Raw genomic sequence first — 57,212 nt, 5'->3', positions numbered from 1 at the left:
CAGGCATCCGTACCGATAGGGAGTCTAGCAACAACCGAGGACTTAAGGGCGCCAGCGGCCGTATCTGATGATATTCAGCCGCGGCCCAGTTCCCGTTGCACTCTCTGCAGGGCGGCCAGGGGATCGTCGGCGCCCGTCACCGAGCGGCCGATTACCAGGTAGTCGGAGCCGTTGGCGATGGCGTCGGCGGGGGTCAACACCCGGCGCTGGTCGCCGGCCGCATCGCCGGCGAGGCGAATGCCCGGGGTTACCAGGCAAAACTCTGTGCCGCGCTCAGCCCGCAACTGCGGCGCTTCCATGGCGGAGCAGACCACACCGTCGAGGCCGCAGTCCTCGGTCAGGGCGGCGAGACGCATCACCCGCTGGGCGGCGGTTTCGGTGTAGCCCAGTTCCGCCAGGTCCTCGTCGGACATGCTGGTCAGCACCGTAACCGCAATCAGCAGGGGCTTGTTGCGGTAGGGCTGCAGCGCCTCCACCGCGGCCTCCATCATTCTGCGCCCACCGCTGGCGTGAACATTGACCATCCACACCCCAAGCTCGGCCGCCGAGCGCACGGCACCGGCCACGGTATTGGGGATATCGTGAAATTTAAGGTCCAGGAAAACCTCGAAACCCATCCCCTGCAGGGCCTCGACCAGGCCAATTCCATTGCGGGTAAACATTTCCTTGCCCACCTTCAGCCGGCACAGTTCGGGGGAGAGCCGGGCAGCCAGCTCCAGCGCGGGTTCGGCGGCGGGGAAATCCAGGGCGACGATAACCGGGTTAGCACTCATAGTCTGTTCTCTTGCAGCGGGCGGCCATTATTCCATACTGGTGCCGCGAATGGGCCGTACCGTGCCCCAGTACTTGCAGCCCAGGCAGAACCAGTGCAGGTCCCGGGCAGCGAAACCGCAGTGGCTGCAGCGATAGGATGGGCGCTCCTCTATCAGCCGCTGCACCATCTGCTGTACCAGTTCCAGGTCCTCCCGCGCCTTGCCCTCGCTGTCGCTGCCCTGGAGACTGATCAGTTTTTCCAGCCCGCGCAGGGACGGCATCTTCTCCAGCTGCCGGACCACGAAAGTTTCGGCCGTTTCCAGGCCCTCCATTTCGCGGATATCCTCGGCCGCCGCCAGTAACAGGGGCGGTGACGGATCACTGTCGAGGCAATCGCGCAGGTAGGCGAGCAGGGATTTCTCCTCGCCCAGCTCACGGTAACATTTGCGCAGGGTGGGAACCGATTCGCTGATGTACAAGGGATCCTGCTGGCGAATCCGGCGCAGGGCCTTGATCGCCGGCTTGCAGCGGCCGGCATCGTACTCCACCTCGCCCAGCATCAGCGAGGCGCGTACACACTGCCGGTCCTGATGGATCGCTTCCTGCAGCAGGCTGCGCGCTGTCTGCAAATCCCCGGCCGCGTGCCGCTCCGCCGCCAGTTCGCAGTAATAATGTGACAGCACCACCGGCACCGACTGGCCGGTTTCTTCATTGGCCCCCACCGCACCACTGCCCAGCAGGCCCTTGCGCGGCAACAGCTGCCTGGCGGTATCAATAGCCTGCTGCCACTCGCGCTCACTCTGGTAGATGTCGAGCAGGTGCCACTGGCTGGCCCGGCGCTGGGTCGAGGATTCCTGCACCAGATCGAGTAACAGCCGTTCGGCGCGGTCCAGCAGGCCGGCACTGATATAGTCCCGGGCCAGCTCCAGGTGCGCCTGGTGGACCTGGCTGCGGGGCAGGCTGGGACGGGCCAGCAGGTTCTGGTGAATGCGGATTGCCCGGTCGACCTCCCCGCGCTTGCGCAGCAGATTGCCGAGCGCAATGTGCGTCTCCAGGGTTTCGCTATTGACTTCCAGAGCGTTGATAAAGGCATCGACAGCGCCATCGGGCCGGCCGTCCAGCAGGTAGTTAAGCCCCCGGTAGTATTGCCCCGGCAGATCAGGCGACCTGACCCGGGCTTTGCCCTGGCCGCGCCGGCCCAGGTACCAGCCTATGGCGATTGCGACAAAGAAGAGGCCGAAGACAAGATAGTCATTCACCGTCTTTCAGGCCTGCCGTGCGCAGTTTGTCCAGCTCGGCGCGACTGCGGGCCAGCTGGCGATTGGCCGACGCCAGCGCCGTGCGGGTCCGCAGCACCAGGGCCGATGACATCAGCATGCCCAGCAGGCCGCCGACGGTAAAGGCCAGCAGCAGCCACAGGGCCAGGCTGCGCGGCTCCAGATTGACCACCAGCAGATCCAGCGGCACCGGCATTTCATTCTGCAGCGCGAACAGCACGCCAACCGCGGCCATGGCGACAACGAGGGCAAGGTACAGGAGGTTGCGCAGCAGCTTCATAGGAAAATCCGGCCTGGGAGATCAAAAAAAACGGTATGACCCGGGGATCATACCGCCTGAATTCGGGAGGGCAAGTTCACAGGCCCTGTTGCAGCCCCAGGTTGACCCGCTCGCGCAATTCCTTGCCCGGCTTGAAGTGGGGGACATATTTCCCGGTGAGTTCGACTGCATCGCCGGTTTTGGGGTTGCGGCCCCGCCGGGGCTCCCGGTAGTGCAGGGAGAAACTGCCAAAGCCGCGAATCTCGATGCGCTCACCCTCGGAGAGCGACTGGGACATGTGCTCGAGAATCGTTTTCACCGCCAGCTCCACGTCTTTGGCGGACAACTGGCTCTGTCTTGCGGCGATCGTTTCTATCAGTTCACTTTTGGTCATCGGTCTTATCGGTTGTTTTGGCACCGGCTGATTATTGTGGACCCAGATAATATATTACGCAAGTTGTTATTTTATATAGAAAAACTGCGAAATCTCGAGATTTTGCCAATCCCCAGGGCGCGGCGTCGCACCGGACTGTCGTATTCGGGCGCGGGGGCGGGCGTGGGGGCGGGTATATCCTCGCTGCGCTGTCGGCACCGCTCCGCGGTGCCCTCAGTTGGCCTGGAGCCTTACAGCGCTTCGCTGTCTCCAGGCACGCCTTCGGTGCCTCCCTGATGGCTTTCGCGAGGATATACCCGCCCCCACGCCCGCCCCCCGGTTAACGCACAGCCCAACGAAAAAGGCCCATCCGAAGATGAGCCCTTTGCGAAACGACCGGGAGCGGAAACGGATTCCGTCCCGGGGAAGAACGACTGTTTAGTTGTCGTTCATCTGCGCCTTGATCAGGTCGCCGATCGTACCCGGCGAGGCCGTTTCCTGCTCGGACTCTTTCAGGGACTTGACCGCTTCCTTCTCGTCGTCGTAGTCCTTGGCCTTGATGGACAGGACCACGCCGCGGTTCTTGCGATCCACGGAGACGATCTTGGCTTCTACCGTGTCGCCCACCTTGAAGGAGTTACGGGCATCTTCCACGCGGTCGCGGGAGATGTCGGAGGCCTTCAGGATGCCTTCCACTTCGTCGGCCAGCTTGACGATCACTTCCTTGGCGTCAACCTCGATCACTTCACCGCTGACGATGGAGCCGCGATCGTTGGCAGAAACGTAGTTACCGAAGGGGTCGTCCTCCAGCTGCTTGATGCCCAGGGAGATACGCTCGCGCTCGGGGTCGATGGACAGGATGACTGTCTCGATCTCGTCGCCCTTCTTGTAGTTGCGAACCGCTTCTTCGCCCTGCTCGTTCCAGCTGATGTCGGACAGGTGCACCAGGCCATCGATGTTGCCTTCCAGGCCGATGAAGATGCCGAAGTCGGTGATCGACTTGATGGAACCGGCGATCTTGTCGCCCTTGCTGTACTGGGAGGCAAAGGCATCCCAGGGGTTCTGCTGGCACTGCTTGATACCCAGGGAAATACGACGACGCTCCTCGTCGATGTCCAGCACCATGACTTCCACCTCGTCGCCCAGCTGGACGATCTTGGAGGGGTGGACGTTCTTGTTGGTCCAGTCCATCTCGGACACGTGTACCAGGCCTTCCACGCCCTCTTCCAGCTCGGCGAAGCAGCCGTAGTCGGTGAGGTTGGTGATCTTGGCCTTGACCCGGCTGCCCTCGGGGTAGCGGCCGGTGATTTCCACCCAGGGATCCTCGCCCAGTTGCTTCAGGCCCAGCGATACGCGGTTGCGCTCGCGGTCGAACTTGAGGATCTTGACGTCGATTTCCTGGCCAACTTCGACGATCTCGGAAGGATGCTTGATCCGCTTCCAGGCCATGTCGGTAATGTGCAGCAAGCCGTCTACGCCACCCAGGTCGACGAATGCGCCGTAGTCGGTCAGGTTCTTGACGATGCCCTTCACGGACATGCCTTCCTGCAGGGTCTCCAGCAGCGCTTCGCGCTCCTCGGAGTTGGCCGCTTCCATGACAGCGCGACGTGAGACCACCACGTTGTTGCGCTTCTGGTCCAGCTTGATGACCTTGAATTCCAGTTCCTTGCCTTCCAGGTGCGTGGTCTCGCGAACGGGACGCACATCTACCAGTGAGCCGGGGAGGAAGGCGCGGATAGTGTTGATGTCCACGGTAAAGCCACCCTTGACCTTGCCGTTGATCACGCCCTTGACCACTTCCTCTGCCTCGTGGGCAGCTTCCAGTTCTTTCCACGCCTCGGCACGTTTGGCCTTCTCGCGGGACAGCTTGGTTTCACCGAATCCGTCTTCCACGGATTCCAGGGCGACCTGTACTTCGTCGCCGATGCTGAGGGAACACTCACCGCTGGCGTCGGTGAACTGGGAACGGGGGATAACACCCTCTGACTTGAGGCCCGCGTGTACGGTTACCCAGTCGCTGTCGATGTCGATAACAACGCCGGTGACGATGGCGCCGGGCTGCATGTCGACGGTTTTAAGGCTTTCTTCAAAAAGTTCGGCGAAAGATTCGCTCATTACACATTACCTGTTGGTTTGGTCATCCGCGCCTCCAGCCGGTGCGGGGTTGTTAACGTACACTGTGCCAGCGGCCCTGACTGGATTCAGCCGGAGACACAATGTGTTGCCATTTAAAAGGATTTCGCAGCATTTGGCCGCTACATGAGACCTTTTTCTGTCACTTTCTCCAGCACCTGCGCGAACACCTGGTCGATGCCGGTGGCGGTACTGTCGATGACAATGGCATCTTCTGCGGGCACCAGGGGGGAGACAGGGCGACTTGAATCGCGCGCATCACGCTCCTTGATGTCTTCCAGAAGGCGCGGGAGACTAACACTTTCTCCCTTTAATATCAACTGCTTATAGCGCCGTTCGGCGCGCTCCTCGGGGGATGCGGTGAGGAAAAATTTCAGCGGCGCGTCGGGAAACACCACCGTGCCCATGTCCCGGCCATCGGCCACCAGGCCCGGGGGCTGGCGAAAATCGCGCTGCCGCGCCAGCAAGGCCTCGCGCACGCTGGGAATGGCGGCCACGGTTGAAGCGCCGCGCCCCCCCTCTTCGGTGCGAATGGCTCGGGACACATCCTGGCCGCGATACGCTACCAGCACTTCCCCGCTGGCCGCCGCGGTGAAACTCACATCGAGGTGGCGGGCGATCTCGGCAACAGCGGCGTGGTCATCCCAACTCACCCCCTCGATCAGGCAGGCCTGGCCGGTTACCCGGTACAGGGCGCCACTGTCGAGAAAGCGCCAGCCAAGCCGGTCCGCCAGCATATGGCTGATGGTGCCCTTGCCCGCCCCGCTGGGACCGTCGACGGTAATAACCGGCGCCAGCATCAATCGCCGTGCACGCTGATCTGCAGGCCCAGGCCACGGGCCAGGGCATCGAAGCCGGGGAAAGAGGTGGCGACGTGATCGCAGTCCAGCACGTAGATTTCCCGCTCCGCGCGCAGGGCGGCGATGGCAAAGGCCATGGCAATGCGGTGGTCCATGTGGGTGCGTATTTCACCGCCCCCGATGGGGCTGCCACCCTCGATGATGATGCCGTCATCCAGCACCTCATTGGGCACGCCCAGGGTGTCCAGCCCCTCGGCCATGGCGACGATGCGATCGCTCTCCTTGACCCGCAGCTCTTGCGCACCGCGCAACACGGTGCGACCCTCGGCACAGGCCGCGGCGATGAACAGGGCCGGAAATTCGTCGATGGCCAGCGGCACCTGCTCTTCGGGAATGTCTATGCCCCTGAGCGGCGCGTAGCGAACCCGGATATCGGCCACCGGCTCACCACCTGCCTCGCGTTCGTTCTTGAGGGTGATGTCCGCGCCCATCAGCTTGAGGATATTGAGCACGCCAATGCGGGTGGGGTTGATGCCCACGTGGGTCAGCAACAAATCCGACCCGGGGGTGATACTGGCTGCCACCAGGAAAAAGGCCGCCGAGGAAATGTCCGCGGGCACGTCGATATCCGTGGCCCGCAACTTGCCGCCGCCCTGCAGGCTGATCACACCGTTGTCATTGCTGACCTCGTAACCGAAACCGCGCAACATGCGCTCGGTGTGATCGCGGGTGGGGCCCGGCTCGGTCACGGAGGTGCGGCCCTCGGCATACAGTCCGGCGAGCAACACACAGGACTTCACCTGCGCACTGGCCATGGGCAGGTCGTAGTGAATACCGTGCAGTGCCCGGCCGCCGCGAATACGCAGCGGCGGCCGGCCACCGGCCTCGGAGGCGATTTCCGCGCCCATCAGTTGCAGCGGGTCGATCACCCGCCCCATGGGACGGGCGCACAATGAGGCGTCACCGGTGAGTACCGTGTCGAAGGGCTGGCCGGCCAGCAATCCGCACATCAGGCGCATGCCGGTGCCGGCGTTGCCCAGGTCCAGTGCCTGTGCCGGTGGCCTCAGGCCATGCAAGCCCACGCCATGCACCAGCACCTCGCCTTCGGCCACCCGCTCGATATCCACGCCCATGGCGCGAAAAGCCGACTGGGTGGCGAGGGCATCCTCCCCCTCGAGAAAGCCGGTGACCCGGGTCGTTCCCTCGGCCAGTGCCCCCAGCATCATTGACCGGTGTGACATGGACTTGTCGCCAGGGACGCGGGCTTCACCGTTAATGGTGCCGCCGGGGAGTAGTTTAAATTCCATTACAGTTGCTCTCTCGCTTAACGTCGTCCCCGCGAAAGCGGGGACCCAGTAGCCTTCCGGGTCGCTGGATCCCGGCATGGTGTGTTCCGGCACTAATCCTGCTTCCCCTGCCCTCTCTCCGCCAGAATCGTGGCAAACTCATCCCGCGCCGCCTTGGCCCGGGTAAAGGTCGCGTGCATGCCGTCCGCATCCCCGGTAGCGACCGCTTCACGCAAGCGGCCCAGATGCTCGCTGAACAGGTCGATAGCATCCAGCAGGGCCGTCTTGTTGGCGATGGCGATATCACGCCACATGACCGGGTCCGACGAGGCAATGCGGGTAAAGTCGCGGAATCCGCCGGCGGCACAGCGAAAAATCTCCTCGCTGGCATCCGACTGGGCCAGAGCGTCCACCAGGGCGTAGGCCAGGACGTGGGGCAAATGACTGGTAGCGGCCAGCACGGCGTCGTGCTGGGCCACCTCCATGGCGACGACCTCGGCGCCGGTAGCCAGCCACATGTCCCTGACCAGGGTAACGGCGTCGCTGTCGTTTTCAGCCACCGGGGTCAGTATCACCCGGTGGTTCTTATACAGATCGGCCCGGGACGCGTCCACCCCGCTGCGCTCAGAGCCGGCAATCGGATGGCCGAGCACAAAGCCCGGGGGGAAGCTGCCGCCACAGGCCTCCCTGGCCGCCTGATAGAGATTGCCTTTGACGCTGGCGGCATCAGTCACCACCGGGGCCTGCGCCAGACCCTGCAGGCGGGGCAGGATGGAGGCGAGCACGTCCGCAGCCACCAGGGTCGGGGTGCAGATCACCAGGATGTCGGCCCGGCGGATGACCTTATCGAGATCCAGGGTGAAATCATCGATCACCCCCAGTTCCAGCCCGCGACGCAGGGACGGCTCCCGGTGACCGTAACCGATGACCTGCCGGCAAAAGCCTGTTGCCCGCAACGCCCGGGCCAGGGACCCGCCGATCAGGCCCAGGCCGAGGATGGCTACGGTATCTACCCGTTCCGCCATAAGCGCTTACAGTACCGCCCGGGGATAGGAACCCAGGGGTTTCAGCAGGATCGACTGCTCTTCCAGCTCGGCGACGATGGCGGCAATATTGGGGTCCTGCAGGTGGCCCTCAAACTCGATGAAAAACACGTAGGCCCACTTCTCGGTGCGCGATGGCCGGGTGTCGATCCGGGTCAGGCTGACCCCCGCCTTGCGGAACGGATCCAGCAGAGTGAACAGGGCCCCCGGCTTGTTGCGGCTGGAGACGATAATGGAGGTCTTGTCACGCCCCGAGGGCGGCACCTCTTCCCGGCCGATGACCAGGAAGCGGGTAGTGTTGTCGGCATAGTCCTCGATGTGCTCGGCGAGCTTCTCCAGCTGGTACAGGTCCGCCGCCATATCGCCGGCGATCGCGGCCACACCGGGAGTCTCCAGGGCCAGGCGGGCCGCCTCGCCATTGCTGCTCACCGCCTCGCGCTCCACGTGGGGCCAGTGGCTGTCCAGCCAGTTGCGGCACTGGGCCAGCGCCTGCTGGTGGGCACAGATGCGGGTGATGTCGTCCTTGCCGGTATGGCTGGCCACCAGCAGGTGGTGGGCGATCGCCATTTCCACTTCGCCGGATATTTTCAGCCCGGAGTCCATAAAGTTGTCCAGGGTGTGGCTGACCATGCCCTCGGTGGAATTCTCCACCGGCACCACGCCGTAATTGCACTCGCCGGATTCAACCTGGGCGAACACGGCGTCGATGGTGCCCTGGGGCACACACAGGGCGGCGTGGCCAAAATGCTTGATGGCGGCCGCCTGGGTAAAGGTGCCCTCGGGGCCGAGAAACGCCACCTGCAGGGGCTTTTCCAGCGCCAGGCAGGAGGACATGATCTCGCGGAAGATGTGGGCTACGGTTTCCCCCGCCAGCGGTCCCTCGTTGCGATCGATGATGCGCTTGAGTACCTGGGCCTCGCGCTCCGGGCGGTAGTAAACCACCTCGGCATCGGTATCGCCGGCTTCCCGGGCAGCCTGCATCTCGGCCAGCTTGATATCGGCAACCCGCTGGGCGCAGCGGGCCCGGCGACTGATCAGCTGCTGGATTTCACGGTCGATGGCGTCGATGTCCGCCCTGACCTCGTCCAGGCTGCGCTTGTCTCCTGAGTCCGTCACCCGTTGCGTTGCTCGAAGTCCCGCATGAAGGCGATCAACGCGTCCACCGCGTCCTCGCCCACCGCGTTATAGATGCTGGCGCGCATCCCGCCCACCGAGCGATGACCCTTCAGGTTGAGCAGTCCGGCGCCATCGGCCTCCGCCAGGAACTGCTTGTCGAGACTGGCGTCGGCCAGGGTAAAGGGCACGTTCATCAGCGAGCGGCTCTGCACTTCCACCGGATTGGCGTAGAAGTCAGAACCGTCGATGGCGGCATACAGTTTCTCCGCCTTGCGGCGATTGACCACTTCCATGGCGGCCAGGCCGCCCTGCTCCTGCAGCCACTCAAACACCAGGCCCGCCAGGTACAGGGCGAAGGTGGGCGGTGTGTTATACATGGAATCATTGTCGGCGGCGGTCTGCCAGTTGAGCATGGCGGGACAGGTCTCGCTGGCCCGGCCCAACAGATCGCGGCGCACGATGACCAGGGTCAGGCCCGCCGGACCGATGTTTTTCTGCGCCCCGGCGTAAATCACCCCGTAATCAGACACGTTAACCGGGCGCGACAGGATGGTGGACGACATGTCCACCACCAGCGGGGCGTCCGCTTCCGGTACCCAGAAGTACTCCACCCCGCCAATGGTTTCGTTGGGGGTGTAGTGAAGGTAGGCGGCGCTATCCGACAGCTGCCAGCTGTCCCGCGGCGGGATGGTGGAGAAATTGCTCGCCTCGGAACTGGCAGCCACGTTCACCCGGGCAAAGCGCTTGCCCTCGGCGATGGCCTTTTTCGACCACTGGCCGGTTTTGACGTAGTCGGCCACCTCGCCGGCTCCCGCCAGGTTCAGCGGCACGGCGGCGAACTGCGTGCTGGCGCCGCCCTGCAGGAAGAGCACGGCGTAGTCGTCAGAAATACCCATCAACTGGCGCAGGTCGGCCTCGGCGCGCTGGGCGACACCGACGACTTCCGGGCTGCGATGGCTCATTTCCATGATCGAGAGGCCGGCGCCGTGCCAGTCCAGCATCTCGTCGCGGGCTTTTTCCAGGACGGCTTGGGGTAACGCGGCAGGGCCGGCGCAGAAGTTGTAACAGCGGGTCATGTTTTTTCCTTAGCTTGGCACTTACGGCGCCTATAATCGGTAGGTAGTCACTGGATCCCGGCTTGCGCCGGGATGACGTTTCAGTGCTCCCTGGTTTTTCACGGGATCCCGATGCGTCGGACCGCGACTTTCGCCGGGACGAGGTTTCAGCGCTCCCTGGTAATTCAACGGCTTCAGGCTTCGTCATCGGTACCTTCGGCGGCGTCATCAGCGGCCGCGTTTTCTCCTTCGCCGGGATCGGCTGGGCCTGCGCCGTCACTGGCTGCAGGCGACTCGGCAGCTGCATCCACGTCCAGTTCGGGTTTATCTTCCGGCTCATCAATCCGTTCCACGCTTACCAGGAACTCATCGCTCCTGGTGCGGATCACCCGCACGCCCTGGGTATTACGTCCCAGCACGGAAACCTCGTCGGCGCGGGTGCGCACCAGGGTGCCCAGATTGGAGATCAGCATCAGCTGGTCACCGTCGAATACCTGTACCGCGCCCACCAGCTTACCGTTACGCTCGGAGGTCTGCATGGCGATAACCCCCTTGGTGCCGCGCCCCTTGGTGGGGAACTCGCTAATCTCGGTGCGCTTGCCGTAACCGTTTTCCGACACGGTAAGCACGCGGCCACCCTCGCGCGGGATGATCAGCGAAATCATCTCGTGGCCGTCGCCCAGGCGGATGCCGCGCACGCCCCTGGCGGTGCGGCCCATGGCGCGCACATCGCCTTCCCGGAAGCGAACCGCCTTGCCCTCGCTGGACAACAGCATCACGTCGCAGTCGCCGCTGGTGATCGCGGTGCCCACCAGCACGTCCCCCTCTTCCAGTTCCAGGGCGCGCAGGCCCACGCTGCGCTGGCGAGAGAAGTCGGTGAGCGCGGTCTTTTTAACGGTGCCATTGGCGGTCGCCATGAAAATAAAGTAGCCCTCGGTATAGTCCTCCACCGGCAGGATCGAGGTCACGCGTTCCCCCTCTTCCAGCGGCAGCAGGTTGACCATGGGCCGGCCCCGGGAATTGCGCCCGGCCAGTGGAATCTGGTAGACCTTCAACCAGTACACCTTGCCCATGTTGGAAAAACACAGGATGGTGGCGTGGGTGCTGGCAATCAACAGGTGCTCGACGAAATCCTCGTCCTTCACCGCCGTGGCCGACTTGCCGGTGCCGCCACGGCGCTGGGCCTGGTAGTCGGACAGCGGCTGGGTCTTGGCATAACCGCCGTGGGAGATAGTGACCACCCGGTCTTCCTCGGTAATCAGGTCCTCCACGGTGAGGTCGTGCTGGGAGGCGGTGATTTCGGTCAGGCGTTCGTCACCGTACTCGCTGACGATCTCTTCCAGTTCCTCGCGGATAACCGCCTTGAGGCGTTCCGGATCAGACAGGATTTCCAGGAACTCGCTGATTTCACGCAGTTTCTCCTCGTATTCGTTAATCAGCTTCTCGTGCTCCAGACCGGTGAGGCGGTGCAGGCGCAGCTCAAGAATTGCCTGGGCCTGGGCCGGAGACAGGTGATAGACACCCTCGCGCAGACCGTACTGGGGTTCCAGATGGTCCGGCCGGCAGGCGTCTTCACCGGCGCGTTCCAGCATGCCGGTCACATCACCCGGCTCCCAGGCCCGGGCAATCAGCTTCTCTTTCGCCTCTGCCGAGCTCGGTGAGGCCTTGATCAGCTCGATCACCGGGTCGATATTGGCCAGCGCGATGGCCAGCCCCTCGAGGATATGCCCGCGTTCGCGCGCCTTGCGCAGCAGGTAAACCGTGCGCCGGGTGACCACTTCCCGGCGGTGGCGGATAAAGGCTTCCAGGATTTCCTTGAGGTTGAGGATTTTTGGCTGGCCATCCACCAGGGCGACCATGTTGATACCGAACACGGCCTGCAGCTGGGTCTGGGCGTAGAGGTTGTTGAGCACCACATCGCCGACTTCGCCACGCCGCAGCTCGATCACCACCCGCAGGCCGTCCTTGTCGGACTCGTCGCGCAGCTCGGTAATCCCCTCGATCTTTTTCTCCTTGACCAGCTCGGCGATGCGCTCGATCAGCCGCGCCTTGTTCAGCTGGTAGGGAATCTCGTGAATAATAATGGTGTCTTTGCCGCGCTTTTCGTCACTGACCACCTCGGCCCGGGCACGGACGTAGATCCGGCCCCGGCCGGTGCGGTAGGCCTGGATAATGCCGGCGCGGCCGTTAATTATGGCGCCGGTAGGAAAATCCGGTCCCGGGATGTGCTCCATCAATTCATCCACGGTCAACGCGGGATCGGCCAGCAGGGCCAGGCAGCCACTTATGACCTCGGTCAGGTTGTGAGGCGGAATATTGGTCGCCATACCCACCGCGATGCCGGAGGAGCCGTTGACCAGCAGGTTGGGCACCCGGGTGGGTAAAACCGCGGGGATCTTCTCGGTGCCGTCGTAGTTGTCGACAAAATCGACAGTTTCCTTGTCGAGGTCCGCCAGCATCTGGTGAGAGATCTTCTGCATGCGGATTTCGGTGTAACGCATGGCGGCGGCATTATCGCCGTCGATGGAACCGAAATTCCCCTGGCCGTCCACCATCATGTAGCGCATGGAGAAGGGTTGCGCCATCCGCACAATGGTGTCGTAAACCGCCGAGTCGCCGTGCGGGTGGTACTTACCAATCACGTCACCGACAACACGGGCCGACTTCTTGTAGGCCTTGTTCCAGTCGTTATTGAGCTCGTTCATGGCGAACAGCACCCGCCGATGCACTGGCTTGAGGCCGTCCCTGACATCCGGGAGAGCCCGGCCTACGATCACGCTCATGGCGTAATCGAGATACGACTGCTTCATCTCGTCTTCGATGTTGACGGGAAGAATTTCTTTGGCTAAATCACCCATGTAGCACTGTTTCCTTCAGGTCCAGCTTAAAGGCCTTGTTATCGTGTTAGTGTGGTTGCCGCACCCCCGGCAGAAAGCGTCCTCGGACACCCTGGGTAAGCGCCAGAAACAACCTTGCACGCCCCGAAACACAAACCGCCAATTATACGGAATTCGCCTCTTAACTACCATGTTTTTCAAGAATTTCGCCGACAATCGCCGGCACCAGGGGTTATACTCTGCCCCGCCTCGAGGGTTTACCGCCAACACCCTCGCCAGTGGCGAAAATTTGTGCAATTACCAGCGACCTGAACCTGTAAGCGGAAGCCTATGAGCGCGCCAGATAACACCGTCGACACCCTCCTCCACCCGGACTGGCTGGTGCCGGTCGTACCCCGGGGCGTGGTCCTGGACGGGCACAGCCTGGCGATTACCGGCGGGCGCATCAGCCACATTCTGCCCCGCAACTTGGCCGCCGGCCTGCAGGCGAAGGAGGAGCTGGCGCTGCCCGGCCGGGCGCTGATGCCGGGACTGGTCAATCTCCATGGCCATGCCGCCATGAGCCTGCTGCGCGGCTATGCCGACGACCTGCCGTTGATGCCCTGGCTGGAACAGCATATCTGGCCCGCCGAGGGACAGCACGTCAGCGCCGAATTTGTCCGCGACGGCACCGAACTGGCCATTGCCGAGATGCTCCGCAGTGGGACCACCACCTTCAGCGACATGTACTTTTTCCCCGATGCCGCCGCGGCAGTCGCCATCGACAGCGGCATTCGCTGCCAGCTGGTGTTCCCGGTACTGGACTTTCCCACGGCCTGGGCCCGGGACGCCGACGACTATATCAGCAAGGGCCTGCGCCTGCGGGACGATGTCAAACACCAGCAGCTGGTGACGATCGGCTTCGGCCCCCATGCACCCTACACCGTGTCCCGGCCCAACCTGCAGAAAGTCGCCACCCTGGCGGCGGAGCTGGACGTGCCGGTACAGATTCACCTGCACGAGACCCGCGGCGAGGTACTGGCCGCGGTGGAGGAGAACGGCGAACGCCCGCTCGACACCCTCAACGCCATTGGCCTGCTGGGGCCGCGCACCCAGTGTGTGCACATGACCGACCTGGGCGAGCAGGACATGGCCCTGCTGGCGGCCACCGGCGCCCACGTGGTGCATTGCCCGCAGTCGAACATGAAGCTCGCCTCGGGCGCCTGCCCCACCGCGAAACTGCTGGCCCGGGGTGTCAACGTCGCCCTGGGCACCGACGGTGCCGCCAGCAACAACAGCCTCAATATGTTCATGGAAATGCGCGCGGCCGCCCTGCTCGGCAAGGTGACCGCCGCCGACGCCGCCGCCCTCCCCGCCGAGGACAGTCTGTACATGGCCACCATGGGTGGCGCCAGGGCCATGGGGCTGGCGGACGACATCGGCAGCCTGGAGGTCGGCAAGCAGGCCGACCTGATCGCCGTCGACCTGTCCGGCCCCGAGTGCCAGCCGCTGTACAAGCCGCTGTCGCAGCTGGTATACGCCGGCAATGGCAGCCAGGTGAGCCACAGCTGGGTGGCGGGCCACATACTGGTCCGTGACGGCAACCTGACCCGTATCAATATCACTGACCTGCTATCGCGCTGCTCGCAATGGCAGCAGACCATCAACAGCGAACAGATCTGAACCATGACCTCTGAAGCCAACGTCGATCCGGCGGAAATCGCCAAGTTCGAAGCCCTTGCCTCCCGCTGGTGGGACCGCAACAGCGAGTTCAAGCCACTGCATGACATCAATCCGCTGCGGGCAAACTATATCGACCGCCATTCCCCGGTGGCCGGCCAGCGCCTGGTCGACGTCGGCTGTGGCGGCGGCATCCTGGCCGAAGCCATGGCCCAGCGCGGCGCCCGGGTGACCGGCATCGATATGGGCGAGGCCCCGCTGGCAGTGGCAAAACTGCACCAGCTGGAATCCGGCGTGGAGGTGGATTACCGGCAGGGCACCGCCGAGGACCTTGCCGCCGAGCAGGCCGGGAGTTTCGATATCGTCTGCTGCCTGGAGATGCTGGAGCATGTGCCCGACCCGGGAGCGGTGATCAAGGCCTGCGCCGACATGGCCCGGCCCGGCGCGGCGCTGTATTTTTCCACCATCAACCGCAACCCCAAGGCCTTCCTGTTTGCCATCGTCGGCGCGGAGCACATTCTCCAGCTGTTACCGGCAGGTACCCACGAGTATGAAAAATTCATCAAGCCCTCCGAACTCGCAGGCTGGCTGCGGGATGCCGGCCTGGTGCTGGAGGACATGACCGGGCTGATCTACAACCCCATCACCCGCAGCTACCGGCTCAATCCCCGCGATGTCAGCGTCAACTACCTGGTTCACGCGGTAAAACCGGCATGACTGGCGGCACGCTGAAGGCGGTGCTGTTCGACCTCGACGGCACCCTGGTCGACACCGCCGACGAATTTGTGGTGGTGGTGCAACAGTTACGGGCGGAGCACGACCTGCCACCGCTGGAACCGGCGCGTATCCGGCGCTCGGTGTCCAACGGCGCCCGGGCACTGGTCGCCCTGGGCCTGGACATGGACCCGGCGCACCGGCAGTTTGAGAGCAAGCGCCTGCGGCTGCTCGAACTTTACAGCGACGTGCTGGGCAGTTCGGCGCGGCCCTATCCCGGCATCAACGCGCTGCTGGCCGAGCTGGACCGCCGCGGCATCGCCTGGGGGGTCGCCACCAACAAGCCCCGGGCCTACGCCGAACCGCTGCTGGCGCGAATCGATCTTCCCCCCTGCCCCAGCCTGGTCTGCCCGGACGATGTCAAGGACCGCAAGCCACACCCCGAGTCCCTGTATCGCAATTGCCGCGACCTGGACTGCGCGCCCCACCAGGCGATTTATATCGGCGACCACCGGCGCGACATCGAGGCCGGCAAACGCGCCGGGATGCTCACCATCGCCGCCGCTTACGGCTACATCGAGGCCGACGACAACCCCCGGGACTGGGGCGCCGACCTGTTGACCGACGACAGCGCCAGCCTGGCCGCGCTTATCTTTTCTCACTGAACACGGAATCCCAGCATGAACATCCAGCCCGCCCCCGCCGATTACCGCCCCGCTCCCGACCTGCTCAGGGGCAAGACCATCCTGGTGACCGGGGCCGGTGACGGCATCGGCCGGGTGGCCGCCCTGAGCTACGCCGCCCACGGCGCCACGGTCATCCTGCTGGGCCGCACGGAAAGCAAGCTGGAATCGGTATACGATGAAATCGAAGCGGCCGGGCACCCCAAACCGGCCCTGGTGACAATGGACCTGGCCACGGTCAGCGATGAGCAGTGCCTGCACCTGGCCCAGGGCCTGGCGGAGGAATTCGGCCACCTGGACGGGCTGCTGCACAACGCCAGCGTACTGGGCGAGCGGCGCCCCATCGAAAGCGCCTCCTACCAGGGCTGGCAGGACGTGATGCAGGTCAACGTCAACGCCCAGTTTGCCCTCACCCGCCACCTGCTGCCGCTGCTGCAGGCGGCCCCCAGCGCGTCGATCGTATTCACCTCTTCCGGCGTCGGCCGCGTGGGCCGGGCCTACTGGGGCGCCTATGCGGTATCCAAGTTCGCCACCGAGGGCTTTATGCAGGTGCTCGCCGCCGAACTGGAGAACACCAGTGCGATCCGGGTCAATTGCATCAACCCCGGTGGCACCAACACCGCCATGCGGCGCGCCGCCTTCCCGGCTGAAAAACCGACTGATAACCCGTCACCGGAAGCCATTATGGGTATTTACCTGTACCTGATGGGCGCCGACAGCGAGGGCACCACCGGGGTTTCCTTCGACGCCCAGTAGGCGGGCGCCCGGCAGTGTGAAAGGTTCCGCCCCTTATACCTGCCGCGTTAACGCTTGCTGCGTCTGTCACCGCGCTTGCGGAACTGGCGTTCCATTTTCTCGCGCTCTTTCAGCGTACCGCGTTTCTGGTCCTTAAGCGGCAGCTCGGCCATCCGGTACAGGCTCTTCACTTCCTTGGGATCGAGCTCAACCCACTGGCCCTGCTTGACCCGGGAAGGAATGAACACCTCGCCATAGCGTACCCGCTTGAGCCGGGACACGGTGAGGCCCTGGGATTCCCACAGCCGGCGCACCTCGCGGTTACGACCTTCCATGATCACTACGTAAAACCAGTGGTTGATGCCGTCGCCGCCGCCGTCCTGGATATCGGTGAAACGGGCCACCCCATCCTCCAGCATCACCCCCTCCTGCAGGCGCTGGAGCATGGACTCGTCCCATTCGCCCATGACCCGCACCATGTACTCGCGTTCAATATTGCTCGCGGGGTGCATCAGCTTGTTGGCCAGCTCCCCGTCGGTGGTGAACAGCAGCAGGCCCGAAGTGTTGTAGTCCAGCCGGCCAATGGATATCCAGCGGCCAGACTTCAGTTTCGGCAGCCGCTCGAATACGGTGCGCCGGCCCTGGGGGTCCTTGCGCGAGCAGACCTCGCCCGTGGGCTTGTGATAGAGAATACAGCGGGTTTCCTGGGCGGGGGCGGTATTTAAGGGCCGCCCATCCACCTGGATGCGGGCCCGCGGGGTGACCCGGTCGCCCAGCCGGGCCGGTTTGCCGTCGACGCTCACCCGGCCCTGCTCTATCCAGCGCTCCATCTCCCGACGTGAACCGAGACCGGTCCGCGCCAGGACCTTTTGCAGTTTTTCGCCCGGTACTGATTTTTCCCGGGTGTCTGGCGCCGACCCCGTGCTGGTTTTATTTACCATGGTGACAGATACTCAGGCCTGGTTCTCGGGCTTGGCAGCCTCGATATCGTCGCTGTCGCTTGCCGCGGCCGCCGGCCCGGTGGCGCCATCCTCGCCATTATCCTGCAGGCCCATCTCGCCCGCGGCCTCGGCCAGTGCCTCGGCGTCCCGCGGCTCGACCTCCAGGGTGTCGCCCTGCTCCGCGGCGGGCTCGTCGGCCGCCGCCTGATCGGCTTCACCCGCTTGCGCTGGCGGCACGTGATCGGTGCCCCCGACCACGGTCAGCCCCGGGTTCTCGCCCTCGGCGGACTTTGCCTCGCCCTCCGGCAGCGGTTCGCTGAAGCCCAGTTCGGCATTCAGGGTATCGAGATCGCGGATCTCCGCCAGCGCCGGCAGCTGATCCAGGTTTTTCAGGTTGAAGTAGTCAAGGAACTGGCGGGTCGTGGCGTACATGGCCGGGCGGCCCGGCACATCGCGGTGCCCCACCACCCTGATCCACTCGCGCTCGTGCAGTGTCTTGATGATATTGGAGCTCACCGCCACGCCGCGAATTTCCTCGATCTCGCCGCGGGTGATAGGCTGCCGGTAAGCGATCAGGGCCAGGGTCTCCAGCAGGGCCCGGGAGTACTTCGCCGGGCGTTCGTGCCAGAGCCGCGCCACCCAGGGGCTCAGTGCCTGGCGCACCTGGAAACGAAACCCGCTGGCGACTTCCACCAGTTCGAAACCCCGGTCTTCACACCGCTCTGCAATTTCTTGCATGGCTTCGCGTATGGCGGCGTTCTCCGGACGCTCCGGCTCCTCGAACAGTTCGGCCAGCTGGGCCACGGTCAGCGGCTTGCCGGCGGCCAGCAGTGCGCCCTCGAGGATTTGTACCAGACCCGTTTCCGCCATGTTATTCCGACCTTGCCTTGATGTGGATGGGACCGAACGACTCGGTCTGGACGATTTCCACCAGTGATTCCTTGATCAATTCCATTACCGCCAGGAAGGTGACCACCACCCCCAGGCGCCCCTCCTCCGCCCGGAACAGGGACACAAAGGGCACAAACTGCTGCCCCGCCAGGGCCTCCAGCACATCGGACATGCGCTCCCGGGTCGACAGGGCCTCGCGCTGCACGTGGTGGCTCTCGTACATGTCGGCGCGACGCAGCACTTCCGCCAGGGCCACCAGCAACTCGCGCATGTCCACATCCGGATCTGGCCGGCTGCGGTTGATATCCGGCGGCTTGGCGCTGCCCATCCAGGTGTCGCGCTCCATGCGCGGCATGTCCTCGATGTCCTCGGCGGCCTTCTTGAAACGCTCGTACTCCTGCAGCCGGCGGATCAGCTGCGCCCTGGGATCCTCCTCGTCTTCTTCGATCTCGGTGGACCGGGGCAGCAGCATCCGCGACTTGATCTCCGCCAGCATGGCCGCCATCAGCAGGTACTCCGCCGCCAGCTCGAACTGCATGGCATCCATCAGCTCGACATAGTGCATGTACTGCTCGGTAATCCGGGACACGTCGATTTCCAGGATGTCCAGGTTCTGGCGCTTGATCAGGTACAGCAGCAGGTCCAGCGGCCCCTCGAAGGCCTCGAGGAACACTTCCAGGGCCTGGGGCGGGATGTACAGGTCCTTGGGCAGCTCGGTCATGGCCTGGCCCATCACCACTGCAAAGGGCATCTCCCCCTGCTGGGGATGGGCGCGGGACTGGTTCTGTGAGGCCTGGGCGACCGCGTCCGATTGAGGGCTTTGAGCCTGCGAGGCGGCGTCGGAATGGGCTTCCCCAGCCCCGACCTGCGCTTCAGAATTGGGTTCGTTTGCTGACACGGGCCTACCTGTGATCAATTCGTGGCCAGTATACCTGATCAATCCTCAAATGGGGCAATATCTCCCTTGCCGGCGCGTATCACCAGCGGCGTTTCATCGACGAGGTCGATCACGGTGGTGGGTTCCATACCGCAGTACCCGCCATCGATCACCAGGTCGACATCGTGTTGCAGGGTTTCGCGGATATCGTAGGGGTCGATCAGTGGGTACTCGTCGCCGGGCATGATCAGGGTAACGCTCATCATCGGCTCATCGAGGTCGGTGAGCAGGGCCTGGGCGATATTGTTCTCCGGCACCCGCAGCCCCACAGTCTTGCGCTTGCTGTGCAGCAGGCGCCGGGGCACTTCCGAGGTCGCCTGCAGGATGAAGGTATAGGGTCCGGGGGTACAGTGCTTGAGCAGCCGGTACACGGTGTTGTTGACCCGCGCGTAGGTGGCGATCTCGGACAGGTCCCGGCACACCAGGGTGAAATTGTGGCGGGCGTCCAGTTTGCGAATGCGGCGGATGCGATCCAGCGCGTTCTTGTCGCCGATGTGGCAGCCGATCGCATAGGCCGAGTCGGTGGGGTAGACCACCACGCCGCCGCTACGAATGATGTCCGCCGCCTGGCGTATCAGCCGGAGCTGGGGATTGTCGGGATGTATCTGAAAAAACTGGCTCACTGTTTACTCTCGTGCTTGTTGTCCAGCCAGCGCTGCCACACGCCGTTGCCTGCCTTCAGGCGGTCCAATTCTACACCCAGTTCGGGGCTGTAGGGGCCATCGCGGTGGAAATCGCTGCCCGCGGAGACTTGCAGGCCGAATTCCTGCGCCAGCTGCTGCAGGCGAGCGACCTGGTCCGGGCTCTGGCGGCCGCTCAACACCTCCACCGCGCGGCCACCGGCGGCGGCAAAATCCTTGACCAGGCGGCGCATTTTCATGCGCGTGAACCGGTACTTGAGCGGGTGGGCGATGACCGCCACGCCGCCGGCGCCGGTGATCCATCCCACCACCTCGGCGAGCTCCGGCCAGAAGGCCTTGACGTCTCCCGGCTTGCCCTGGCCGAGGTACTTGTCGAAGGCCTCGCTGTGATCCCTGACGTGGCCCTGGGCCACCATCCAGGCGGCAAAATGCGGCCGGCCCAGCTGGCTGTCCCCGGCCTCGGCGAGGGCGCCATCCAGGGCGCCGTGGAAGCCGCGCTTTTCCAGCCGCTGGGCAATTTTGGCCCCGCGGTCGGTGCGGGCTGCATCCAGCACCGCCAGCCCCTGCTGCATGGACGGGTGTTCGCAGTCCATGCCCAGGCCGACGATATGCACTGTGGTACCGGACCAGCGGCAGGAGTACTCGACGCCGGGAACCAGATGCACCCCGGGGTAGTCAGACCTGAGAGCCTGTGCCTCCTGATAGCCGGCGACAGTGTCGTGGTCGGTGATTGCCAGCAGCCCGATACCGGCCGCCTCGGCCCGCGCCAGCATTTCGCCGGGCGTCAGGGCACCGTCAGAAGCGGAGGTATGGGTGTGGAAGTCAATCAGCACAATCTTTACACTTGTAGCTTGCGGCGCCGACACCGGCCAACGCGCGACACAATAAACAGGGGAACGTCCCCTATGGTAACAGCCCAGGTACCCGGCACACCATGAAGCAATTACTGGAATTTGTCCCTATCGCCCTGTTTTTCATCGTCTACCAGTTGAACGGTGAAACCCTGACCCTCGGCGAGTGGAGCTACACCGTCGACGGCATATTCACCGCCACTGCGGTGCTGATGCTGGCCACCCTGGTGCAGGTCATCATCGGCTACGCCCTGAGCCGCGAACTGGAGAAGCGGGCCCTGTGGATGCTGCTGGCGGTGCTGGTTTTCGGCGGCGCCACCCTGCTGCTGCGCAACCAGATGTTCATCCAGTGGAAGCCGACCATCTTCAACTGGGCGCTGGCCCTGGCCTTTGGCGCCTCCCAGTTCATCGGCGACAAGAATCTGATGGAGCGCACCCTGGGCAGCCAGATACGCCTGCCGAAACCGGTGTGGACCCGCCTCAACCTGCTCTGGGTGAGTAACTTCGCCATCGTCGGCGCGCTGAACCTGGTGGTCGCCTACGGCTTCTCCGAAGCGACCTGGGTCAGCTACAAACTCTACTCGGCTATCGGCTTCACCCTGCTGCTGACGGTGCTTACCGCCATCCTGATCAGCCCGCACCTCAAGGAAGAAACCTCCTGAGCCAGAGCACCGGGCACTACATCACGGCCCGGCTTCTACAAAAAACCCGGTTTCGGCGTTACACTAGCGCCGCCTTTCACCACGCTGTCGAGGAAGTCTGTTTTGTTGCGTTACCTTTCTGCTTTCACCCTGCTGCTGGCGTTCGCGCTGCCGGCCACTGCCCAGGACATCCGCTACGTGAGCGACGAGGTCTTCGTGGTCCTGCACACCGGCCCCGGCAAGGAATACCGCTGGGCCGCCAAGCTCACCCCCGGCACCCGCATGGAAGTCGCCAGCCTCTCGGACGACGGCAACTGGGCCCAGGTCACGACTTCCCGCGGCACCAGCGGCTGGGTGAGCACCGAGTTCCTGACCGGCGAGGCGCCAGCCCAGGTGAAACTGCCGGCGGCGGAAGCCAGGGCCGAGCAGCTGGCGGCAAAGAACGCGGAACTCGGTGATCAGGTCAAAACCCTGCAGGCGGAAAAGCTCGAATTGCTGAACCGGGCCAACAGCATTGACTCGGACCTCGGTAGTGTGTCCCAGGAACTTGCCAAGCTGAAACAGATCTCGGGCAATGCCGTGCAACTGGACACCGACAACCGCCGGCTGGTGGAAGAGTCGGAAAACCTGCGCTCGGAACTCGAAATGCTGAAAGCCGAAAACATGCGGCTGCAGGACAAGCTCAACAGCGAGGACTTCATCAACGGCGCGCTGGCCGTGGCCCTCGGGGTGTTCATTACCCTGATTGTACCCCGTCTCTGGCCCAAGCGGCGCAAGAGCTCAAGCTGGGCCTGAGCCCGGTCAACCCCCCAGGAGAACACCATGCTACGCACACTCATTACCTGCTTTTTCCTGGCACTGGCGCCGCTCGCCAGTGCCGAGGACACCCACCTGCCCAACCCGGTGGTCGATGTCGAGACCTCTGAGGGCACCTTCACCCTGCGACTGTTCCGCGACAAGGCTCCGGTTACTGTCGAGAATTTCATGGCCTATGTTGACGCCGGCTTCTACGACGGCACCATTTTCCACCGGGTCATCCCCGACTTTATGATCCAGGGTGGCGGCTTTGGTCCCGACATGAGCGAAAAACAGGCCGGCGACCCTATTGTCAACGAGTCCCAGAACCGGCTACACAACATGCGCGGCACCATCGCCATGGCACGCACCAACGACCCGGATTCCGCCACCGCCCAGTTTTTCATCAACGTGCGCAACAACATGCGTCTTGACTGGACACCCGGCAACCCGGGTTACACCGTATTTGGTGAGGTTATCGGCGGAATGAGCGTGGTGGACTATATCGTCACTGCCCCCACCACCTCGGTGGGGGGGCACCAGAACGTGCCGGTAGAGCCGATCACCATTATCGGGATCAGCCGTAAATCCGTCCTGTGATCGCGCTCTCGGTCAACCTCAACAAGATCGCCCTGATCCGTAATTCCAGGGACACCACTAATCCCAGTGTCCCCGATCATGCGCAACTGTGTATCGATGCCGGTGCCGACGGCATCACCGTGCACCCGCGACCGGACCAGCGCCACATTCGCGCCCAGGATTGCTTCGAGCTGGCGCAGATGCTGTCAGTGGAATTCAACATCGAGGGCAATCCCTTTACCGGCCCGCGCAAGAGTGAGCGCAAGGGGGTCAGCGACTACCCCGGCTTTATGGCACTGGTGCGGGAGATACGCCCCGCCCAGTGCACCCTGGTTCCGGATGCTGACGGCCAGCTGACCTCGGACCACGGTTTCGACCTGACCCGCGACGGCGACCGGGTGGCGCCGCTGGTGGCGGAGCTGAAATCCCTGGGCATACGCACCAGCCTGTTCATGGACCCGGACCCGGAACAGATCCGGCTGGCGGCGCAAACCGGCACCGATCGCATCGAACTCTATACCGAAAGCTACGCCGAGGCCTGCAAATCGGGCCGGGATGTGGACGAGGTGTTCGCCCGCTTCGTCACTGCCGCCGAGGTAGCCGCAACCGAGGGGCTGGGGCTCAACGCCGGTCACGACCTGGACCTGGACAATCTACCGCTCTTTGCCACGGTACCCGGCCTGCTCGAGGTTTCCATCGGCCACGCCCTGACCGTGGACGCCATTCGCATGGGACTGGCCAATGCGGTGGCGGCATACCAACAGGCCCTGGGGAAATAATATGGACGCGCGATTAACAGCGCTGCTGGACAAGCAGGAAATCACCGAACTGGTCTACGCCTATTGCAGCGCTTCCGACCGGCACGACCACGAGCGACTGCGCACGCTCTACCACCCCGATGCAACTGACGACCACGGCGGTTTTTTCCAGGGCCTGGCCAGCGAGTTCATCGACAGCCTGCCGGACATCCAGGCGCCGATGGAAATCCTGCACCACAACATTACCAATGTGAATATCGCCCTGGACGGTGATTATGCCGAGGGAGAAATCTACGTGCTGGCATTTCACCGGATTCGGACCGACGCCCAGCCCATGGACCTGCTGATCGGTGGCCGCTACTTCGACCGCTATGAAAAGCGGGACGGCATCTGGAAATTCAGCCACAAGGCGGTGGTTGCCGACTGGGCCACGGTCAACGCCCCTTCCACCGTGCAGCTGGACCACCCGCTGGTAAAAGGCTCACGCATCGGCAGACCCGGGCCCGAAGACCCGTCCTACGATTTCTTCCGATTGTTCACGTGGGGCCAGCGCTAAGCCCTCAGCGTCCCACCAGGGTGATCATCACCCCCGCGGCCACCGCCGAGCCAATCACCCCGGCGACATTCGGTCCCATGGCGTGCATGAGCAGGAAGTTATGCGGGTTGGCTTCCAGGCCGACCCTGTTACTGACCCGCGCCGCCATTGGCACCGCCGACACCCCCGCCGAACCAATCAGGGGGTTGATCGGCGTGCTGCCAAAGCGGTTCATCAATTTGGCGATCAGTACCCCGGATGCGGTGCCGATGCCGAAGGCGACGATGCCGAGACCGAGGATGCCGAGCGTATTGATATCCAGGAACTTGTCGGCCACCAGTTTGGAACCCACGGACAAACCGAGGAAGATGGTGGTGATATTGATCAGCGCGTTCTGGGCCGTTGATGACAGGCGCTCCACCACGCCACACTCTTTCATCAGGTTGCCGAAACAGAACATACCGAGCAGCGGTGCCGCATCGGGCAGCAACAGCGCCACCAGGATCAGCAGCACCAGCGGAAACACGATTTTTTCCCGCCGGGATACCGGGCGCAGCTGGGTCATCTCGATCCTGCGCTCGCTCTCGGTGGTCAGTAGACGCATGATGGGCGGCTGGATCATCGGCACCAGCGCCATGTAGGAATAGGCGGCGACCGCGATTGCCCCCAGCAGGTCCGGGGCCAGCACGCTGGAGACATAGATAGCGGTAGGGCCGTCGGCGCCGCCGATAATACCGATTGCCGCGGCGTCGGCAATGCTGAAATCCATCCAGCCGATGGAGCTCAGGAAGACGGCACCGATGACCGTGGCGAAAATACCGAACTGGGCAGCGGCCCCCAGGAACAGGGTTCTGGGGTTGGCAAGCAGGGGCCCGAAGTCGGTCATCGCGCCGACCCCCATGAAAATCACCAGCGGTGCCACCCCGCTGGCAATCGCCACCGAGTAGAAGTTGTACAGCATGCCGTTGGCGTAGCCCGCGTCCAGGGCCAGCTGCTGGACAGCGATATGAGCGGCCCCGCTGCTGGCGTCATAAGCGGCGAGCAGCTCCTTGACGTTGTCGCTGGCACTGACGCCAAGCACGCGGGCGAACTCCAGCAACAGGTCCGGCTCCGCGCCGTGCAGGGCGTTTTCCACCGCCGAGTAGGCCAGCCCGGCCCCCGGGATATTGGCGAGAATACCGCCAAAACCGATGGGCACCAGTAACAGCGGTTCGAATTGCTTGCGAATGGCCAGGAACAGCAGCAGCAGGCCAATCACCATCATAAAGAACTGGCCCGGGCCGATCTGGGCAAGCCCTGATGAAATCCAAAGCTGGAGCAGCTTATCCATGGCGTCAGCTTATGCTGATCAGGGTGTCGCCGACCGCGACCGTGTCGCCGACCTTGACATCCACCGAGGCCACGGTGCCGTCACGGCTGGCGCGTACCTCGGTCTCCATTTTCATCGCCTCGAGGATGATGACCACGTCGCCGGCGCTCACCGCGTCACCGGCGCTCACAGTCACCCTGAAAATATTGCCCGCCAGCGGTGCCGGCAAAGGCTCGGCCGCCCCGGCTGGGGCTGGCGCTGCTGCCGGGGCGCTGGTCGCCGCGGGACTGACGGCGGACACGTCGCCGCCCTCGGCAACTTCAACCACATAACTGCTGCCATTGACCGACACCGTGTAAACCTCGGCGGCGCCGGGGGCAGTCGCGGCGGGCGCCGCCGGCGCGGGCGCCGGCTCGTTGCCCGGGGCGGGCTCAAAGGCGTCCGGATTACCGCGGTTCTCGAGGAACTTGAGGCCAATCTGGGGGAATAGCGCGTAGGTCAACACGTCGTCGATTTCACCCTCGCCCCGGCTCAGGGCAATATTCTTCTCGCCAGCCAGTTGCCGCAGCTCCGTCGTCAGGGTCTCCAGTTCCGGCTCCAGCAGGTCGGCCGGCCGGCAGGTGATGGGCTCGGCGCCCTCCAGCACCCGCGCCTGCAGTTCCCTGTTGACCGGCGCCGGCGAGGCGCCGTACTCGCCCTTGAGCACGCCAGCCGTCTCCCGGGAGATGGACTTGTAACGCTCGCCGGTCAACACGTTGATCACCGACTGGGTACCTACAATCTGCGAGGTGGGTGTAACCAGGGGAATAAAGCCCAGGTCCTCACGCACCCGGGGAATTTCCTCCAGCACCTCGTCCAGCTTGTCCGCCGCGCCCTGTTCCTTGAGCTGGTTTTCCATGTTGGTCAGCATGCCGCCCGGCACCTGGGCCACCAGAATGCGTGAGTCCACGCCGCGCAGGGCGCCCTCGAACTTCGCGTATTTCTTGCGCACGGCACGGAAGTAGGAGGCGATCTCTTCCAGCTTCTGCATATCCAGCCCGGTATCGCGGTCGGTGCCCCTGAGCATGGCAACCACTGACTCGGTGGGCGAATGGCCATAGGTCATGGACATGGAGGATATGGAGGTATCGACGTTATCGATGCCCGCCTCCACGCACTTCAATATGGTCGCGGTGGAAAGGCCCGTGGTGGCGTGACACTGCATGTGAACGGGAATGTCACAGGCGGCTTTCAGGCGCCTGACCAGTTCGTAGCCGTCGTAGGGGTGCAGCAGGCCGGCCATGTCCTTGATGGCGATGGAATCCGCGCCCATATCCTCGATACGCTTGCCCTGGTCGACCCAGGTCTCGATATCGTGCACCGGGCTGATGGTGTAGGAAATAGTGCCCTGGGCGTGCTTGCCCACCTGCTTGACCGCGTGCAAGGCGACCTCGATGTTGCGAATGTCGTTCATGGCATCGAACACCCGGAACACGTCAACCCCGTTAACGGCCGCCCGCTCGACAAATTTTTCTACCACGTCGTCGGCGTAGTGGCGGTAACCGAGTATGTTCTGCCCCCGGAACAGCATCTGCTGCGGCGTATTGGGCATGGCCTTTTTCAGCTCGCGAATCCGCTCCCACGGATCTTCCCCCAGGTAACGAATGCAGGCATCGAAGGTAGCCCCGCCCCAGGATTCCAGCGACCAGAAGCCAACCTCGTCCAGCCTGGCCGCGATTGGCAGCATGTCTTCGATACGGACCCGGGTGGCCAGCAGGGATTGCGACGCGTCCCTGAGAACCACATCGGTAATGCCCAGGGGGCGCTTGCTCTCTTCCATGGAGGAACCTCTTATTGTCAAATTGCCAATCAGGGCCTGTGGCGATTACGGTGGCGATGAACCGCCGCGGTGATGGCGGCGACGATTTCCGCATCCGGGGACACGGCACCGGGCGCAGCCTTGCCCTCAGCGGCTGGCGCTGGCGGGGCTTCGGGGAAGAAACGACCGACCACCGCAGACATGACGCTGGTCGCCACTACCAGCAGCGCCAGGAACACCACCACAGTGCCCATGCCGAACAGCATCAGTTCCACACCCTGCGCCACAATATCCTGCTGCATCTGCCCTGTCCGTCATCGCTGGATCAGCCCCGAGCACCTGCAGGGCCACAATTGGGCAACTATAAAACAGGCGCGGGCCGGTTGCCATCACCCGCGCGGGGAACAATGGTGGCCGCTGCCGCGCTGGCGTATAATCCGCCGCCACCCAAGCAGACAGAAATGCCATGAGACTCCTGCTGGCCCCCATGGAGGGGGTGATAGATCACACCATGCGCGAATTGCTCACCGGCCTGGGGGGCGTGGATCGCTGCGTCACCGAGTTTGTCAGGGTCAGTGAACGACTGCTGCCGGCGCGGGTATTTCACCGCCTGTGCCCGGAGCTGAAAACCGGGGGCAGAACCGCCTCCGGGGTGCCGGTTTACCTGCAATTGCTGGGCGGGAATCCCGTCGTGGTGGCCGAGAACGCGGCCCGCGCGGCCGAACTGGGGGCCCCTGGCGTGGATCTCAATTTCGGCTGCCCGGCAAAGACCGTCAACAAATCCGACGGCGGGTCCATACTGCTACGTGAGCCGGAACGGGTCGCGGCAATTACCGCCGCGGCAAGAAAAGCCGTGCCAAAGGATGTACCGCTTACCGTCAAAATACGGCTGGGTTACGAGGACCAGGAGCAGTTTCTCGATATCGTGCGCGGCATCAACGAGGCGGGCGCCACGGAGCTGACCATTCATGCCCGGACCAAACGCCACGGCTATCGCCCGCCCGCCTACTGGGAAGAGATCGACCGGGCCAGGGCCGTCACCAACATACCGGTGATCGCCAACGGCGAAGTCTGGAATCCGGGAGATGCCCTGCGCTGCCGCTCGCTCAGCGGCTGTGACGACCTGATGCTGGGGCGCGGAGCCCTGTGCCGCCCTGACCTGCCGCGACTGGTCCGCGCCGCGGCCAGCGATGACACGCTGGAACCCCTGCAATGGCACGAGGTGCATGCGCTGTTGCTGGAATTCTACGGGCTTGCCCGCCAGCACTACGATCCCGGCCACGTGGGCAACCCCATCAAGCAGTGGCTGGTGTACCTGCGCTGCTACTACCCCCAGGCGGCCCTGCTGTTTGAGAGAATCAAGCGTCTGCGTGACGTCGATGAAATTGGCGCAGGCCTGCGCAGCGAGACCGCAATCCAGGGCCGCCGGCTGACGGCCGCCTGATTCGCCGTCTAGGCGGTGAGGGGCTGGGACTGCGCCTGTTCACGTTCCATGGCATCCAGCTCCTGGCTCAGTTGCTGCAGTTCCCGGCGCACCTGCGCCCGTCGCGAATGTGCCTGCTGCTCCTCCTGCTCCAGTTGCACGGCGATATCCAGCATGTCCTCGTCCAGGTCCAACCCGGCAAAATCAGTGCCCAGGGCCTGCGCACCCACCCCTGGCTGGAACGCGGCAAGCATCAGCAGGCCCGCTTTGAGATCCTCCGCCAGCCCATCGTGATTGCTGTCAGCGATGCATAGCAGCAGCGCAGCTTTCAGCCCCGATTTGGGGTGCGGCAGCAGCGACTGGTCAACAATGCGCCCGGGCAGTGGGGCAGACTCCTCCAGGAAACGGGCGTAATCCAGCACCATACGCTGGGCCGGGAGGAGATCCGGTGCACTATCGGCCCCATCATGCGGGCCCGACAGGCGGATAAACAAGTTCACGTTCTGACTCCGGTGATTACAGCTTTTCAGGCTGTACATTTGACCCGAGCCAGACCCCCGGTGGCATTGCCGCTGGCGCCAGCCACATGGCAGCGGGCGACAATCAGCAAAAAACCCGCTGCCAGGTTGCGGCACATAGCACTGCAACCGCCGGCGGACACTCAGCCCGCGCCTAAAGGCTTGTTGTCAGTCCTCGCTGCTGGCCAGGCTCGCTTCCCGGATCGCCTTGAACTCGACCCCGTCATTCCATCTGGGAAAGTCGCGACTGGCGGCGAGTTCGCTGCCCATGTGATACAGCAGTTGCACCTCCTGTACTGCACCGCGCAGGTCCCAGTCGGGATCGTACTCATCGGAAGGCTTGTGGTAGTGATTCTCGATGTAGCCCTGCAGGCGTTTTTCACCCCACTCCCGACCGTGTTCCTCGCTGGCGGTCGAACGGGTCAGGTAGAGTGCGGGCACGCCGACCCGGGCCAGGGAAAAGTGATCGGAGCGGTAGTAGAAACCTTTCTCGGGGAAGGGTTCCTGGACCAGCTCGCGGCCCTGTTTTTGCGCGGCCCTGAGAAGATAGTTCTCCAGTTCACTGTTGCCGAAGCCGACCACGGCCACCTCGCTGGTGGGGCCAATCTGGCCCGCGGCGATATTATCCATGTTGAAATTGGCCACGGTCTTGTCGAGGGCAAAGATCGGGTTCTCCCCGTACCAGCGCGAGCCGAGCAGCCCTGATTCCTCTGCAGTGACCGCCAGGAACAGCACTGAACGCTCGGGCGGCTGCGCCTGTTCGGTGAACAGTCTGGCCAGCGAGAACAGCCCCGCGGTGCCGGAGGCATTGTCGCTGGCGCCGTTGTAGATATTGTCGCCGTCGGTTCCGGGGCGCACACCCAGGTGATCCCAGTGCGCGGTATAAATCACCACTTCCCCAGGGTACTTGCTGCCGGGCAGCAAAGCCGCCACGTTGTGGCTGGTCTTGTTACTGACTTCGTTGTCGAGCCTTACCGTTGCGGTGATATCAGCCAGGGGAAAGGGCTTGAATCCCGGCCTGGCTGCTGCCGCACTGGCCTCGGCGTAGTCCACCCCGGCGGCTGCGAACAGGTCCTGGGCCTGTTCCAGCGGTATCCAGCTTTGCACCGCCACGCTGTCGGCCCTCCTGTTTTCCGAGGTCAGGCCAATCTTGGCGGACATGCCACCATTGCGCACCACATCCCAGCCGTAGGCTGCCGGCGCGGTCTCGTGAACGATAATCACCCCGGCCGCGCCCTGGCGAGCAGCCTCCTCGAACTTGTAGGTCCAGCGGCCGTAGTAGGTCATGGCATTGCCATTGAATACCTGCGGATCACCCGTCGCAAAGCCCGGGTCGTTGATCAGCACCACCACGGTTTTGCCCTTCACATCGATGCCGGCGTAGTCATTCCAGTTACGTTCCGGGGCGTTAATGCCGTAGCCGACGAAGACCAGGGGGGACTCATCGAGTTCGGTGACGGTCATCTGGCGCTCGGTAAACACCACCATCTCGTCGCCAAAACTGAGATCGGCGTTGTAGTCAGCCCCGCGCAGCGACAGCACCGCGTCGTGGGCGGTTTTCACCGCCGTGATCGGCACTTCCTGGAACCAATCCCCGTTATTGCCGGGCTGCAGGCCCAGGGCCTGGAATTCCTTGACCAGGTAGGCAATGGTCTTGTCCTCGCCCGGGGTGCCCGGTTCCCGCCCCTCGTAGGCATCCGACGCGAGTTCGGCGATATGGCGATGCAGTTCCGCTTCGATCGTCTGTGCCGCATCAGGGCCCGGCGCGACAGCAGCAACGCTGTCGCCAGGCGGGGTGGACTGGGAACTCTCCCCGGAACAGGCGCCAAGTGCCAACAACAGGCTGGCCAGCAACAGTGTGGTTTTCATTCGCATTCTCCATCACGGTGATACAGGCGGCCATGATACTGGCATTAAGCGTGCTGCGCACGGACGGATCCGCTGGCCGTTTGCATCCGCCGCGCCCGCTGACGTTTAATACCACCTTCAGCAACCCTTGCCCGGCGGGTCCCGGCACACAGGAAATACAGCTTATGACCACCAGCATCGCCGTCGACCCGGCCACCGATACGGGATTCTTTGGCCACCCCCGGGGACTGTTCGTCTGCTTCGCCACCGAACTGTGGGAACGTTTTTCCTTCTACGGCATGAAGTACCTGCTGTTGCTTTACCTGACCAAGTACCACCTGTTCAGTGACGCCAATGGCCTGGATGTGCTCGGCAGCTATGCCGCGCTGGTGTTCGCCACACCGGTGATTGGCGGGCTGCTGGCCGACCGCTACATGGGCATGCGCAAGGCGGTGATTTTCGGGGGTCTGCTGCTGGTGCTGGGCCACCTGGGCATGGCTGTGGAAGGAAAGCAGGCGCACACAGTGGGTGACGAGATCGTCAGGGACGAAGCCGCGCTGCAGGTCTTCTACCTGTCGCTGGCCCTTATCGTGGTCGGCGTCGGTTTTCTCAAGCCCAACATTTCCACCATCGTCGGCAGGCTCTATGCGGAGAATGATCCGCGCCGGGACTCCGGCTTTACTATTTTCTACATGGGTATCAACATCGGCGCTTTCGCCGCCACCCTGCTCTGCGGCTACCTGGGGGAGACCCTGGGCTGGGCCTACGGGTTCGGCGCCGCCGGCATTGGCATGCTGCTGGGGCTGGTTACCTTCATCAATGGCCAGAAACACCTGCACGGCCATGCGGAGCCCCACGACCCGCAGTTGCTCCGGGAAAAGTCGGCCATCGGCATCAACCGCGAGTGGACGATTTACCTCAGCGCGCTGATCGGTGTCGCCGTCATATGGCAAATGCTGCAGTTCCACGCCGCCGTGGGCATAACCCTGAACCTGATCTCTGTGGTCGTACTGCTGGGCCTGGCCTGGTTTATCGTCACCCAGTGCGATGCCATAGAGCGGCAGCGAATGATCGCCCTGGTGATACTGACCCTGTCCACGGTGGTGTTCTGGGCGCTGTTCGAGCAGGCTGCCGGTTCCATGACCCTGTTCGCCGACCGGGTGATGGACCGGGAGATATTCGGCATCCAGCTTACCGCCGCCCAGTACGGCTCCCTCAACTCGATGTTCATTTTCCTGTTGGCGCCGCTGTTCGCCTGGCTGTGGACAACACTGGGGCGCCGGGGCCTGGAGCCCAGCACGCCGGTAAAATTCGCACTCGGCATCGGCCAGGCGGGATTGGGCTTTGGTGCGCTGGTACTGGGCGCCGCCAACCCCGACCAGGCGGGCATGGTCACCGGATACTGGATGGTACTGGCCTACCTGCTGCACACCAGCGGCGAATTGTGCCTGTCACCGGTGGGCCTGTCCGCCGTCACCAAGCTGGCGGTGCCCCGGGTAGTCGGCGTCATGATGGGTGCCTGGTTCCTGGCAACGGCTTACTCCGAGTATGTCGCCGCACAGCTATCGAAACTGGCCGCCGTGGAAACCGTTGGCGGCAGCGTCGATGACGTTGGCGCGGCGCTGGTCAGTTACACCAGCCTGTTCGGTGACCTGCTCTATCTCGGGCTGGGTTTTGCGCTGCTGCTGCTGCTGATCTCACCGCTGCTGCGCAGGATGATGCACGGAGTGCACTAATCCGCAATCAGGCCTTGGCAGGGACTGGCCTGCGCCCTTACATTGGGTACATAGAACAAACAGGGGACATTGACGCGAGGTGAACAGGTTCAACCTCACGTTCCGGGGCGAAATTCTGCCGGGCAAGGACCCGGAGCAGGTGAAGGCCCGCTTTGCCCGGTTGTTCGGTATCACCGACCCGGAACGGCTGGAACACTTCTTCACCGGTGAGACCATCATTCTGCGCCGTAACCTCGATCGCAAGGTCGCCGGGGAGTATTACCAGAAACTGCACAAACTGGGTGCAGAGGCGGAGCTGGTCAAGGTGACTGCCGAGACTGACCTGCCCAAACCTGCCGCAACACCCGCCAGCAAAAATGACAACGCCCATGCCGACTGGGAAACCGCCAGGCAACAGGCCGAGCGCGAGGCCCTGGCGAGAAGAACCAGGGGCACGGCCCAGCGCAGGGAGTTAGAGCGCGAGGAGGCGGAGCGCAAACGACAGGCTGAGGAGACCGAGCGCAAGCGCCAGGCCGAGGAAGCAGCCCGACTAAAGGCCGAGCAGGAGGCCGCGGAAAAACGCGCCGCGAAAGAAGCCGCCCGGCGCCAGGCCGAGGAAGCGGCGCGACTAAAGGCTGAACAGGAGGCGGAGCGAAAGCGCAAGGCCGAGGCGGCTGCGCGCAGGAAGGCGGCCGCCGCCGAAGCGCGCCGGCAGGAAGCGGAAGCAGCCGCGCAGAAAAAAGCGGCGGAAGAAGAAAAACGCCGCCAGGCGGCGCAGGCTGCGGCAAAGAAAAAAGCCGCCGAGAAGGAAAAAAGACGCGTCGCCGCCGAAAAAGCGGCGCGGGAAAAGGCCGCGGCCGAGGCGGAGCGCAAACGGCGCGAGGCGGAAGCGGCGCGGATTGCAGCAGAGGCCGCAGAACAGGAGCGCCAGGAAAAAGCCGCGGAGGCGCGGCGCAGGGCCCGCGAGCAACAGGAGCAGAAACGGCAGCGCGAACTGGAGAAAAAACGCCGGGCCAAAGCAGAGGCGCGACGCAAGGCGGAGGAAAAAGCAGCCCGCCGCAAGCAGCGCGAGGCAGAACAGGCCGCGCAGGCCAGGGCAGAACAGGCCCGTCGCCAGGCAGAGCAGGAAGCGCTACAGCGGGCACGGGAGCTGGAGGAAAGAGCCATCGAACGTGGCGCCAGGGCGTTGGCGGCCACCGGTGCCATCAGGGCCACCCGGGCCAGAGTCAAGTCACGGCTGGAGTTGCCGCGGCGCAGCACCGCTTATCATGCCGGCAAGGCCAGTCAGTCCCGGACAGCGCCAAATCTGTATCAGCTGCGACCATTCCGCAACACCACTGAAGTCAGGGAACGGCCGGCGCTGGCCCGGGAAAAAAAACGCAGGGCCCTGCTCACCGCGGCTACCGCGCTGGCCCTGCTGCTGATACTCCTGGGGCGTTTGCTCGCCCTGACACCGGCCGCAGATGTAACCGGTCCCACAGCGCTTGCCGCCAGTACCGGCGGGGAGCTTGCCGTGCTGGCCGGAAAAGAACTGTTGCTGCACGATCGGGCCGGGGTGAGCACAACCGCGATCCCCGCCCGGGAACTGGGACTGACTGCCCTGTCACCGCCCCTTGCCTATACCCCCGCCGGGGAACTATTGCTGACAGCGCAGGCACTGGAGGATCCCACCGCAGGCTCGCAACTGTGGCAGTGCAGCCTGGACGACCGGCAATGCGTAGCCATGGCAAGAACGCAGGCGCCGGATGCGCTGAGCGTACACCCGCTGAGCGGCGAGTTGTTTGTCGCCGACGTTGCCGGCCAGTCACTGGCCAAGCTGGCGGCGGACGGCACCAGGCTGGCCGACACCGACAGGCCGCTGGCCGCAAACCCTGTGCTGCGCCTCAATGCAGGCCTGCTTTTGGTCAATAGCAGCGAGGGTCCGGCAGTGTCGGTGCTGCGCTACGAGGACCGGGCCTTCGGCCAGCAACTCGATGAAATACTGCTACTGCCGCCCAGCGCGCTGGAAGCAGAACTGAGCCGGGTCTGGGATTTTGCCAGCAGCGACAGCCACTGGTGGGCCATCCTCTACAACCCGGCCAGCGGCGCCAGCGGCCTTTACCTGTTCGACCACGACTGGAAATTCATCAAGCAATTAGCGACCCGGCAGACCACAAGCCCGGGGCAGCTGGTGAACTGGGGCAACAAAATCCTGCTCTATCATCCGCAGCAGGCGCAGATACTGCGCTTCAGCGCTGCCGGCAAGGCCGAGGCGCCACTGGTGTCCGAGTCACTGCAGACCATGATCGAAACCAGGGCCAGCGCACAGCGACTGACCCGTCTGGCCTGGTCGCTGGCGCTGATCCTGCTGCTGGGCATCGTCCTGGTGAGCCTCGCCCGGGCCTACCTGCAGGCCGCGAGAGCCCTGGTCTACAGGGGCAGGCCGAGCAGCGGTGCCGCACCGCTGGACGATATCGCCGACGATATCAGCTGGATCGATGCCGTCGCGACTCGCCCGCAGCAGCTCAGGCACGCCAATGTGGCACTGGCGGTAGTGGCCCTTGCCGTTGTCATCCTGCTGGTGGGGCTTGGCGTTAGCCTGGCCACCCTGGTGGGTGCCATACTGGTTCTCTGCGGCCCTTTGCTAGCCCTGCAGCTACTGCTGCGCAGCGAGCGCGACTACCTGGGCAGCTGGGAAGACCACCTGGTGCTGGTGGATCACCGCCGGCTCTATCACCTGGCCAGCGGAGCCCGGATACAGTATCGCGGCCCCTTCCTGCTGGTTGACGATGTGGTGGTATTTACCGGCACGCCCCTGCTGCCGGCCCTGGACGCACAGGCAATCAACCGGGAAATCGCGCCCCTGGCCCAGGCGGGGGTCCGGGTCGACCGCAAGACCCTGCTGGTCAAGTTACTGCAAAGCCACCACCCACTGGCCCGCGGCGGGCAGGTGGCAGGACTGTGTATGCTCGCCGGGCTGCTGGTAATGATTCTCGGGCAGCTGCCCTGGCAGGGTTAGAGCCGCGGCGCGAATCAGATATACTGGAGCCAATGCCTTTCGGACCCCTACCAGCATGAGCGACCCCAGCGCCCCCCGCGTATCTCTGTTCGTCACCTGTCTGGCGGATCTCATGCGACCCTCGGTCGCCTTCGCCAGCCTCCGCCTGCTGGAACAGGCCGGGTGCATCGTCGATGTTCCTCAGCGGCAGACCTGTTGCGGCCAGCCCGGCTACAACGCGGGGGAATACGAGTCAGCCGCGGTGCTTGCCCGGCAATTTATCGAGCAGTTCGAGGCCGCGGAATATGTGGTCGCCCCCTCCGGTTCCTGCGCCGGTATGGTGCGCGAGCACTACCCCCGCATACTGCAGGGCGAATGGCGGCGGCGGGCCCTGGCACTGGCGCAGAGAACCTGGGAGCTGACCAGTTTCCTCACCGAAGTGGTCAAACTGGACCGCGCCCCGGCGGTGGTCACCGAATTGCCGGCCATAACCTACCACGACAGTTGCGCCGGCCTGCGCGAACTGGGAATCAAACAACAACCCCGGGAACTGCTGCGCAAGCTCTGCCAGGTAGACGTTAAGGAGATGCAGCAAACGGAAGTGTGCTGTGGTTTTGGCGGAACGTTTTGCGCCAAAATGCCGGAGATTTCCGCAAAAATGACCGACGATAAACTGCGCAACGCCACCGCGACCGGCGCTGCCATGCTCACCGGCGGCGACCTCGGCTGCCTGCTGAGTATCGCTGGCCGGGCCCGCCGCGAAGGTATCGATATCGAAGTCCGGCACGTGGCAGAAATCCTGGCCGGCGATCTATACTCACCGGCTATCGGCGAGGGAGAGTAGGCCCGGTGGAACTGCAAAGCCAACACTTCCACAGCAAGACGCTGGATGCGCTGGCCGACAAGGCCGGGTCTGCGCAGCGCGACGCGATGGCCCTGTTTACCCCCATCGTCCGCAATGCTGCCGTGCAGCAGTTCGGCGATTTCGAGGCCCTCAGGCGGCACGTCAAACGCCTGCGCCAGCACACCCTGGATAACCTCGACTATTACCTGGCGCGGTTTGAACTGGAGGCCTGCAACAATGGCAGCCAGGTGCATTACGCCGACTCCGCCACCGAACTCAACTCCATCGTCCTCGACATTTGCCAGCAGCACGACGCCCGCAAGGTGGCCAAGGGCAAGTCCATGGTCACCGAGGAAACCGGCCTCAACGACTACCTGATGCGCGGTGGCCTGGAGGTGACCGAAACCGACCTGGGCGAGTACATCATCCAGCAGGCCGGCGAAACGCCCAGCCACATAGTCGGTCCGGCCCTGCACAAGTCGAAAGCGCAGATACGACAGCTGTTCCAGGAAAAACACGACCTGGGCGAACGCGAACTGGAAACCACCAGCGACCTGGTGGGCGAGGCCCGGGCGGTACTGCGCGACAAGTTCCTGCAGGCCGATGTCGGCATTATTGGCGCCAATGCCCTGATCGCTGAAACCGGCTATTCCATGCTGGTAACCAACGAAGGCAATGGCGATCTCTGCGCCAACCTGCCCCGGGTACTGATCATCTGTACCACCCTGGATCGAGTCCTGCCCAGGGGTGAGGACGCCACTGCCGTGCAACGGCTGCTGGTGCGTTCCGCCACCGGGCAGCCGCAAACCTGCTACACCAGCTTTTACTCGGGGCCGCGCCGCGAAACCGAACTGGACGGCCCGCTGGAAACCCACATCGTCCTGCTGGACAACCAGCGCAGCGACATTCTCGCCAGCGACTACCGGGAAATGCTGCAGTGTATACGCTGCGGCGCCTGCCTGAATCATTGCCCGATCTTCGCCGCCAGCGGCGGCCACAGCTACGGCTGGGTTTACCCGGGGCCGATGGGCTCGGTGCTCACCCCGCTGCTCAACTCGCTGGAAGACGCCGAGGCCCTGCCCAATGCCTGCACCAGTTGCGGCCGCTGCGCCGAGGTGTGTCCCGCGGACATTCCCCTGCCCGACCTGCTGCGCGACCTGCGCCACCAGCAAAGCGAGGAAAAAATCGGTTCGCCGCGCTGGCGTGCCGGACTGCGCCTGCACGCCTGGCTGGCGGCCAGGCCGGGACTGTACCAGTTCCTCACTGCCCGGGTGATGTCGATCCTGAGCCGCCTCGGGCGCCGGCAAGGCCGTTTCCGCAAATTGCCCTTCGCGTCGGGCTGGACCGGCCAGCGGGATTTCCCGACTCCCCAGGGCGGCAGCTTCATGCAGCAATACAAGGGCCGGAGGGGCGGCCATGAGTAGCGACAGCCGCTCCCGGATTATGGCCCGCATACGCCACGCCAGCCGTGGTCAGGACGCCGCCGCCATCGCGGCGGAACTGCAGGGTTTTGGCGTGGCCCCGGCGGCGGCATTGCCGCACGATGATACCTGTATCGCCTTTATGACCAACGTCCTGCGCAACCAGGGCAGTATCGAAGTGGCCCCCGGCCGGGTCGATGTGGTCAAGGCGGTGGGCCAGTACCTCTATCGCCACTACCGCAGCCACCGGCTGGTGGCGGGTAACGACCCCCACCTCGCCGCCATGCCCTGGCGCGACGGCGGCGTGCTGCCGCGCTTTGGCGAAATTGAACCCGGCGAGCCGGTGGCGCTGAGTTACGCCCAGTGGGGCGTGGCGGAAACCGGGGCGACGATATTCCTGACCGGCAGGAATAACCCCGCCCGCAATAACCTGCTGCCGGAGCACCACCTGGTGGTGCTGGACGTGGATCGCCTGCTGCCGGACCTGGAGTCACTGTGGCAGCAGCTGGAACCCGCATTCGCCGGGGCAGACAGGCCCCGTGGCCTGTTCTGTATCGCCGGCCCCTCCAGTACCGCGGATATTGAGGCGCAGCTGGTCTGCGGCGCTCATGGCCCCAGGGCCTGGCATGTGATCGTGACCGGCGAGGTACGCCAGGAACAACTGGATGTCGCCTCGGCCATTCACGCCGCGGCTGGCAGCACCGGCGCCGGTTAGGCCTGCGGCCGGGCCAGCGCCGGCGCGAAGCTACAGTGGCGTGTAATCGAATTTCTGGCCGCCCAGGGCCGCCTCATACATCAGCCCGCCCTTGGCGAGGGTAAATATCGCCATGCCCTTGCGGTAGCCGCCATGGCTGGTGGTGGCGTTGTTCTGACCGCCGCTGGCGCCGGCGGCAACACCGCCACCGGTATTGGCCTCGGCGGAAACGCCGGCGGTGATCGCCACCGCGGTGGCCTGGGCACTGAACTCAAAATTCCCGGTGGTAAACTCGCGAAAGGCCCGCTGGTCCTCGAAGAACACAATCTGGCTGTAGGCCTGGCCGCCCAGCTGGAAGCCGACGGTGACCTGGGTCATGGTGGTGTTGCCCACATGCTGCCCGGCGGCGTATACCCGGCCCCGGCCGTGGGCGCCGCCAATACCGATGCCCCCCTTGCCGATGGTGGGGAATATCGCATAGCCGTAGGCGCTGTTGAAATAGTTGGCGCTGTCGCCAGCCGACCTGAACGCTGCAATGGCCTTGTCGTAATTGTCCTGTGCCCAGGCGCCCTGCCCCAGCAGGGTCATAACCGCTACCAGGACGGTAATCTTGAAAACTCGATACATACGCAACCTCTGGATATAAGGGAGGGAATCGCCCCGGACCGGGGCACGCCAGTGGCAGCGGCTGCCACCCGCCAGAACCTGTCAGCCGGTGTTGCGCATTCCAGCGGCAATACCGGCAATGGTCACCATGATGGCGCGTTCCAGCCGGGGCTCCTCGTGCTGCCGGTTTCGTTTGAGCAGTTCCGCCTGCAAAAAGTTCAGTGGGTCGGTGTAAATATTCCGCAGCCTGATGGATTCGGCCGTCCAGGGCTGGTTTGCCAGCAACTGGTCGCTGCCGTCAATCTCCAGCACCGTGGCCATATCAGCCCGTAACTGCTGGCGCAAGCTGTCGCCGATAAAAGCCAGCTCTGGCGGCACCAGCACCTGGTCGTAGTAGGCGGACAGCTCCACATCGGCCTTGGCGAACACCATTTCCAGCATGGACAGGCGGGTGGCGAAGAACGGCCAGTTGGCCGCCATTTCGCCGATCAGCGCAGCGCGACCACTGCTGCGAGCACTGGCAAGCGCCGCCCCGGCCCCCAGCCAGGCCGGCAGCATCAGCCGGTTTTGCGACCAGGCAAATATCCACGGGATCGCCCGCAGGCTCTCGATGCCGCCGCCGGCCTTGCGCCGCGCCGGACGGGACCCCAGCGGCAGCTTGGCCAGCTCCTGCTCCGGGGTGGCATGGCGGAAATAGGCAACGAAATCCGCTTGCTCGCGGACCACCGCGCGGTAGGCCTTGCAGGACTCAAGGGACAACTCCTCCATCACCTCGCGCCATTCATCCTGCGGCGCGGGAGGCGTGCGCAGGTTGGCCTGGCAGATCGCTACCGTGTACAGCGCCAGGGTTTTGACCGCCAGCGATGTCCAGCCCAGTTTGGTACGGATCATCTCGCCCTGCTCGGTCACCCGCAGGCCGTTTTTCAATGAACCGGGAGGCTGCGACAACAGCGCCTGGTGGGCCGGCGCACCGCCGCGACCGATGGTACCGCCGCGACCGTGGAACAGGGTCAGCTCGACCTCGTGCCGCTGGCACACCTCCAGCAACTCTTCCTGCGCCCGGTACTGGGCCCAGGAGGCGGCCATGACGCCGGCATCCTTGGCGGAATCGGAGTAACCAATCATCACCATCAGCCTGCCGCCGGCCTGGCCCCGGTACCAGTGGTTCTCCAGCAGGTCGCCGATCACCTCCCGCGCCCGGGACAGGTCATCGAGGGTCTCGAACAAAGGCGCCACCGGTATCGGCGTGCGCACGCCTGCTTCCTGCAACAGCAGGTGCACTGCCAGCACATCCGACGCCTGCCGCGCCATGGAAATAACGTAGGCCCCCAGCGCCTCCGGCGCCTGCTCCGCGGCGACCGCACAGGTATCCAGCACCTCCTGGACTGGGGCCGACGGCTGCCAGCGCCGGGGCACCAGTGGCCGTGGATTACCCAGTTCACGCAACAGGAAGGCACGGCGGGCATCCTCGTCCCAGTCGGCGTAATCACCGAGGCCCAGGCAACGGGTGATCTCCGACAGGGCCTCGGTGTGGCGGGCGCTGTCCTGGCGAATATCGTGACGCACCAGGTGAACGCCGAAGCAACGTACCCGGCGCATCACATCCAGCAGGGTGCGGCGGGCGATGATGCCCATGCCGCACTCCATGAGCGAGCGGTAACAGGCCAGCAGGGGCTGCCACAGCTGTTCAGACCGCTGCAGGATCTCTACCGCCGGCGCCGGCTCACCGCGCAGCTGTGCCTCAATACTGGCGAGGGTGTCGCGCAGCATCCCGCGCAGGCGGCGCAATATTGCCCGATAGGGTTCGTGAGCGTCTCCCGCCAGCTCGCGCAGTTCATCGCTGCAGCGAGTCATGGACAGCTCATCCAGCAGGCCGGTGACATCCCCCAGGTACAGCTGGGCCGCCTGCCAGCGCGACAACAGCATGACCTCCCGCGTCACCTCTGCGGTCACGTTGGGATTGCCGTCACGGTCACCCCCCATCCAGGAAACGAAACTCACCGGGGCCGCCTCCAGTGGCAGCGACAGGCCGCACTGTTGCTCCAGGGCATCATCAAGGCGCCGCAGGAACTCGGGCACCGCACGCCACAGGGACTCCTCCACTACCGCAAAGCCCCACTTGGCCTCATCCACCGGGGTGGGCCGCTCGCGGCGAAAATCATCGCCGTACCAGATTTGCGCCACCAGTTCCCGCAGCCGCAGCTGCAGCTGGGACTCCTCCCGCGAGGTCAGGCCACCCAGTTCCAGGCGGCTGAGGCAATCGCCAATCTCGCTGTGCTTGTGGATCAGGGTACGCCGGGTGATTTCAGTGGGATGGGCGGTCAGGACCAGCTCCATCTTGAGATCGGCGATGGCCTGTTCGATCTCCGCCACCGGCACCCCCTCCGCCCGCAATTCCGCCAGGCTGGCAGCGAGGTTGCGGGAGGCGGACATCAGCGGGTCCATCTCCCGCGACACCAGGTGATGCTGCTCGGCAATATTGGCCAGGTTCAGGAACTGGGCGAAGGCCCTGGCCACTGGCACCAGCTGGTCATTGTCCAGCGCCCGCAGTTGCTCCAGCAACTGCGCCTGGTCCTGGCCCGAGCCATCGCGGGCGCCCTTGGACAAACCGCGGATACGCTCGATGAGAGCGAGAAAGTCATCGCCCTCGGCGCTGGCTATGGTATCGCCCAGGATACGGCCCAGGTCGCTGACATTGCTGCGCAGCGCGCTGTAGTCCGGCTCTGGTTGCGTCGTATTCACCAGGCGTCAATCCTCCCCAGCAGATCGCACACCCGGGAGGAGTAACCCCACTCGTTGTCGTACCAGTTCAGCACCCGCAGGTACCGCTCCGCAGTTACCCCGGTGAAGCCCGCGTCGTAAATTGAGGAATGGGAGTTGCCGATAATATCCGAGGAAACCACCGGCACTTCGCTGTACTCCAGAATACCCTTGAGCCGTTCCGACGCGGAGGCTTCCCGTACCGCCGCATTGACATCGTCCACGGTGACGCGCCGGCCCAGCTTGACGAACAGGTCCACCACCGAGCCGTCCGGCACCGGAACCCGGGCGGCAATGCCATGTAACTTGCCCTTCAGCTGCGGCAGAACCTCGCCCACCGCCTTGGCCGCGCCGGTAGAGGTGGGAATGATATTCTCGGCGGCGGCGCGGCTGCGGCGCCAGTCCGAGTGGGGCACATCCGCCAGCCGCTGGTCGTTGGTATAGGCATGCACCGTGTTGATCACCCCCTCCTCGATCCCGAAGGCATCGTTGAGCACCCTGGCCATGGGCGCCAGGCAGTTGGTGGTGCAACTGGCATTGGAGATAATCCGGTGTTCCGGCTGCAGGCCCTCATCATTAACGCCGAGCACCACGGTATAATCCACCGGGTCCTTGGACGGCACGGTGAGAATCACCCGACCGGCACCGGCATCGAGGTGCTGCACCAGCTGCTCCCGGGTGCGGAATACACCGGTGGCTTCCACCACCACATCCACGCCCAGTTCGCCCCAGGGAATGTCGGCCGGGTTGCGCTCGTTGAGCAGCCTGGTCCGTCCCTTGTCAGTGACAAAGTGATCATCCTCCAGCTTCAGGTTTTTCCCAAAGGGTCCCATTACCGTATCGTAGCTGAGCAGGTAACGCAGAGCGTCGTTGTCAAACAGGTCATTGATGGCAACCACGTCCACCCCGGCCACGTTCTCGAGAATGCGGAAGACCGAGCGGCCAATGCGGCCAAAACCGTTAATACCAACTCTCATTACGCGGCCTCCTGTTGCCGATCCAGCTTGCTGTACAGCCTCACCACGTCCAGCAACCGCGCCGCGTGACCCAGGTTCTCGTACCAGCTGAGGGTTTTGATGGTGTTGTTACCGGCCTTGATCGTGCCCTGGGTATCAAACAGCAGCGACAGCGGATTGCCGATGACGTCGGAGGATACGATCGGGTCTTCCACCGCACCGATAATGCCCGGCTTGCTGGCCGCCGCCGCGCGCATGGCGTCGTTTACCGCCGCGGCATCGACCGCGCTGTCGGTCATGACCAGGTTGACGTCCAGCAGGCAGCCCTCCTGTACTGGCACATTCAGTGCCGAGGTCAGGATCTTGCCGTCGAACTCGGGCAGGATATTGCCCAGCCACAGGCTCGCCTCGTGACTGTTGGGAATAATGTTCTTGGCGGCAGAACGGCTGCGGCGGAAGTCGGAACCGGCGTAGTCCTGCAGGGCCTGGTCGGAGGTAAAGGCGTGGATGGTGGTCATGCTGCCGCACTCGATACTGAAACTATCGGCCAGGCTGTGCAGCAGCAGCGCCAGGGCGCTGGTGGTCGCCGAACCCGCTGACACCATCCGGTCGCCGGCGCTGGCGCTGGTCTCGTTAATGCCGGGAATGATGATGCGGTCGATATGGTCGATGGGGAGAGTGCGCAACAGTACCCGTGGCGCCCCGTTCTCCAGATGGTCGGTCATGCTGTCCCGATCCCGGTACTTGCCGGTGGAATCAATAACGATATCGACGCCAAAGATATCCCAGGGCATCTCCGCGGGGCGATCGATTTCCATCAACCTGGCGCGGCAGCGGTCGTTGACCAGGAAGTTGCCCTCCAGCCGGTGACGCTCGGGCCGCCCTACTTCCGAACGCAGCAGGTAGTGGAGAATCTCCGGCTTGCCGATATCGGCAATCGCTACCACCTCGACGTCATCGCTGCGGGAGGCGAGCTCGAAAATCTGCCGCCCGGTCTGGCCGAAGCCCATGATACCCACTTTGATGGGCTGTTGCTGTGTCATGCTTGTGCTCCTCAATACCGCTTGCTTGTAACAGATCCTAGCTCATGGCCTCGCGGGCCAGTCGTTCAATGTCATCCCAGCGACCGTTGTCCACCAGATCGGCGGTCACCATCCACGAGCCGCCGCAACACACTACATTGGGCAGGGCCAGGAAATCTCGGAAGTTGTCCGCACCAAGGCCGCCGGTGGGGCAGAACTTCATGGTCGGGAAGGGACCGCCCAGCGCTTTGAGCATGGACGCCCCGCCCACTACCGTGGCGGGAAACAGCTTGCACACTGCCATCCCGTGATCCATCGCCCGCATCACGTCGGACGCGCTAGCCACCCCCGGTATGAACTGCAGCGGCGCCTCGGTCGCGGCAGCCAGCAGCCGGTCTGTGGCGCCGGGACTCAGGGCGAGCGTTACCCCGGCGGCGACCACCTGGTCCAGCTCACCGGGATTAGTGACGGTGCCGGCGGCAACCAGCATCTCGGGCACCTCCTCGCGCACTGCGGCGATGGCGTCCAGGGCGGCCTCGGTGCGCAGGGTGATTTCTATCGCCCGCATGCCGCCGGCCAGCAAGGCCCTGGACAGCGCCACGGTCGAGGCCACATCCCGGGCGGTAACCACTGGCAGCACTCTGAACGAGGCCAGATTGTGTTCCTGCATTGCTCGCCTTCATGAAATTTTATTACATTTTATGCACTTTAGTCGCAATCTATCCTGGCTGCAAGCCCCGCCCGGAAATAACTGCCCGGCCGCGGGAATTTACCCCACCCACCAGCGGAAAAACACTTTTCCAAAGAGCCGATTCAGGGTTTTGGCACTTCTACAGTGGACATCAACACGGCGGAAGTTATAGTATTTTTATTACATTTTGATGCTTCCCTGGGCTGATATCACATGACAATACTGTCCGACCTGGCCGACCCCCGCAGCAAGCGCAGCAAGTCAGCGCACAAAATCGCTGCCTGTGTGCTGGCCGACCCGCAGGCTATTCTCGCCACCACCACTGCCTCGCTGGCGGCGATGACCGGGGTCAGTGAGCCGACGGTGAATCGCTTTTGCACAGGCCTGGGATACAAGGGCTTCCCCGACTTCAAACTGGCCCTGGCGGCGGAGCTGGCTCGCAAGCAGCCGCGCATTACCCGCAATATCAATCCGGACGACTCCGCCGGCAAAGTAGCGGCAAAGATTTTCGACAGTACCCATGCCAGCCTCAGCAACACCCAGGATCACCTGGACCTCGGCGCCCTGCAGGATGTGGTCGAGGCCATGAACAGCGCCCGCTCAGTCGCGCTGTGCGGCCTCGGCGCCTCCGCCTCGGTGGCCCTGGACGCCCAGCACAAGCTGCTGCGCTTTCCCATCCCGGTCATGGCGCACACCGACATTATCAACCAGCGCATGCTGGCCGCCGGCCTCACTCCCCACGACCTGCTGGTCTGCATTTCCTACACCGGGCGCACGACCGCCATTATCGAAGTGGCGCAATTGGCCCGCGAGCGAAATTGTCCGGTGGTGGGTATCACCTCACCCGACTCGCCCCTGGCCAAAGCATGCTCGCTGGTGCTGGGCGTGGCAAGCGGCGAGAATACCGATTTATACACGCCGATGACCTCCCGCATCGCCCAGCTCGTCATCGTCGACATCATCGCTACCTGCCTGGCCCTGAGGCAGCCTGGGGATTTCGGCGAGCACCTGCGGGAAATCAAACGCAAGCTGGGCAAAACCCGGCGCTGACCGCGGCACAGGGGATCATCAGGGCTGTATCTCGGCAGCACTTTGGCTTAAGGTCTACCTCTCATCCACTGCCAGGGTAATCCGTGAAAACCGTCGTGATTGTTATTGCCGCGCCCGTCCTGCTGGTTCTCGCCGCGTTCGGCATTGGCCTCGGTACCGGCACCATCAGCAGCTCCAGCCTGACCATGATCGCCAACACGGCCCTGGGCCTGGACGGTCCCCGGGTGGATGAACAGACCAGCGGCCGCTACACCCTGCCAGCGGGCTTCGCCCTGCAGGTCTACGCCGACGACGTACCCAAGGCGCGCTTCATGCGCTTTGCCCCCAATGGCGACCTGGTGGTCACCCGCAGTCACGCCGGTGAAGTGGTGCGCCTGCGTCCCGACAGCAATGGCGATGGCCGGCATGACGGCAAAATAGTCGTCCTGCAGGGCCTGGACCGCCCCCACGGGCTGGATTTCAGCGACGGTTGGCTGTACATCGCCGAACGCGAGCAGGTCGGCCGCATACGCTTTGATCACGACGGCCCGCGCGGAGAATACCAGCCGATCATCACCGGACTCACCGGCAACGGTAACCACTGGAGCAAGACTATTGGCTTCGGGCCCGACGGGCGGCTCTACCTGGCCCAGGGGTCTACCTGTAACGTCTGTGTCGAGGACGATGAGCGCCGGGCGACCATCATGCGCTTCACCGCGGACGGTAGCGATGGCGAAATTTACGCCACCGGACTGCGCAACAGCGTCGGTTTTGACTGGGCGCCCTGGAACCAGGGGCTGTACGCCACCGACAACGGCCGGGACATGCTCGGCGATCACTTCCCGGTATGCGAACTGAACCGGGTTGAACAGGGCCAGTTCTATGGCTGGCCCTACTTCAACGATGCCAATGTGCCGGACCCGGACATGGGGGCCGATCCGCAGGCCGGCAGCCGCCAGCCTGTCGCGCCGGTTCACGGTTTTGCCCCCCACAACGCCCCGCTGGGCATCCGCTTCGTCGACAGCAGCGACTGGCCCGGCGACTATAAGCGGGTTGCGCTGGTGGCATTACACGGCTCCTGGAACCGGAGCACGCCGGACGGCTACAAGGTGGTGTCGCTGCACTTTGGCGAATCGGGAATAGAGGAGCGCGATTTCCTCAGCGGCTTCAACCGGGACGGGGAGATTATCGGCCGTCCGGTCGATGTGGTGCAGGGCCCCGACAAGGCCGTCTACATCTCCGACGACTACGCCGGGGCCATTTACCGGGTGTCTGCCGACCGCGCGGCGACTGGCGGCGCCGCTGTCGCCCCGCGCATGCCAGCCACGGCGGATACGGCGCCGCCTGCCTGGCTTGCCGACAGCGACCTGCCGGCAATGAGCGCTGAAGGGGCCGCGCTGTACCAGCAGTACGACTGTGCCAGCTGCCACCAACACGGTGAAAACCCGGTATCGCTGGCCGGCCTGGCCGAGCGCCGGAGCTATGCCGCCGTCCTCGAGACACTGCGCGCACCGGCGCCGCCCATGCCCCTGATCCCGGTGGATGAACAACAGCTGCGGGCACTGGCCGTTTACCTGCTGGAAGCGCCTCACCAGGGCGAGGCGCACTGAACAGGTGACGCTCAAGTACCTGCCAAATGCACTGACCATCAGCCGCCTGCTACTGGCACTGCCCCTGGGCCTGCTGATTCTCCGCCAGGAGTATGGCTGGGCGCTGGCGGTGGGCTTCATCGCCGGGGCTACCGATGCCCTGGACGGGTTCAGCGCCCGTAAACTCGGCTATTTTTCCCGCCTGGGCGCGGCCCTGGACCCGGTTGCCGACAAACTGCTGATACTCGTCACCTTCTACTGTCTGGCCAGCACGGCGCTCATCGACTGGTGGCTGGCAGCGGTGGTGGTTGGCAGGGATGTGGTGATCGTACTCGGGGCCGCACTGTACCGGGTGCTGATAGGGCCCTTCCAATTCGGGGCTACCCGGCTGAGCAAACTCAACATGGCGATCCAGATCGCCTTCTGTGTACTGCTGCTGGCCGCCCAGCTGGTGGCCATTCCTGCACCACTGCTTGCGGCGGCGGTTGTGGTGGTCGTCATCATCGCTGTCGTCAGCGGCGGCGACTACTTCGTTACCTGGTCCCGCCGGGCGTGGCATAACCGGGACAGGGATTGAGGCCATGAGCGACAGCATCAACATTCTCACCTATAACATTCACAAGGGTTACTGCACCGGTAACCGCCGTTTCATGCTCGACTCCATGCGCCAGCGGATTGCCGAAACCGGGGCGGATATTGTTTTCCTGCAGGAAATTCACGGTAAAGCGATCAAGAGCGCGGCCAAGAGACGTAAATTCTCCTATCCGGACCAGCCCCACTTTGAGTACCTGGCGGACCAGGCCTGGCCGCACTTCGCCTACGGCCGCAACGCTATTTATCGCAAGGGCGATCACGGCAACGCCATACTCAGCAAGTACCCCTTCATCAGCTGGGAAAATATCGATGTCTCGAAATTCCCCCGCTCCAGCCGCAGCATCCTCCACGGGGTGATTGACCTGCCCGGCACGAACTCGCGCCTGCACACCCTCTGTGTCCACCTCGGGCTGCTTGAGCAGGAACGGCGGGAACAGCTGCAGGCCCTCACCGAGCGGATCGACCAGCACGTGCCCAGGAACGAACCGATGATTATCGCCGGCGACTTCAATGACTGGCGCCGCCGGGCCGAAAACCACCTGCACGATGACCTCGGGCTGGAGGAATTGTTTGTCACCCTGCAGGGGCGCCACGCCAGGACCTTCCCCGTGTGGGCCCCCATGCTGCCCGTAGATCGGGTATATTTCCGGGGGCTGAGCCCCCTCTCCTGCCGCCGTCTCGCAACCGGTCACTGGCGGGACCTATCAGACCACGCAGCACTGTTTGGAGTATTTGATCTGACATGACAATAAAAGACATCACCAGCACCCTCTCCCAGGTTCCCACGCTCCTGTCCCTGGCCAGGTACCTGAAACCCAAACCCCCAGGCACCCGCGACTGTTTTGCGGCGCGGGTTGAATCCCTGGCCCAGCGCCACGGTGATAGCAGCGCGCTGGTCTGCGAAGGCCAGGAGCTGACCTGGCGCCAGCTCAATGGCCTGGCAAACCGCTACGCCAGAGCCCTGAAAGGGATAGGCATGAAACGCGGCGAATGTTGCGCGCTGTTTATGGAGAACCGGGTGGATTTCCTGGCCTGCCTGATCGCACTGAACAAGCTGGGCGTGATTGCCGCCCTGATCAATACCAATCTCCAGGGCAAGGCCCTCAGCCACTGTCTCGAGATCACCGATGCCCGCTGGTGCCTGTTCGGGGAGGAGCGCCTTGCCGCCATCGACGAGGTGCGCCAGGGTACCGGCGCCGCTGCCATCAATACCTGGATATTCGCAGCTGACAGCGCCCGGGAAAGCTGCCCCAACTGGGCCACTGATCTCGCCGAGGAGAGCGAGTACGAACCCCCGACAAACCCACCCGAGACCGCCGAGGGCACGATCGCCGACAAAGCGCTCTACATATTTACTTCCGGCACCACCGGACTGCCGAAGGCCGCGGTCATGAGCAATCGCCGGTTTATACTCACCTCGACCCTGGCTTCCCACGCCGGGCTGCAGTGCGATATCAATGACCGCATCTATCTCTGCCTGCCGCTGTACCACGGCACGGCCCTGTTTCTCGGCGCGGGGGCTGCCTTCAACACCGGCGCCAGCATCTTCCTGCGCAGGAAGTTTTCCGCCACCCAGTTCCTCCCGGAGGTACGCGAATACGGCACCACCTGCTTTATGTACATTGGTGAAATCTGCCGTTACCTGATGAGTACGCCGCAGGCGCCCGATGATTACCAGAACCCCCTGACCAAAGTCATGGGCAACGGCCTGCGGCCGGACATCTGGATGGAATTCAAGGAACGCTTCGGCATCAGCCGGGTCGCCGAATTCTACGGTTCCAGCGAGGGCAACATGGGCTTCGTCAACCTGCTCAACAAGGACTGCACCGTCGGCACCGGCAGCCTGCCCCACACCCTGGTCAAGTATGACGTGGAAGCGGACGAGGTCATCCTCGACGACAAAGGCTTCTGTATCAAGGCAGAACCCGGTGAGCCCGGCCTGCTGCTGGGCAAGATAAGCAAGGTCGCCGAGTTTGAGGGCTATACCAGCGCTGAAGCTACCGAGAAGAAAATCATGCGCGATGTCTACGAATCCGGGGATGCCTGGTTCAACACCGGCGACCTGCTGAAAACCGTCGACGTCGGGTTTGCCCTGGGCCTGCCCCACTACCAGTTCGTGGACCGGGTGGGCGACACCTTCCGCTGGATGAGCGAAAACGTGTCCACCAACGAGGTGGGAGAAGTCATCAATACCCACCCGCAGATAAAATTCTGCAATGTATACGGCGTGGAACTGCCCAATACCAACGGCCGCGCCGGCATGGCGGCAATCCTGCTGGAGGACGGCGAGGAAAAACTGGACCTGGACAGCTTTTCAGCCCAGGTACGCGAGCAGTTGCCCACCTACGCACGGCCCCTGTTCCTGCGCCTGCTGCCGGAAATGGACACCACTGGCACCTTCAAGATGCTCAAGGGCGAGTTGCGCGAGCAGCGCTATGATCCCGACCAGGTCAGCGACCCCCTGTACGTGATGAAGCCTGGCTCGGATCGCTATGAACCCCTGACCCGGGATTTCGCCAGCCTGGTGCTGGCAGGCAAGGCCGGCTACTGAGCGCCTGCCCCAATCAGGCTGGTGCCCAGTGGATCAGGCCGGCTGACTCAGGCCGACCTGCCCTGGGCGCGGTTGCCTGAACCCGACCTGGACCGGCGCCGACGGGGTCGCTTATGGCCCTCACTGCCGCGTTGGCGGGCGGTGTGATTGCCGTCTCCCCTGTCGCCGCCATGCTTTGGCCGCTGCCCGGGCTGCTGGGGTTTGCGCAGGGGGGAACTGGCAGGTACCTCGTGTTCGGGTTCAAAACCACCGATATACTCGCGGGTCAGGTGACGCTGGATCAGCTGTTCAATACCATTGAGCTGCTTGATCTCGTCGGCGCTGACCAGTGAATAGGCTTTACCGGTCGCCCCCGCCCGGCCGGTGCGGCCGATGCGGTGCACATAGTCCTCCGCCACGTTGGGCAGGTCGAAATTGACCACCTGCGGCAGCTGGGCGATGTCAAGGCCCCGGGCGGCGATATCCGTCGCCACCAGCACCCGCAGCCTGTTTTTCTTGAATCCCTCCAGGGCCCGGGTACGTGCGCCCTGGCTCTTGTTGCCGTGAATCGCCGCGGCCTCTATCCCGGCCTTGTCCAGCTGCTGGGCCAACCGGTTGGCACCGTGCTTGGTGCGGGTGAATACCAGTACCTGGGCCCAGTTGTTCGCTTCCACCAGCTCACGCAACAGCGCACTCTTGCGCTTTTTGTCCACCGGGTACACCCATTGCTCCACGGTGTCGGCCGTGGCGTTGCGAGAGGCCACCTCCACCTCCAGCGGCTGGTGCAGCAGCTTGCCGGTCAGTTCGCGAATTTCCGGTGCAAAGGTCGCGGAGAACAGCAGGTTCTGGCGTTTCTCCGGCAGCAGTTTCAAGATCCGGCGGATATCGTGGATAAAGCCCATATCGAGCATCCGGTCTGCTTCATCCAGCACCAGGATTTCCAGTTCACCGAAATTCACCTCTCCCTGGCCATGCAGGTCCAGCAGGCGTCCGGGGGTGGCGATCAGGATGTCGATGCCGCGGCGCAGCTGGGCAATCTGCGGGTTGATTTTGACGCCGCCAAATACCACCGTGGATTTCAGCGGCAGGTGGGCGCCATAGGTACCGACGCTCTCCCCCACCTGCGCCGCAAGCTCGCGGGTCGGGGTGAGAATCAGCGCCCGCACCCGGTGCGGCTTGAGCGCTGCGCTCTCCTGCAGGCGCTGCAGGATGGGCAGGGTAAACCCCGCGGTTTTTCCGGTGCCGGTCTGGGCCGCTGCCATCACGTCCCTGCCGGTCAGTACCGCCGGAATGGCCTGGGCCTGGATGGGGGATGGCTCGGTATAGCCTTTTTCCTGAACTGCCTGCAGCAGCGCCGGTGACAGGCCGAGTTGCTCGAATGTCATGGGTGATCTCTTGTCTGGGAAACTGCCGCCCGGGGATCCGGAGCCGGCAAAGGGCGCGCATCTTACTGTATCGGGGGGCAAATTGATACCGCGGCGCTCAACCCCCGTGACGGGCCAGCATTGCATTCACCTGTTGCTGCAAATAGACCGCATGGTTGCTGAAAACCCATTCCACCCCCCGGTTTATTTCCCGGCACAGACAGTTCCGGGAACGCGGGAAGCCGGTGCCGATATGCTGCCCCGCAGCCAAGTGCCGGCGGCGCAGTCCCTCACCCAGCAGCAGGTAATGACCGGCAAGCCCCCCGTAAGCACGCTGCAGGCTCAGCTCGCTCAGAGTCCGGACATTGGTTTCCGCCACCGGCAACAGGACCCCAGGATCGAGGAAATCAACCAGGGTGAATAGCCCGGGATCAAGCGCCAGTACATGGTAGTCCTCGCCGGCAGAGACCTTGCCGAGGATAGCCGCCAGCGTCTGCCGTTGCTGTGCCAGGTGCTGCGGCGAGAGACATTTCAGTTCCAGCATGAGGTGGGTGTTGCCGCTGTAGCGGGCAACCACCTCTTCCAGGGACGGGATGGCCGGCAGTTGTTCCCGCAGTTCGCGGAAGCTGAGGGACGCAATCAACAGCGGGCGACCAAATACCCGCGCCGCCGAGGCGTCGTGGCAGATGACCGGCACCTGGTCGCGGGTCCAGCGGACGTCACATTCAATACCCCAGACACCGGCAGCCCTTGCATTGTCAAAGGCAAGCAGGGTATTTTCCATCACACGGCGGTTATCGTGTTCGCCGCGATGGGAGACGATTTTGCAACTGCGCAGCGCCGCCGCCGGAGGTACAGCTCGAGGAATGAGCGCCATGACAGCGTCTACCAGGTCCATGGCCAGCCCTTGCAGCAATGCTTTCAAACCCTTCAACTCCTGTGTTGCCGGTGTATTGCGCCAGCCATGAACTCCCCGCCCGCAAACCCTCCCGCCAGCCGGCGCGAAATCATCGCCTGGGCATTTTACGACTTTGCCAACTCAGGCTACACTACCGTGGTCCTCACCACCATTTACAGCGCCTACTTTGTCGGCGTGGTGGCAGCAGAGCTGGAAGCGGCGCAGCCGGGCGCGGCCACCCTGCTGTGGACGCTGGCCATTGGCGCCGCCAACCTGATCGTCCTGTTCAGCGGCCCGGTGCTCGGGGCGATCGCCGACGTTCGAGCCAGTAAAAAGCGCTTCCTCCTGTGGTCATCGCTGGCCTGTATTGGCGCTACCGCCCTGCTCGCAGGCGCGGCACCGGGTCAGGTGGCCCTGGCGGCAGCGCTGGTAACAGTGTCGGCTGTGGCTTTTGCCAGCGGCGAGAACCTGATCGCGGCCTTTCTGCCCGAAATCGCCAGCAGCGACAACATGGGCCGTATCTCCGGTTACGGCTGGAGCCTGGGCTACTTCGGCGGCCTGCTCACCCTGGGCTGTTGCCTGGCCTACATCAATTACGCCAGTGGCCAGGGGCTGGCTGCGGATCACTATGTGCCGGTGTGCCTGCTGCTGACTGCGGCAATTTTTGCGGTGACGGCGGCACCGACCTTCCTCTGGCTCAGGGAACGGGCACGCCCGCGGCCACTGGCGATGGGAAACAGCGGCTTGCGAGCCGGTCTGGCCAGAGTCAAATACACCCTGGGCCACGCCCGCAACCTGCCCGACCTGTTCCGTTTCCTGCTGTGCATCATCCTGTTCCAGGCCGGGGTGGCGACGGTGGTGGTCATCGCCGCCATCTATGCCCAGGAAGTGATGCAGTTCGACAGCCAGCAGCTGATTGTGCTGATTATGGTGGTCAACCTGACCGCCGCCGTGGGCGCCTTCTTTTTCGGGTTCATGCAGGACCGTTTTGGCTCGGTCAACAGCCTGGCTGGAGCCCTGCTGGTGTGGATCGTCGCCATCGCCGTGGCGCTGCGGGCGGATTCGGACATGGACATCTGGCTGGCCGGCAACCTGATCGGGCTCGCCATGGGGGCCACCCAGGCCGGTGGCCGCGCCCTGATCGGCCAGTTAACGCCCGCCACCCACAATGGCGAGATCTTCGGCCTGTGGGGTTTGGCCAACCGCTCTGCCGCCATTATCGGCCCCATCAGTTACGGCCTGATCAACCGCCTGGGCGGCGGCGACCACCAGCTGGCGCTGATCTCCACCCTGGGATTCTTTGTGGGTGGCCTGGCCCTGCTGTTTACCGTCAACGAGAAACGCGGCCACGCGGCGGCCGCCGCCGTCAGCTGAGCGCCTGCTGGCCCCGGTAAACCCGCATCCACTGCACCAGGCCCCAGACTGACATCAGCGCGTAAACGCAGATAAGCGCCGCGTAAATATCCAGCGAACGGTCCATGTATAACCAGATCGACGCCAGGTTGAGCACAATCCAGTAGACCCAGGTTTCCAGCACCTTCTTGACCTCCATGTAGGTCGCCGCGAAGCTGAAAGCGGTGGTAAAGGCATCGATATAGGGCCGCTGGGCATCGGTGTAGCCGCTGAAAAAAGAGCCCAGCGCCAGGGCTCCGGCAGAAGACAGAAGAACAATGATGACATGCGCCGACAGGCGATAGCGCACCACGGGATTGTCACCAGCCGTATTGCGCTGGCTCCAGCGCAGCCAGCCCCAGGCCCCCATGATCACGTAGTAGGAATACAGGAAGGCCTCCGAGTAGAGTTTGCCATCGATGAACAGGTAGATGGATAGCAGCGAGCCGGCGATGCCAAATGGCCAGCAACTGATATTCTCCCGGATCAGCAGTACGATATAGAGCAAGCCCGCCAGGGTGGCAAAGATTTCTATCCCGGTATTGATTGCCATATAGTGTTCCCAATTCAGTCAATGCGGCGGCTGCCATGTGCGCAATTGCAACACAAGACGCTATGTTTCACCGGCCGCTGGTTACCGATATCCCGGCCATCCCCTTGGCGCAGCTGCCGAAGGCACTGCGTGCGTTTTGCCAGCGGCCATTGGCGGACCGGCGCGAGTATCTGCAAAGCCGTTACCGGGTGGCTTTCGATGGCTACTCCTACCCCGGCCAGGAAGACAGCTGCAACCAGGGCCCGCAAGACCAGCTGCACTCTTTCGTGTTCTCCGACTTCTCACCCCGGGAACACTACCCGCTGGAGCTCCAGGCATTTATCCGTTGCCGCTGGGCGGTCCTGTGCCGCCAGGTACAGGCGCTCGAGCAGGCCATACTGCAGGACCTGGGACTGGCTGCCATCGCCCGCCAGCACCGGCGGCATTTCGGCCACATGATGTCGGCAAACTACTACCCTCCCCCGGACCAGCCCGGCGCCGGCACCCCGGGGCTGCGGCTGTCAGCCCATCCCGACGTGTCGCTGCTCACCGTCTTCATCCAGGGACTGGGCCCCGGCTTCCAGTACCGGGATACCGATGGCGCCTGGCGCGATGCACCGCTGGTCCCGCGGGTGACCGTGTTTGCGGGCGAACTGCTCGAATGGCTGACCAACGGCGCCATTCCGGCGCTGCAGCACCGCGTCCGCGCCCAGGCCGGCGGCGATGAACGCTTTTCCTTTGCCCTGTTCTCCCTGCCCCGGCCCGGCGCTGTGGTAGCCCGCCCCGGGGGCGCCAGTATCACCACCGAGGACTGGTACCGCCTCCACCTCAATCAGTGGGACGCTGCCTACAACCACCAGGAGATGTCGAGGCCGTAAGTCCGCGGCGCCCCGAACTGGTAGTAGGTCTGGTTGCTCCACGCGGCAAAATCATCCCGCGGGTCGGCGCCAAAATACAGGCCATGGGTAGCGTAATCCTCGTCGCCCAGGTTGCGGCCCCAGAGGTTCAGGCTCACGCTGCCGTTGCTCCAGGCCAGGTTGGCGTTGACCAGGTCATAGGCCTCGAGCTGGCCGTCGTGGTAGTAACCGAAGTAACTCTCGTCCCGGCCCTCAAGCTCCAGCATGGCAGAAAATCCGGCCGGCAGGACCGCGCGAATGCCGGCGTTGTACTGGTAGCGGGGAGATTTGCTTTGCTCGCGGTCGCTCTTGCTGACAAACGCCCACTGATCCAGGTCGAAGGTGGTAATGGTATCAACCTCGGTCTCCAGCCAGCCGATATTGGCAAACAGCTCGATGGCGTCGTTGACGGCGAAGCTGGACTCCAGTTCCAGGCCATAGCTGTCGGCATCGGAGCTGCTGTCCAGGTAGCCTATCCACAGCCCGGCGCTGTCATCCCACATCCAGTTTTCCAGCTGGGCGTTGTCCCGGCTGGCATAAAACAGCGCGGCGCGCAGTTGCAGGCGGCCGTCCAGTTGCCGGCTTTTGACGCCTATTTCCCGATTGAGCAGCTGCTCATCGTGGAAGCGCAGCTTACCCTGCATAAAGTCCTGGAATGCCGGGCTCATGAAGCCGTACTGGGAGCTGGCAGCTACATTGACGCCCCCGGGCTTGCTCGCCAGCGCCAGGGTGGCGTAGCCGAAACTGTCGTCACTGAAGTGGTATTGCAGGCTCAATTCGCCATTGTAGAGCTCTTCGCTGTTATCGTGGGCAACGCCGTTGCTGTCACGGTAATCATCCTCGAAACGCTCCAGCCTGGCGCCGGCGGTCAGGTTCAGGCGGTCACTGAAGGCGTACTCCAGCTCACCGTACACTGCGTAACGGTCGGTGTCGTAATCACTGGCGCTTTCATAGAGCCCGTACCAGGCGCTGGGGTAGGCATAGTCGAGCTGTTCGCCGCTCTGGTTGGCGTAAATCCCCAGCGCGTAACGCCAGTCACCTGCGGCCATGGCCTCCGCCCCGCCCAGCAGCCGCAGGTCGAGGGTGGCCTGGTCACGCTGGCGGTCGAAAATTTCGCGGGAGGTATCGAAGCCAAAGGAGCAGGTGTTGATCTCGCACACCGGCGGTGAAATCCAGTCGCCGTCATAGCTGTACAGCAGATCGGCATCCAGGTCGCTGACCACCGCCTGCAGGGTGGTACCAGCGCCCAGCTGCCACTCGCCACGGGCACTGAGCGCCAGGGTGTCCTGCTCATCCACACCGGGCTGGTCCGACCAGGTACGGCGGTCGTTGTCCAGGGAGTAGGCGTCGTAACCGTTTTCCGCGTCAAAGCGGAACAGCGCCAGTTCATAGCTGGCGTTGGCGCCGGGCTGCCAGCGCAGTCGGGCCCGTCCGGTAAGCTCGTCAAAGCCGGCGCTGTCATCCGTATCCAGGTACGCGTTCTCGGTGTAGCCGTCACCCTCATTCTGCTGCAG

General features: G+C 63.7%; 52 protein-coding genes (1 of these 52 cut by a window edge). 22 read left to right on the top strand and 30 right to left on the bottom strand.

The features are described 5' to 3' along the window. Positions 1-74: 74 nt before the first annotated feature. The 11 genes from pyrF to gyrA form a co-directional block, all read right to left on the bottom strand. Positions 75-773: an orotidine-5'-phosphate decarboxylase gene (pyrF, locus tag DWB85_RS06875; protein WP_117953471.1), complete on the bottom strand. Its 699-nt coding sequence runs from the start codon at positions 771-773 to the stop codon at positions 75-77. Between the two features lie 27 nt (positions 774-800). After that, on the bottom strand, positions 801-2,012 hold the full coding sequence (gene lapB, locus DWB85_RS06870) for a lipopolysaccharide assembly protein LapB (protein ID WP_117953470.1): 1,212 nt from the start codon (positions 2,010-2,012) through the stop codon (positions 801-803). Beyond that, a complete protein-coding gene (locus DWB85_RS06865; RefSeq protein ID WP_117953469.1) occupies positions 2,005-2,310 on the bottom strand; it encodes a lipopolysaccharide assembly protein LapA domain-containing protein in 306 nt (101 codons plus the stop codon). The genes lapB and DWB85_RS06865 overlap by 8 nt, the downstream gene beginning before the upstream one ends. Before the next feature lie 76 nt (positions 2,311-2,386). Continuing rightward, positions 2,387-2,683 (bottom strand): integration host factor subunit beta, encoded by a 297-nt coding sequence (gene ihfB / locus DWB85_RS06860; protein ID WP_117953468.1) that lies wholly within the window; start codon positions 2,681-2,683, stop codon positions 2,387-2,389. Between the two features lie 417 nt (positions 2,684-3,100). Further along, positions 3,101-4,777, bottom strand: a complete 1,677-nt coding sequence (gene rpsA, locus DWB85_RS06855; protein ID WP_117953467.1) for a 30S ribosomal protein S1 — start codon at positions 4,775-4,777, stop codon at positions 3,101-3,103. Between the two features lie 140 nt (positions 4,778-4,917). Beyond that, positions 4,918-5,595: a (d)CMP kinase gene (gene cmk, locus DWB85_RS06850; protein ID WP_117953466.1), complete on the bottom strand. Its 678-nt coding sequence runs from the start codon at positions 5,593-5,595 to the stop codon at positions 4,918-4,920. Then, the gene (gene aroA, locus DWB85_RS06845; RefSeq protein ID WP_117953465.1) at positions 5,595-6,902 is read right to left on the bottom strand and encodes a 3-phosphoshikimate 1-carboxyvinyltransferase; all 1,308 of its coding nucleotides are present in this window, start codon (positions 6,900-6,902) and stop codon (positions 5,595-5,597) included. The genes cmk and aroA overlap by 1 nt, the downstream gene beginning before the upstream one ends. Positions 6,903-6,994: 92 nt before the next feature. Continuing rightward, positions 6,995-7,906 carry a prephenate dehydrogenase/arogenate dehydrogenase family protein gene (locus DWB85_RS06840; RefSeq protein ID WP_117953464.1) on the bottom strand — a complete coding sequence of 304 codons (912 nt, stop codon included), beginning with the start codon at positions 7,904-7,906 and terminating at the stop codon, positions 6,995-6,997. A 6-nt stretch (positions 7,907-7,912) separates the two neighbouring features. Further along, positions 7,913-9,040 (bottom strand): prephenate dehydratase, encoded by a 1,128-nt coding sequence (gene pheA / locus DWB85_RS06835; RefSeq protein ID WP_117953463.1) that lies wholly within the window; start codon positions 9,038-9,040, stop codon positions 7,913-7,915. Next, on the bottom strand, positions 9,037-10,116 hold the full coding sequence (gene serC, locus DWB85_RS06830; protein WP_117953462.1) for a 3-phosphoserine/phosphohydroxythreonine transaminase: 1,080 nt from the start codon (positions 10,114-10,116) through the stop codon (positions 9,037-9,039). Before serC ends, pheA begins: the two co-directional genes overlap by 4 nt. A 173-nt stretch (positions 10,117-10,289) precedes the next feature. Then, the gene (gene gyrA, locus DWB85_RS06825; RefSeq protein ID WP_117953461.1) at positions 10,290-12,953 is read right to left on the bottom strand and encodes a DNA gyrase subunit A; all 2,664 of its coding nucleotides are present in this window, start codon (positions 12,951-12,953) and stop codon (positions 10,290-10,292) included. A 309-nt stretch (positions 12,954-13,262) separates the two neighbouring features. On the opposite strand from gyrA, the gene DWB85_RS06820 reads away from it, so the two are divergent. Genes DWB85_RS06820 through DWB85_RS06805 form a run of 4 tightly spaced genes read left to right on the top strand, consistent with a single transcriptional unit; the run spans position 13,263 to position 16,744 of the window. Then, positions 13,263-14,594 carry a TRZ/ATZ family hydrolase gene (locus DWB85_RS06820; RefSeq protein ID WP_117953460.1) on the top strand — a complete coding sequence of 444 codons (1,332 nt, stop codon included), beginning with the start codon at positions 13,263-13,265 and terminating at the stop codon, positions 14,592-14,594. Between the two features lie 3 nt (positions 14,595-14,597). After that, on the top strand, positions 14,598-15,308 hold the full coding sequence (gene ubiG / locus DWB85_RS06815) for a bifunctional 2-polyprenyl-6-hydroxyphenol methylase/3-demethylubiquinol 3-O-methyltransferase UbiG (RefSeq protein WP_117953459.1): 711 nt from the start codon (positions 14,598-14,600) through the stop codon (positions 15,306-15,308). Then, positions 15,305-15,970 carry an HAD family hydrolase gene (locus tag DWB85_RS06810; protein ID WP_162846039.1) on the top strand — a complete coding sequence of 222 codons (666 nt, stop codon included), beginning with the start codon at positions 15,305-15,307 and terminating at the stop codon, positions 15,968-15,970. Before ubiG ends, DWB85_RS06810 begins: the two co-directional genes overlap by 4 nt. A 15-nt stretch (positions 15,971-15,985) precedes the next feature. Further along, positions 15,986-16,744, top strand: a complete 759-nt coding sequence (locus DWB85_RS06805) for a YciK family oxidoreductase (RefSeq protein ID WP_117953458.1) — start codon at positions 15,986-15,988, stop codon at positions 16,742-16,744. A gap of 47 nt (positions 16,745-16,791) precedes the next feature. Here DWB85_RS06805 and rluB read toward each other — a convergent pair whose 3' ends face one another. Genes rluB through DWB85_RS06780 form a run of 5 tightly spaced genes read right to left on the bottom strand, consistent with a single transcriptional unit; the run spans position 16,792 to position 20,966 of the window. Further along, positions 16,792-17,664, bottom strand: a complete 873-nt coding sequence (rluB, locus tag DWB85_RS06800; RefSeq protein WP_117953457.1) for a 23S rRNA pseudouridine(2605) synthase RluB — start codon at positions 17,662-17,664, stop codon at positions 16,792-16,794. A 12-nt stretch (positions 17,665-17,676) separates the two neighbouring features. Continuing rightward, entirely contained in the window at positions 17,677-18,534 is an 858-nt protein-coding gene (gene scpB, locus DWB85_RS06795; protein ID WP_117953456.1) for an SMC-Scp complex subunit ScpB, read from the bottom strand. 1 nt (position 18,535) lies between these two features. Continuing rightward, positions 18,536-19,453 carry a segregation and condensation protein A gene (locus tag DWB85_RS06790; RefSeq protein WP_239017241.1) on the bottom strand — a complete coding sequence of 306 codons (918 nt, stop codon included), beginning with the start codon at positions 19,451-19,453 and terminating at the stop codon, positions 18,536-18,538. Between the two features lie 38 nt (positions 19,454-19,491). Continuing rightward, positions 19,492-20,115, bottom strand: coding sequence for an L-threonylcarbamoyladenylate synthase (locus tag DWB85_RS06785; protein WP_117953454.1), 624 nt, complete (start codon positions 20,113-20,115; stop codon positions 19,492-19,494). After that, positions 20,112-20,966: a PHP domain-containing protein gene (locus tag DWB85_RS06780; protein WP_117953453.1), complete on the bottom strand. Its 855-nt coding sequence runs from the start codon at positions 20,964-20,966 to the stop codon at positions 20,112-20,114. The genes DWB85_RS06785 and DWB85_RS06780 overlap by 4 nt, the downstream gene beginning before the upstream one ends. A gap of 101 nt (positions 20,967-21,067) precedes the next feature. Here DWB85_RS06780 and DWB85_RS06775 point away from each other — a divergent pair, with 101 nt between their 5' ends. The 5 genes from DWB85_RS06775 to DWB85_RS06755 all read left to right on the top strand — a co-directional run bounded on the left by DWB85_RS06775 (position 21,068) and on the right by DWB85_RS06755 (position 24,313). Further along, complete coding sequence (locus DWB85_RS06775) at positions 21,068-21,646, top strand: inner membrane-spanning protein YciB (RefSeq protein ID WP_117953452.1); 579 nt, start codon at positions 21,068-21,070, stop codon at positions 21,644-21,646. A gap of 102 nt (positions 21,647-21,748) precedes the next feature. Next, positions 21,749-22,420 carry a TIGR04211 family SH3 domain-containing protein gene (locus DWB85_RS06770; RefSeq protein WP_117953451.1) on the top strand — a complete coding sequence of 224 codons (672 nt, stop codon included), beginning with the start codon at positions 21,749-21,751 and terminating at the stop codon, positions 22,418-22,420. Between the two features lie 27 nt (positions 22,421-22,447). Then, positions 22,448-23,020, top strand: a complete 573-nt coding sequence (locus DWB85_RS06765; RefSeq protein WP_117953450.1) for a peptidylprolyl isomerase — start codon at positions 22,448-22,450, stop codon at positions 23,018-23,020. Then, a complete protein-coding gene (locus DWB85_RS06760) occupies positions 23,017-23,778 on the top strand; it encodes a pyridoxine 5'-phosphate synthase (RefSeq protein WP_117953449.1) in 762 nt (253 codons plus the stop codon). Before DWB85_RS06765 ends, DWB85_RS06760 begins: the two co-directional genes overlap by 4 nt. 1 nt (position 23,779) lies before the next feature. Beyond that, positions 23,780-24,313, top strand: coding sequence for a nuclear transport factor 2 family protein (locus DWB85_RS06755; protein ID WP_117953448.1), 534 nt, complete (start codon positions 23,780-23,782; stop codon positions 24,311-24,313). 4 nt (positions 24,314-24,317) lie between these two features. Here DWB85_RS06755 and DWB85_RS06750 read toward each other — a convergent pair whose 3' ends face one another. The 3 genes from DWB85_RS06750 to DWB85_RS06740 are packed head-to-tail and all read right to left on the bottom strand — an operon-like array spanning position 24,318 to position 27,701. Continuing rightward, entirely contained in the window at positions 24,318-25,622 is a 1,305-nt protein-coding gene (locus DWB85_RS06750) for a sodium ion-translocating decarboxylase subunit beta (protein ID WP_117953447.1), read from the bottom strand. Positions 25,623-25,626: 4 nt separating this feature from the next. Beyond that, positions 25,627-27,420 carry a sodium-extruding oxaloacetate decarboxylase subunit alpha gene (oadA, locus tag DWB85_RS06745; protein WP_117953446.1) on the bottom strand — a complete coding sequence of 598 codons (1,794 nt, stop codon included), beginning with the start codon at positions 27,418-27,420 and terminating at the stop codon, positions 25,627-25,629. A gap of 29 nt (positions 27,421-27,449) precedes the next feature. Further along, complete coding sequence (locus tag DWB85_RS06740; RefSeq protein ID WP_117953445.1) at positions 27,450-27,701, bottom strand: OadG family protein; 252 nt, start codon at positions 27,699-27,701, stop codon at positions 27,450-27,452. A 164-nt stretch (positions 27,702-27,865) separates the two neighbouring features. Between DWB85_RS06740 and DWB85_RS06735 the strand changes: the two genes are divergently transcribed. Then, entirely contained in the window at positions 27,866-28,843 is a 978-nt protein-coding gene (locus DWB85_RS06735; protein ID WP_117953444.1) for a tRNA dihydrouridine synthase, read from the top strand. Positions 28,844-28,851: 8 nt separating this feature from the next. Here DWB85_RS06735 and DWB85_RS06730 read toward each other — a convergent pair whose 3' ends face one another. Together DWB85_RS06730 and DWB85_RS06725 are read right to left on the bottom strand one after the other, a co-directional pair. Then, positions 28,852-29,322, bottom strand: a complete 471-nt coding sequence (locus tag DWB85_RS06730) for a hypothetical protein (RefSeq protein ID WP_117953443.1) — start codon at positions 29,320-29,322, stop codon at positions 28,852-28,854. Positions 29,323-29,508: 186 nt separating this feature from the next. Continuing rightward, positions 29,509-31,209: a M28 family metallopeptidase gene (locus DWB85_RS06725; RefSeq protein ID WP_239017240.1), complete on the bottom strand. Its 1,701-nt coding sequence runs from the start codon at positions 31,207-31,209 to the stop codon at positions 29,509-29,511. 164 nt (positions 31,210-31,373) lie between these two features. On the opposite strand from DWB85_RS06725, the gene DWB85_RS06720 reads away from it, so the two are divergent. From DWB85_RS06720 to DWB85_RS06700, 5 genes are all read left to right on the top strand, one after another. Then, entirely contained in the window at positions 31,374-32,924 is a 1,551-nt protein-coding gene (locus DWB85_RS06720; RefSeq protein WP_117953441.1) for a peptide MFS transporter, read from the top strand. A gap of 79 nt (positions 32,925-33,003) precedes the next feature. Continuing rightward, on the top strand, positions 33,004-35,901 hold the full coding sequence (locus DWB85_RS06715) for a hypothetical protein (RefSeq protein WP_117953440.1): 2,898 nt from the start codon (positions 33,004-33,006) through the stop codon (positions 35,899-35,901). Positions 35,902-35,956: 55 nt separating this feature from the next. Then, a complete protein-coding gene (locus DWB85_RS06710; protein ID WP_117953439.1) occupies positions 35,957-36,724 on the top strand; it encodes a (Fe-S)-binding protein in 768 nt (255 codons plus the stop codon). A gap of 5 nt (positions 36,725-36,729) precedes the next feature. After that, positions 36,730-38,148, top strand: coding sequence for a LutB/LldF family L-lactate oxidation iron-sulfur protein (locus DWB85_RS06705; RefSeq protein ID WP_117953438.1), 1,419 nt, complete (start codon positions 36,730-36,732; stop codon positions 38,146-38,148). Further along, complete coding sequence (locus DWB85_RS06700) at positions 38,141-38,860, top strand: LutC/YkgG family protein (RefSeq protein ID WP_117953437.1); 720 nt, start codon at positions 38,141-38,143, stop codon at positions 38,858-38,860. The genes DWB85_RS06705 and DWB85_RS06700 overlap by 8 nt, the downstream gene beginning before the upstream one ends. A 30-nt stretch (positions 38,861-38,890) precedes the next feature. Here the strand turns inward: DWB85_RS06700 and DWB85_RS06695 are convergent, their stop codons facing one another. From DWB85_RS06695 to eda, 5 genes are all read right to left on the bottom strand, one after another. Then, positions 38,891-39,466, bottom strand: coding sequence for a lipid-binding SYLF domain-containing protein (locus DWB85_RS06695; RefSeq protein ID WP_117953436.1), 576 nt, complete (start codon positions 39,464-39,466; stop codon positions 38,891-38,893). 81 nt (positions 39,467-39,547) lie between these two features. Beyond that, positions 39,548-42,187 (bottom strand): phosphoenolpyruvate carboxylase, encoded by a 2,640-nt coding sequence (gene ppc, locus DWB85_RS06690; RefSeq protein ID WP_117953435.1) that lies wholly within the window; start codon positions 42,185-42,187, stop codon positions 39,548-39,550. Next, positions 42,184-43,182, bottom strand: a complete 999-nt coding sequence (gap, locus tag DWB85_RS06685) for a type I glyceraldehyde-3-phosphate dehydrogenase (RefSeq protein WP_117953434.1) — start codon at positions 43,180-43,182, stop codon at positions 42,184-42,186. The genes ppc and gap overlap by 4 nt, the downstream gene beginning before the upstream one ends. Then, on the bottom strand, positions 43,182-44,204 hold the full coding sequence (locus DWB85_RS06680) for a type I glyceraldehyde-3-phosphate dehydrogenase (protein ID WP_117953433.1): 1,023 nt from the start codon (positions 44,202-44,204) through the stop codon (positions 43,182-43,184). Before DWB85_RS06680 ends, gap begins: the two co-directional genes overlap by 1 nt. A 37-nt stretch (positions 44,205-44,241) precedes the next feature. Continuing rightward, entirely contained in the window at positions 44,242-44,853 is a 612-nt protein-coding gene (gene eda / locus DWB85_RS06675) for a bifunctional 4-hydroxy-2-oxoglutarate aldolase/2-dehydro-3-deoxy-phosphogluconate aldolase (protein WP_117953432.1), read from the bottom strand. A gap of 234 nt (positions 44,854-45,087) precedes the next feature. Between eda and hexR the strand changes: the two genes are divergently transcribed. The 5 genes from hexR to DWB85_RS06650 all read left to right on the top strand — a co-directional run bounded on the left by hexR (position 45,088) and on the right by DWB85_RS06650 (position 50,637). Next, on the top strand, positions 45,088-45,924 hold the full coding sequence (gene hexR, locus DWB85_RS06670; protein ID WP_117953431.1) for a transcriptional regulator HexR: 837 nt from the start codon (positions 45,088-45,090) through the stop codon (positions 45,922-45,924). An 83-nt stretch (positions 45,925-46,007) separates the two neighbouring features. Continuing rightward, positions 46,008-47,513 (top strand): PQQ-dependent sugar dehydrogenase, encoded by a 1,506-nt coding sequence (locus DWB85_RS06665; RefSeq protein WP_239017239.1) that lies wholly within the window; start codon positions 46,008-46,010, stop codon positions 47,511-47,513. After that, positions 47,446-48,069, top strand: coding sequence for a CDP-alcohol phosphatidyltransferase family protein (locus tag DWB85_RS06660; RefSeq protein ID WP_117953430.1), 624 nt, complete (start codon positions 47,446-47,448; stop codon positions 48,067-48,069). The genes DWB85_RS06665 and DWB85_RS06660 overlap by 68 nt, the downstream gene beginning before the upstream one ends. A 4-nt stretch (positions 48,070-48,073) precedes the next feature. Continuing rightward, on the top strand, positions 48,074-48,832 hold the full coding sequence (locus DWB85_RS06655; RefSeq protein ID WP_117953429.1) for an endonuclease/exonuclease/phosphatase family protein: 759 nt from the start codon (positions 48,074-48,076) through the stop codon (positions 48,830-48,832). Then, positions 48,829-50,637: a long-chain-acyl-CoA synthetase gene (locus DWB85_RS06650; RefSeq protein WP_117953428.1), complete on the top strand. Its 1,809-nt coding sequence runs from the start codon at positions 48,829-48,831 to the stop codon at positions 50,635-50,637. Before DWB85_RS06655 ends, DWB85_RS06650 begins: the two co-directional genes overlap by 4 nt. Positions 50,638-50,684: 47 nt before the next feature. Here the strand turns inward: DWB85_RS06650 and DWB85_RS06645 are convergent, their stop codons facing one another. Both DWB85_RS06645 and DWB85_RS06640 read right to left on the bottom strand, forming a co-directional pair. Beyond that, entirely contained in the window at positions 50,685-52,001 is a 1,317-nt protein-coding gene (locus tag DWB85_RS06645; protein WP_117953427.1) for a DEAD/DEAH box helicase, read from the bottom strand. A gap of 97 nt (positions 52,002-52,098) precedes the next feature. Beyond that, positions 52,099-52,905 (bottom strand): glycerophosphodiester phosphodiesterase, encoded by an 807-nt coding sequence (locus DWB85_RS06640; RefSeq protein WP_117953426.1) that lies wholly within the window; start codon positions 52,903-52,905, stop codon positions 52,099-52,101. A 39-nt stretch (positions 52,906-52,944) separates the two neighbouring features. Here DWB85_RS06640 and DWB85_RS06635 point away from each other — a divergent pair, with 39 nt between their 5' ends. Continuing rightward, positions 52,945-54,252: an MFS transporter gene (locus tag DWB85_RS06635; protein WP_117953425.1), complete on the top strand. Its 1,308-nt coding sequence runs from the start codon at positions 52,945-52,947 to the stop codon at positions 54,250-54,252. On the opposite strand, the gene pnuC is transcribed toward DWB85_RS06635, so the two are convergent. Then, positions 54,245-54,823 (bottom strand): nicotinamide riboside transporter PnuC, encoded by a 579-nt coding sequence (gene pnuC / locus DWB85_RS06630; RefSeq protein ID WP_117953424.1) that lies wholly within the window; start codon positions 54,821-54,823, stop codon positions 54,245-54,247. The genes DWB85_RS06635 and pnuC overlap by 8 nt on opposite strands. Positions 54,824-54,927: 104 nt before the next feature. Here pnuC and DWB85_RS06625 point away from each other — a divergent pair, with 104 nt between their 5' ends. Then, positions 54,928-55,680 (top strand): 2OG-Fe(II) oxygenase family protein, encoded by a 753-nt coding sequence (locus tag DWB85_RS06625; RefSeq protein WP_162846037.1) that lies wholly within the window; start codon positions 54,928-54,930, stop codon positions 55,678-55,680. On the opposite strand, the gene DWB85_RS06620 is transcribed toward DWB85_RS06625, so the two are convergent. Continuing rightward, positions 55,650-57,212 carry the 3' portion of a TonB-dependent receptor gene (locus tag DWB85_RS06620; RefSeq protein ID WP_162846036.1) on the bottom strand. It continues 576 nt past the right edge of the window, so the window shows 1,563 of its 2,139 coding nt (coding positions 577-2,139); the start codon falls outside the window, past its right edge — the gene reads right to left on this strand; the stop codon is at positions 55,650-55,652. The two genes, DWB85_RS06625 and DWB85_RS06620, sit on opposite strands and share 31 nt — an antisense overlap.

Source organism: Seongchinamella sediminis (genome assembly GCF_003457605.1).
Classification (GTDB): Bacteria; Pseudomonadota; Gammaproteobacteria; order Pseudomonadales; family Halieaceae; genus Halioglobus; species Halioglobus sediminis.
This window is presented reverse-complemented; position numbering and strand designations above follow the sequence as displayed.

Bases quoted from the DNA above. Each gene is read 5' to 3' on its own strand.
- DWB85_RS06820 (WP_117953460.1), top strand. From the start codon at position 13,263: ATGAGCGCGCCAGATAACACCGTCGACACCCTCCTCCACCCGGACTGG.
- rluB (WP_117953457.1), bottom strand. From the start codon at position 17,664: ATGGTAAATAAAACCAGCACGGGGTCGGCGCCAGACACCCGGGAAAAA.
- DWB85_RS06765 (WP_117953450.1), top strand. From the start codon at position 22,448: ATGCTACGCACACTCATTACCTGCTTTTTCCTGGCACTGGCGCCGCTC.
- DWB85_RS06720 (WP_117953441.1), top strand. From the start codon at position 31,374: ATGACCACCAGCATCGCCGTCGACCCGGCCACCGATACGGGATTCTTT.
- DWB85_RS06725 (WP_239017240.1), bottom strand. From the start codon at position 31,209: ATGAAAACCACACTGTTGCTGGCCAGCCTGTTGTTGGCACTTGGCGCC.
- ihfB (WP_117953468.1), bottom strand. From the start codon at position 2,683: ATGACCAAAAGTGAACTGATAGAAACGATCGCCGCAAGACAGAGCCAG.
- aroA (WP_117953465.1), bottom strand. From the start codon at position 6,902: ATGGAATTTAAACTACTCCCCGGCGGCACCATTAACGGTGAAGCCCGC.
- scpB (WP_117953456.1), bottom strand. From the start codon at position 18,534: ATGGCGGAAACGGGTCTGGTACAAATCCTCGAGGGCGCACTGCTGGCC.
- oadA (WP_117953446.1), bottom strand. From the start codon at position 27,420: ATGGAAGAGAGCAAGCGCCCCCTGGGCATTACCGATGTGGTTCTCAGG.
- gap (WP_117953434.1), bottom strand. From the start codon at position 43,182: ATGAGAGTTGGTATTAACGGTTTTGGCCGCATTGGCCGCTCGGTCTTC.
- DWB85_RS06865 (WP_117953469.1), bottom strand. From the start codon at position 2,310: ATGAAGCTGCTGCGCAACCTCCTGTACCTTGCCCTCGTTGTCGCCATG.
- DWB85_RS06660 (WP_117953430.1), top strand. From the start codon at position 47,446: ATGAACAACAGCTGCGGGCACTGGCCGTTTACCTGCTGGAAGCGCCTC.
- DWB85_RS06700 (WP_117953437.1), top strand. From the start codon at position 38,141: ATGAGTAGCGACAGCCGCTCCCGGATTATGGCCCGCATACGCCACGCC.
- DWB85_RS06805 (WP_117953458.1), top strand. From the start codon at position 15,986: ATGAACATCCAGCCCGCCCCCGCCGATTACCGCCCCGCTCCCGACCTG.
- DWB85_RS06710 (WP_117953439.1), top strand. From the start codon at position 35,957: ATGAGCGACCCCAGCGCCCCCCGCGTATCTCTGTTCGTCACCTGTCTG.
- DWB85_RS06645 (WP_117953427.1), bottom strand. From the start codon at position 52,001: ATGACATTCGAGCAACTCGGCCTGTCACCGGCGCTGCTGCAGGCAGTT.
- DWB85_RS06680 (WP_117953433.1), bottom strand. From the start codon at position 44,204: ATGACACAGCAACAGCCCATCAAAGTGGGTATCATGGGCTTCGGCCAG.
- pnuC (WP_117953424.1), bottom strand. From the start codon at position 54,823: ATGGCAATCAATACCGGGATAGAAATCTTTGCCACCCTGGCGGGCTTG.
- DWB85_RS06695 (WP_117953436.1), bottom strand. From the start codon at position 39,466: ATGTATCGAGTTTTCAAGATTACCGTCCTGGTAGCGGTTATGACCCTG.
- DWB85_RS06740 (WP_117953445.1), bottom strand. From the start codon at position 27,701: ATGCAGCAGGATATTGTGGCGCAGGGTGTGGAACTGATGCTGTTCGGC.
- pyrF (WP_117953471.1), bottom strand. From the start codon at position 773: ATGAGTGCTAACCCGGTTATCGTCGCCCTGGATTTCCCCGCCGCCGAA.
- gyrA (WP_117953461.1), bottom strand. From the start codon at position 12,953: ATGGGTGATTTAGCCAAAGAAATTCTTCCCGTCAACATCGAAGACGAG.
- DWB85_RS06750 (WP_117953447.1), bottom strand. From the start codon at position 25,622: ATGGATAAGCTGCTCCAGCTTTGGATTTCATCAGGGCTTGCCCAGATC.
- DWB85_RS06775 (WP_117953452.1), top strand. From the start codon at position 21,068: ATGAAGCAATTACTGGAATTTGTCCCTATCGCCCTGTTTTTCATCGTC.
- DWB85_RS06840 (WP_117953464.1), bottom strand. From the start codon at position 7,906: ATGGCGGAACGGGTAGATACCGTAGCCATCCTCGGCCTGGGCCTGATC.
- hexR (WP_117953431.1), top strand. From the start codon at position 45,088: ATGACAATACTGTCCGACCTGGCCGACCCCCGCAGCAAGCGCAGCAAG.
- DWB85_RS06810 (WP_162846039.1), top strand. From the start codon at position 15,305: ATGACTGGCGGCACGCTGAAGGCGGTGCTGTTCGACCTCGACGGCACC.
- serC (WP_117953462.1), bottom strand. From the start codon at position 10,116: ATGACCCGCTGTTACAACTTCTGCGCCGGCCCTGCCGCGTTACCCCAA.
- eda (WP_117953432.1), bottom strand. From the start codon at position 44,853: ATGCAGGAACACAATCTGGCCTCGTTCAGAGTGCTGCCAGTGGTTACC.
- DWB85_RS06755 (WP_117953448.1), top strand. From the start codon at position 23,780: ATGGACGCGCGATTAACAGCGCTGCTGGACAAGCAGGAAATCACCGAA.
- DWB85_RS06650 (WP_117953428.1), top strand. From the start codon at position 48,829: ATGACAATAAAAGACATCACCAGCACCCTCTCCCAGGTTCCCACGCTC.
- cmk (WP_117953466.1), bottom strand. From the start codon at position 5,595: ATGCTGGCGCCGGTTATTACCGTCGACGGTCCCAGCGGGGCGGGCAAG.
- DWB85_RS06635 (WP_117953425.1), top strand. From the start codon at position 52,945: ATGAACTCCCCGCCCGCAAACCCTCCCGCCAGCCGGCGCGAAATCATC.
- DWB85_RS06655 (WP_117953429.1), top strand. From the start codon at position 48,074: ATGAGCGACAGCATCAACATTCTCACCTATAACATTCACAAGGGTTAC.
- ubiG (WP_117953459.1), top strand. From the start codon at position 14,598: ATGACCTCTGAAGCCAACGTCGATCCGGCGGAAATCGCCAAGTTCGAA.
- rpsA (WP_117953467.1), bottom strand. From the start codon at position 4,777: ATGAGCGAATCTTTCGCCGAACTTTTTGAAGAAAGCCTTAAAACCGTC.
- DWB85_RS06735 (WP_117953444.1), top strand. From the start codon at position 27,866: ATGAGACTCCTGCTGGCCCCCATGGAGGGGGTGATAGATCACACCATG.